The organism is Paucihalobacter ruber (genome assembly GCF_006494535.1).
In the GTDB taxonomy this organism is placed as follows: Bacteria; Bacteroidota; Bacteroidia; order Flavobacteriales; family Flavobacteriaceae; genus Paucihalobacter; species Paucihalobacter ruber.
Genome location: NZ_VHIQ01000003.1, coordinates 1 through 57,671 on the forward strand (window position 1 = coordinate 1; position 57,671 = coordinate 57,671).

The following is a 57,671-nucleotide window of genomic DNA, read 5'->3' on the forward strand; positions in this document are numbered from 1 at the left end:
CACCGCTGCTGCAGATGTGGTAACAACTACTTCAGCTGACGGCACTGGAAACTGTACTGTCGCCGTAGCCATAACAAACGCCTCTTTTGGTGATAACTGTACCGGAAGTTCTATTGCATGGACTATGTCCGGTGCCGTTACTGACAGTGGTTCCGGTCAGGTTGGTACTTATACCTTCCCGATTGGTACAACTACCATCACTTATACCGTTACCGACGGTGCTAATTTAACAGCTACCGATTCGATGACCGTAACGGTAACTGATAACGAAAATCCAACAGTCACCGCTGCTGCAGATGTGGTAACAACTACCTCAGCTGACGGCACTGGAAACTGTACTGTCGCTGTAGCCATAACAAATGCTACTTTTGGTGATAACTGTACAGGAAGTTCTATTGCATGGACTATGTCCGGTGCCGTTACTGACAGTGGTTCCGGTCAGGTTGGTACTTATACCTTCCCGATTGGTACAACTACCATCACTTATACCGTTACCGACGGTGCTAATTTAACAGCTACCGATTCGATGACCGTAACGGTAACTGACAATGAAAATCCAACAGTCACCGCTGCTGCAGATGTGGTAACAACTACTTCAGCTGACGGCACTGGAAACTGTACTGTCGCCGTAGCCATCACAAATGCTACTTTTGGTGATAACTGTACAGGAAGTTCTATTGCATGGACCATGTCCGGTGCTGTTACAGACAGTGGTTCCGGTCAGGTTGGTACTTATACCTTCCCGATTGGTACAACTACCATCACTTATACTGTTACCGATGCTGCTAATTTAACGGCTACCGATTCTATGACCGTTACGGTAACTGACAATGAAAATCCAACTTTCGTTCTGCCATTACCCCAAGCCAATATCACAGTAGAATGTGATGCAATACCGGCCCCTGTAACGCTTACTGCCTCTGATAACTGTGGTACTGCTATAGTTTCTTTTAATGAAACAAGAACTAATGGTGCCAGCCCTTTTGAGTACACACTAACAAGAACCTGGACAGCCACAGACACAAGTGGCAATACCAGAACTCAAATACAAAACATAAGCGTTAGAGACACCACTCCACCGGTTACCCCAACCTTAACTGATATTGTAGAAGATTGTTCATTAATTGTTACACCTCCCACCACTACCGATAGTTGCGAAGGTATTATTACAGGTACTACGAGCTCTGATTTAACATTAGATAGTCCCGGAATCTATGAAATATTCTGGATTTTCACAGATAGCGCCGGCAACTCAACCGCACCTGTACGTCAGCTAATTACTATTATTGACGAAGCACCGGTCCCACCAACTTCAATCGCGCTTTTAACACTTGATGGCTGCCAAATAAGTGGCTATGACGATTTAACTATTCCAACCGCCTTCGATTTTTGCGATAACGTATGGATTCCAGGTACTTTAGAAGATGATTTTGAGTTTCCATTTATCTTTACCGGCACCCAGACTATTATTTGGGAATTTACCGACAGCAATGGTAATACATCTTTTCAATCACAGGAAATCATATTAAATCCACTTCCGGTTGATGGTGGTGCCTTGACCGCTACCTATGATGGCAACGTCTTTAATAGTCAAGTCGATATTGGTGCATGTAATTTAGAAGTTGTGGTTGCCATGAGTTTAACAAATCAATCAGGAACCATTGCAAGGTGGGAACGATTTGCGGTTAACGAAAATGTTTGGGTGGAAATTCCCGGAACAGCAGGTCTAACATCCTACACAGCAACCTTTGCTCCGGGTGCTTTGGTGTCTACCTACTATAGAGCTATTGTTCAAAATGGCTCTTGTGCCACATCTTCAAGCCAGATTTTTGTTAGAGCCTTGCCATCAGGTGAGCCGCCAACAGTAGAACTTTTAGATGAAGATAATTTATACTGTCTCGGAGAAGAGGTAAGAATTTTAGCAACCAGTCAGATAGTCACCATAGACGAAAATACAACCATTGCTTATGAAAATGGTGATTTTAATGTAGGTCAGCTCAACACCAACGATCCAAGATCATGGCTTGTTGACGGGAAGGTAGGTGGTTGGACAGCCGGAGGTAGTTCCAAAAAACCTAAAAATTGGTCAGGTACAACAAATAACAATCAAGAAAATGGCAACATTATTTATCGTGGTGATGGTAAATTTGGTATTGCTTATGGCAATTATAATGACAAAGATTACAAAGGCCCGGATCCAACCACGTTAGAGAGCCCAATAACCGATCTATCAAACGCTGTAACAGCCTCGGTAGATTTTGATCAGGCCTATAATTTAGCTGTTGGAGACTTGGCTATAATTGAGATATCTTTTGACGGTGGTGCAACGTATGAGACTTTATACATATTGCATCAGCCTGGACAACCTGCCATTAACTGGTGGGAAGATGGTGATCCCGACGATTATTTAAATTCTACACCAACTTTCTATAATTTTACAGAAGACAATACATCAATTTCACTACAATCATATCTTGATGACGATTCCTTAGATTTAACTCAAGTTAGAATTAGATGGACCTTTTCAGGTACTACGGACAATAGTGCCTGGGCATTGGATAACATGACTGTAAATTCCACTATTTTCCAAGAAACCGAAATAGAGTTGACTGATGGCATTGGTGATCCAATAGAAGATCCTATTTATGCAGGAGAAACTAACCAGGCATTTACCATAACCCCTACAACACCTGGAATTCATGAATATGGTGTAACCACTTTAATTAATGGTTGCAGAACTTATGACGGAGAAGGAACTAATTTGGTAACGGTAAGAATTTCTTATTCAAACGCCGGTGAAAATATTGAACTCATAGGAGGTGATTGCGGTCAAAACGTGGTGCAACTTAATGCCTATGACAATAGATTAACTGCAACCCAAAATGCCTTAAAAGGATCTTATACACTACCTGTTGATTGCATTGACTGCGACAATCCCGGTACAATACCACCGGGCGACATTGCAGGTGAATGGACATGGGAATTTGTGAGTGGTAATACATGTGGTGATGGTGCATTTTCAGATCCTAACGATCCAAATGCACAATTTACAGCAGAGGAAGGAACATACACCCTAACGTGGACCGTTGATGGCTGCAGCGATTCAATAGAAGTTGTTATTGAAAATTGTAATCAGGTAGATTTTGATGGTGCTGATGATTATGTAGAATTTGGAACTAATGACTATCAGTTAAATAATAATTTTAGTGTTGAGACCTGGGTTAAATTAGAATCTTTAGCCGGATCACAAACCGTACTATCAAAAAGAGACGGTAACGCACCAAATAATGGTATAGGTTACGATTTAACAGTCGAAAATTCGGGTGAAGTTGTTTTTAAATACAGAAATGCTTCCGCTAATGGGAGAATTTCTTCATTACCATATAAAATTGACAACAACAGATGGTACCATTTAGGAATCACCTACAATAATTCAAATAATCAGTATGTGCTCTATGTAGACGGTGTGCTTATCAATTCTGCCGGTGGAACTGCACCCGGAAATAATAACAATAGAGCTCTTTTAGGTGCTATGGATAATTCCAGCACTCATACAGAATCCGAAAATCACTTTAATGGGTGGATTGACGAGGTTAGAATTTGGAATACCACCCTTACTACAGAGCAATTACGCCTGATGATGAACCAACAAATTACAGAAAGCCCAACAACACCAGGTAATGTGCAGGGTGCTACTGTGCCTTTAGATATTCCTAATTTATCGTGGAACAATTTGATTGGTTATTACAAAATGGACGTAGCTAATGTTAGTTGTGGTTACTTAAATTCTACTTTAGGCAACAATATAAGAGGTAAATTAAAAAATATTACAAGTCAGCTCGTAAGAAGTGCACCGATACCTTATACCTCAGGAAGTGACGGTGTTTGGACTAATGTTAATACCTGGTCGAATCCTATTTATTGGGATATACCTAACGGCAATGGCATTAATGGTGCAGCAATAGACTGGAATATTGTTAGAACGGCTCATAACATCAGTTCCGGGGATAAAGACATCACTGTTTTAGGTTTATTGGTAGACAATAATGAACTAAGCATACAAAATTCAACAGCACCCTTTGACGAAACCAATAATGGCCAAATGCTTTGGGTAACGCATTACTTAAAATTAGATGGTAAAATAGATTTAGTTGGCGAATCGCAATTAATTCAAAAACGCTATACACCTACACAATTCCACGAAAGTATTTTTGATGACAACAGTATCGGTATTTTAGAACGCGATCAACAAGGAACCACCAATCCTTTTAATTATAATTATTGGGGTTCGCCGGTTCAAACAGGATTAAACAGCTTTAGTATTGGTGGTGTGTTAAGAGATGGTACAACAACTGTTGATGAGCCTATAAACAGATTAATAAACTGGGTAAATAGCAACACTGCTGCAGGTGGTGATCCTACACAAGTAAGTACCAGATGGCTTTACGCCTATTTTGATGCGGTTGGAAACACCTACTCTGAATGGGATCGATTAAATCTGGGATCTGAGCTTAGTATTGGTTTAGGTTTTACCATGAAAGGAAGTGGTAATGGCTATGATGTAGCCACTTTTGATGGGACAGCAGTACAGAACTATGTATTTATTGGCAAACCTAACAATGGCAGAATAACCAATAATTTAGGAGCATCAGTTGGTGGTGTACCTAACCAAATCCTTTTAGGAAATCCTTACCCGTCAGCCATAGATGCAGATGAATTTATAAGAGATAACGAAGGTGTTCTGGCAGACGGAGCCCTATTATTTTGGGAACATTTCGCAGGGAACAGCACGCATATCCTAAGAGATTATCAGGGAGGTTATGCAGTGTATAATCTCTCAGGTGGATTAGAGTCCACTAGACCACCAATAACCTCAGACGGTGTTGAAATCATAGGCGGTAACGGGACAACAAAGCCTGAAAGATATGTGCCTGTCGGACAAGGATTTTTTGTTAATAGCTCTTCAACTGGTGGACTTGTTACCTTTAAAAACAGCCAAAGAATAGGTAAAAGAGAAGGATCTGTAGCAGGTGGAAATGGTTCTATCTTCTTCAGACCGGCTGGAAATGTAGAGAACAATGCAGAAGATGCTGTTAAAAGAGTTCGACTTCGATTCAAATCTCCTGAAGGTGCTATAAAGCCACTTTTACTAGGATTTGTTCCAAATAATCTTGCAAACGACGATGTAAATTATGGTTATGATGCCAAAAACCGCGATAATTATCCTAGTGATATATCTTGGCTGATTAATGATGAAAAATATGCGATTCAAGGTGTCGGCGACTTTAATGAAGCTAGTATGTATCCGGTGGGTATTGATTTGGCCATTAGCGGTAAAATTGAAATAAACTTGAATGAATTAGAGAATTTTGATAACGAAATTTCTGTATATGTTTTTGATGCGTTGCTCGATACTTATACGCTTATCAATGAGGCAAATTTTACGACATACCTGGAAGCCGGTGATTATTTTGACAGATTCTTTATCACATTTACCTCAGAGAGAACTTTAACCAATGAGGAAGTCAATAGTACGCAAAACTTGTTGTATTATCTGTTCGATTCTAAACAAATTTACATCAACTGGTCTAACAGTTATAATGTAAATAAGGTAGAATTAATCAATACCTTAGGGCAAACGGTTAGAACCTGGACACAGTTTGAAGTGCTGAACAACAGAGAAATTCTAATTCCGGTAGATGATCTATCTGAGGGCGTTTATGTTGTGAAAGCTCAGGATAGAGACGGCGAAATAATGAGTAAAAAAGTCATTATTAAACAATAAAATAATTATACAGAACTAAGAAGGCTTTTAAAAACCCACGAAAGATTCGTGGGTTTTTATTTTATGGCTACGTCCTGCTAATTTTTCAAACCCACGGTTTAAACCGTGGGTTATATATACTTAAAAACATTCTTTGTCATTTTGACAGAGCGAGGAACGAGCGAATAGAAATCTTATAAAAATATAATTCGGTTTCATTCCTAGTTCGCCTGGTTGTCTGCTTGAATAGTCAACCTAATTGATATTTTCATTCCAAACCTTCCAAGTACTTAAACCGAGGGTTATAGGCAGAAGCGTAAACTTCTTCATGATTTATGCATTCCATCGTTTTCAAGTGCTTTTTGAAATGACCAAATTTTTAAAATACGTTTCCAAAATTACACTTTATCGATTTTATTTGCATTTCATGGATATTTATATTAAGTTTGTGTCATTAATTAGTCCCAAGCTATTAATTAACCTAACTATGATATTTGCTATCTTTAATGCTATTAAAGCGTTTTGCTTTTTATCGCTGTTACTACTAATAAGTATCCCTGATTATGCCCTGCTTGTAAGTAATAATATTGACAGCGCTCAAAATTTAATAAGCAAAACTCCTTCAGAATATCCACTCATAAATAAGGTTTATAATAAACGTATAACAGAAGTTCTAATAACAAATCGCACTAATCTTATCACAGCAAATACCACCTACGAAAGAACTTCGGCAGTTGTTAATTCAGGGGCTGTTAATTTTAATGGTGTTTCTGATTTGATTGATATGGGAAATCAATTTAATCTTGACATCTCGGAATTTACCATTTCTCTATGGATAAAAAGAGGATCAAATTCAGAAAACACATCAATTCTATCGAAAAGAGATATGGCCTTTACCGAAGGTTATGATCTAAAAATCAATCATAACGGGCAATTGGAGATGACATGGAAAAATGAAGCAACCCAATCGATCACCTCAAATACTGTTATTCCTGTAAACCAATGGCATCAGGTGTCAGTTGTTTATAAAGACGAAACTCTTAGTTTATATATAGATGGAGTTCTTGATAAAACATCTCGCTTAAGTCTGCCCCTTGCCACCGAAAGTAATTTTATGGTAGGCGCTGCAGGTGCTACTCCACCTACAAATTTTTTTAAAGGCGATATAGATGAAATAAGAATTTGGAGTGCTGCACTAAGCGAACGGCAGCTTAGATTTATAATGAATCAGGAAATCCTTGAAAAGGATGGTTTTGTTAATGGCGCATATTTTGAAAGTCTAAATTATTCGTTATCCAAAAACGACCTACAAAGTATTCCTTGGCAAAAACTTGAAGGTTACTATCCAATGTCAACTTTCATTCACACCACTCTAAAAGATGAATCTGGCTATGGAAGAGATGGCATCCTTGCAAATCTATCATCAATCGTTGAGCAAACCGCTCCTTTGCCTTACCAATCCTCCAATAATGGTCACTGGAACGATAACAACTCATGGTACAATGGAAATGTTCAATACATACCGGGTTCTGCCTCTATTGTGGATCCACAAATAACCATCGACTGGAATATCGTAACCATCAATCACCATATCTCAATGGATAACTCGTTCTTACCATCCGGAAAAAAGAACAACTTATGTTTATTAAGTCTGGAGGTTGGGACTAATACCTTAACCATTGAAGGCGAAAATCATACTCAAACGGGTAACGCCCTTACCATTACACACTATTTAAAATTAGATGGGGTGCTAGATCTTGAAGGTGAATCGCAATTAATACAAACACTTGGCAGCGATTTCGATGTGAAGAGTTCTGGCAGACTAGAGCGCGAACAACAAGGCACTGCCGATATGTTTACCTATAATTATTGGTCATCACCCGTAGGAACAAGAAACACCACCACTAACAACAACAGCTACAGACTTCCGAATGTCATACAAAATGTCAATTTTATTTCAAACAGCTTTAACGGAACTGCTTCTCCTGTTGGGATAGCCGATTTCTGGATTTGGAAATATGCAAGTTTATCTTCCGGGCAGTATGCTGCATGGTCTCATGTAAGAAGTACCGGTTCAATTTTAGCAGGCGAAGGCTTTACAATGAAAGGTCCAGGGACGGGAACTTTCAATGAGAGTCAAAACTATGTGTTTAGCGGTAAACCTAACAATGGAAATATTGCGCTTATCATGGCGCCGGAAAGTGACTATTTGGTGGGTAATCCATATCCGTCGGCCATAGATGCAGATGTGTTTATACTTGAAAATACACCAACACTGGGAGGTACCGGTGCGATCAATGGTACGCTCTTTTTTTGGGAACATTGGGGAGGTGGTTCGCATAATTCTCAAGAATTCCGAGGCGGTTACGCAACTTATAATTTATCCGGTGGCACACCCAGTGCCAGTCATGGTGCCTATCATCCTGACTTTGGCATGGGTGGTGTTCCAAGAAAAACACCCAGAAAACATATCCCTGTAGGCCAAGGATTCTTTGTGAAGGCAGCAAATTCAGGTGGTACTATTAACTTTAATAATGGTCAGCGAATTTTTGAAAAAGACGATGGTAGTCTATCAGGAAACTCAGTCTTTTGGGAATCTTTTATCGAGAATTATTACAGAATTGGTCAAAACGAAACCGACCCTAGAATGAAATTCAGATTCGGTTTAAAATCGGTTAACGACATTCAACGTCAACTTTTATTAACTATTGATGAAAAAGCTACAGCTGCTGCAGATTGGGGATACGATGCAGTTCTGAATGAAACACAAATAGACGACATGTATTGGCTAATTGAAGACGAGAACTACGTAATTCAAGGAAGTGATGTGTTGGATGAATTTGTAAGATATCCTGTTGGCATCAAATTGGCCAATGCAGGCATGAACGTAATCAGCATTAATGTACTTGAAAACGTCCCGGCAGATATTACGGTTTATATACATGATAAAGACTTGGATTATTATCATAATTTAAACGAAAACCCATACGAGTTTCATTCTATGGCAGGTGAGCACCTTAACAGATTTGAAATTTTATTCAATCAGGAATATGCAGCACTGTCGGTTGGTGATGATGAATTTAAATCATTAAACGCTGTCTATGCTAATGCTAACGAAAGTATTATTTTAATCAATCTCACCTTGATTGAGATAAAATCAATGATATTATTAAACTTAATCGGGCAAACAGTTACAACTATTAACAATATTTCAGTTAGTCCTTATTCTGAATATGAAGTTAAGAATTTAAGTAGTGGCACCTACATTATCAAAATTAATACCGCAAGCGGTTTGGTATCAAAAAAGGTATTGATAGATTAATCTGTTTTTTCTTAACCTAAAAAAATCTTGCCAAATGGTGGGATTTTTTTATTTTAACAGCTCGATGATTTCTAATCGGCTTAACTGTTGTTGTTCTCCTGAAGCCATATTTTTTAGAGTGTAGATTCGAGATTGTATTTCGGCTTCACCAACCATAACAACATAGGGTATGTTGCGTTTATTGGCAAAGGTCATTTGCTTTTTCATTTTCCCAGCATCAGGATATAATTCGGTTTTGATATTTTCGGCTCTCAATGCCTGAATCAATTCTAAACAATGCATGGCTTCGGTTTCACCAAAGTTTATAAACAGCACTTTTGTTGCGCCTGTAACGGTTTCAGGAAATAAGTTTAAGGTTTCCAAAACCAAATAAATACGGTCTAAACCAAAGCTAATACCAACACCACTTACGTTATTTAACCCAAAGATTCCTGTTAGATCATCGTATCTGCCACCACCGCCAATTGAACCCATATCAACACCTTCTGGCGCGGCTACTTCAAAAATAGCACCTGTGTAATAATTAAGTCCGCGTGCCAGCGTCACATCAAGCTTCAATGTTGCCGTCTGCAAACCCAGTTTAGAAATAGCATTATTGATGAAGTCCAGTTCTTCAATTCCCTTAAGACCTTCGGAAGACTTACCTAGAATTTCTTTTAACTTGCGAATTTGACTACCAAAATCACCCGATAAATTAAAGAGTGGTTCAAGCATTTGAATACCTAACGCAGAAATTCCTTTGGAAAGCATTTCTTCTTTAACCTTCTCCTCTCCTATTTTGTCTAATTTATCAAGAGCAACGGTAAAATCGATTAATTTATCTTTGGCACCAATCACTTCGGCTATACCCGAAAGTATCTTTCTATTATTAACTTTTAAAGTAACGCCTTTAAGTTTTAGTTGGGTAAATACAGCATCGTAAAGCTGAATAAACTCAACCTCCTGCCACAAACTATCAGAACCAACCACATCGGCATCGCATTGATAAAACTCTCTAAATCTGCCTTTCTGTGGCCTGTCGGCTCTCCAAACCGGCTGAATTTGATAGCGCTTAAACGGAAAGTCAATTTCATTTTGGTGTTGCACCACATAACGCGCAAAAGGAACCGTAAGATCGTAGCGCAGGGCTTTTTCGGAAATTAAGGGAGTAAGTTTAACTTCGTCTTTTTTCTGATAAATACCGTTATCGACCTTAGACAAATATTCTCCAGAATTCAAAATTTTAAAAATCAATCTGTCGCCTTCATCACCATATTTCCCCATTAAGGTTTCTGAATTTTCAAAACTTGGTGTTTCAATAGGTTGAAATCCAAATAATTCGAATTGTCCTTTAATAGTATTGATAATATATTGTCTCTTACTAACTTCTTGAGGAGTAAAATCTCTTGTGCCTTTTGGTATACTTGGTTTTTGTGCCATGTTTACTTCCCGCGAAAGCGGGAATCTCAGTTTTAAAGTTGGTATTCCTCCTTAGAAAGAAAGAATCCATCTATGGTTATTCAATCAATTCACCACAAAAATATTACAATTTTAAGAGTCCCTGCGAAGTTATTTTACTTTTATAGTAACTTTATGGTTATTTAATAGTCTTACTGTAAAACAACTTCTATACTCGAAAATTTATGTTTGCCTTATTTAGAGAAAATGTCAAAATTGCTTCAGGCTCTATTAAAAGTCAAAAATTAAGAACTGCGCTTACTGTATTTATCATCGCCATTGGTATCACAGCACTTGTTGGCATTTTGGGTTTGGTATCTGCCTTAGAAAATACCATAAGTAGCGATTTTAGTTCTATGGGTGCCAACACCTTTAATATTCAACGTTATGAATTTACGGCACAGCGCTCCGGAAGAGGGCAAGACAAGGTAAATCCGATAATAAGTTATACCAATGTAAAAGATTTTGAGGAGCAGTTTAGTTATCCCGGGTCAAAAACATCGGTATCTTTTTTTGGAACCAATAGTGCCGAAGTTAAATTTGAAAATAAAAAAACAGATCCGGAAGTGTCTGTTTTGGGAATTAACGAGCATTTTATCAACAATTCAGGATTAGAAATTGAAGATGGCCGGCAGTTAAACTTCTTTGATATCGATAACAATAATAATGTTTGTGTTATTGGTAGCGACTTAAAAAAGGCCATTTTGGATGATGTCAATCCCGTTGGTAAAGTCATTAGTGTGCGCGGCAACAAGTTTACAGTTGTTGGTGTTTTAAAATCAAAAGGCGCCACTTTTGGCAATAATCAGGATTTTCGGGTTTTAATTCCGCTTCAAAAAGCGCGTTCCATTTTTACCAGTCCTAATATCAATTACGCCATTAATGTAAAAGTGGAGAAAAAGGAAATGCTGGAAGGCGCACAAGACGAAGCCATTGCTGTCTTTAGAAATATTAGAGGCCTAACACCATTAGACGATAACAACTTTGGATTAGAACGCAGTGATGACTTAATCAATCGTGTTGGCAGTATCACAGATTATTTGTATGTGGCTTCAGTTATAATCAGTGCTATTACAATTTTTGGTTCTACTATTGCACTTATGAATATTATGTTGGTGTCTGTTACTGAAAGAACCCGAGAAATTGGCGTACGAAAAGCCTTAGGTGCCAAACGTAAAACCATTGCACAACAATTTTTAATGGAAACTTTAATGATTAGTCAGATAGGCGGATTAACAGGGATTATCTTAGGTACACTCATGGCAATGGGAATAGCACTGGGATTTGACCTTCAGTTTGGATTGCCATGGACAGCCATTATTTGGGCGGTGTCGGTGACTTTTATTGTGGCTATTATTTCGGGGTTGTTTCCGGCGATTAAAGCATCAAAATTAGATCCTATTGAGTCTTTGCGTTATGAGTAGGACAGTTGACACTAATTTGCTTCGCTTGTGCTACGAATTAACACGAATTAAATTTATAGCATACGTGCACGCCTGTTCGCAACAAGCGAGTAATTTCAATAATTATGTTAAATCAAACTCCGTACTCTCAACTTCAAACTCATCACTAATTCTTATATCGTATATCTAATATCGAATTGAACTTCCCTGAATAGAGTTGACCGTTTTTAATATTAATTTTTCAAATTTTTGTTAAGTAGGTTTTACACCCCTAAAGTCCCCTCAAGGGGACAATTAGTTCTATGTATTGACCATAATTTTCAACCTATATCAGGGACGTACAAATATCTAATATCGTATATCTAATATCGTATATCTAATATCGTATATCTAATATCGTATATCTAATATCGTATATCTAATATCGTAAATTTAAAAATCAATAATTCTTCGTGTTCGCTAGAAATTTTTCGGCAATTAACTACAATATTGTTACTTCAATAATTTTTCGAAATACTGAAATAATTCGCCTTTGGTTATAACAGCGCCTTGTTGAATAAGTTGAAATTTATCCTGCAACGGATCGGTTGTGTAAGGTTTGGTGCCATTCAAAAACTTAACGCTATCTTGCATTAAATTGCTTTGAAGCCACTGATAGCCTACTTTGGTTGTAATGTCAACCAATTCATTTTCAATTTGAATCACAATCACCCGCATTAATTTCTCTTCGCACTTAAACAAAAACATTTGTTGTTTTGAGATGTTTTCCAAATAAATTACTTTTTGTAGCACACCTTGCCAGATAAGATCGCTAAATACATCCAGTTCCTGTTCGGCTACTTGGGACTGTTCTTTTTTGATTTGCTCCCATTCTGAAGAAGTGATAGACTGAGCGGCCAGAAAATTGATGAATTCCTGGTGCATTTCTTCAAACTGTTCTTTTGTAAGTCGGGCGTATTTCAATGTCAAAAAAATTTGTTCAAATATTATAGAAATAAAAAAACCGCTTAGTATGACTAAACGGTTTTTATATTTAGAATTTTAATTAAGCTTCTGCTACAACCTCAAAAGGTAAATCAATAGTTACATCACGGTGTAATCTAATTACGGCGTTGTATTTGCCTAAGCGTTTAACACTTCCGCCTACAACATTGATGTATTTTTTATCGATGGTTTGTCCTTCTTTTTGTAAAACATCAGCCAAATCAATATTGCTTACAGAACCGAATAATTTATCTCCGGCACCGGCTTTGGCAGGGATTTTAATTTCTAAAGCTTGTAAAGCTGTAGCCACAGTTTTGGCCTCTTCAACAATTTTAGCTTCTTTATAGGCTCTTTGCTTTAGGTTTTCTGCTAAGACTTTCTTGGCAGAAGCTGTTGCAAGAACAGCATAACCCTGAGGTATTAAATAGTTTCTACCATAACCGTTCTTAACTGTTACAATATCGTCTTTAAATCCTAAATTTTCAACGTCTTGTTTTAATATAAGTTCCATTTGTTATGATATTTTATTTTAATAAATCTGCTACATAAGGCATTAAAGCCAGGTGACGTGCTCTTTTTACAGCTACCGATACTTTTCTTTGATATTTAAGCGACGTACCTGTTAAACGACGAGGTAAAAGTTTTCCTTGCTCATTTACAAAGCTTAATAAAAAATCGGCATCTTTATAGTCGATGTATTTAATACCCGATCTTTTAAAACGACAGTACTTTTTAGTTTTTGAAGTATCAATATTTAAAGGCGTAAGATATCTAATTTCTCCGTCCTTTTTTGCTTTTGCTTGTTGTTCTATAGATGACATAATTACGCTTTTTGATTTAGTTTAGCTCTTCTTTTCTCTGCCCATGCAATGGCGTGTTTATCTAATTTAACCGTTAAATAACGCATAATACGCTCGTCACGTCTAAATTCCAACTCAAAAGTTGTAATAACTTCACCGGGAGCGGTGAATTCGAATAAGTGATAAAAACCACTTTTTTTGTGTTGAATTGGGTAAGCTAATTTTTTTAAGCCCCAATCCTCTTTGGATATCATCTTAGCACCGCGAGAAACAAGAAAATCTTCAAATTTCTTAACTGTTTCCTTTACCTGATCTTCAGATAAAACGGGATTTAAGATGAAAACAGTTTCATAATGATTCATATAAAATTATTTTATTTGTTAAAAATGGGTGCAAAAATAACGATTAAATTGTTTGTGTACAAGAAATTAATACTTAATTTCGTTAAACTTTCTTTTACATAGTTTTTTGTTAAATTTTACATTTAATCGATGTTTTTTGGTTTTTATCCGAATTTTTCGTAACATTGTCGATATCTTAACCTAAAATTTAAAAATGTTATGACTTTAAACTGTGTAGTAGTTGATGATTCTGCAATTCAACGCTTATCCATAGTTAAGTTGATTGAAGGTCATCCTTCTCTTAATTTGATTGCAGAATACAGCAGTGCCCTTGAAACCAAAAATGGTCTCAATACCCATAAAGTAGATTTAATCTTCTTGGATATTGAAATGCCTGTTTTAAACGGTTTTGAGCTGCTGGATGTCCTTAACAACAAGCCCCAAATCATTTTTGTTACAGGAAAAACAGAGTATGCCTTTAAAGCGTTTAACTACGACGCTACCGATTATTTGCAAAAGCCAATCACCAAAGAACGTTTTAACCAAGCTGTTGAAAAAGCCCTAGAACAACACAAGTTAAAAATGGACTTTAACGAGGCAGACGGCGAGCATATCTTTGTAAAAAGTAACCTGAAAAAGCGTAAGGTTTACGTTAAGGATATTAAATGGATTGAAGCGCTTGGTGATTATGTGAAAGTAGTTACAGAAGAGAATAGCCTGGTAGTACTATCTACCATGAAAAGTTTTGAAAAAGAATTACCCGAAGGGAAGTTTTTGCGCATTCACAAATCTTATATTGTAAATCTGGATAAAATAGACAGATTTAACAGTAAAAATGTGGAAGTTGGAGCTTACGAAATTCCGCTAAGCCGAAATAAAAAGACGCAGTTAGTTGATGCATTAAACAATATGGATTAATAATTATCGACATTTAAAACTACTCTTACAGCCTTAAAATCTTTTACACTTTCGAAGCTGTTGTTTATTTTAACAACGGCTTCTTTTGTTTTTTTTACCGACTGACCTGCCGCAATTTTAATCAGTATATTTTTATGGTACTGATTCCTAATTCTGGAAACCGGCGGAAACTCAGGACCCAAAACGTATGCTCCAAAAAACTGCCTTAGCGATTTGGCGTACCACTCTGCAGCCAGGTTGACCTTGTTAAAATCTTTGTGTTTTAAAGTAATTTTTATCAATCTGTAAATTGGCGGATACTTAAAATTATGACGCTCGTTCATTTGCTCAGCATACATATCGTAGTATTTATGCTGTGATACCTGCTGCAAAATATTGTGATGCGGATTAAAAGTTTGCACCAGTACTTTACCCCTTTCGTCTGTTCGACCTGCACGTCCTGCTACCTGAGTAATTAATTGAAAACTGCGTTCATGTGCCCTGAAATCCGGGAAGTTAAGGCTGTTATCAGCATTCATAATACCAACAACTTTTACGTTTCTAAAATCTAGTCCTTTGGTAACCATTTGTGTACCTACTAAAATATCAACTTCGTGTTGCTCAAAAGCTGCAATTACTTTTTGGTAACCGTATTTTCCGCGCGTGGTATCCAAATCCATTCTCGTTACTTTGGCATCCGGAAATAATTCTTTGGCTTCGGCTTCAATTTGCTCGGTTCCAAAACCTTTGGTGTCTAAGTGCGAAGAGCCACAAGCATCGCACTGCTGCGGTACCGCCCTGTTATAACCACAATAATGGCAACGCAACTGATTGCGATACCTGTGAAAGGTTAAACTTACATCGCAATGTGGACATTGAGGTGCGTGACCACATGTTAAACACTCTACAATGGGTGCGAAACCACGACGATTTTGAAACAAAATCACCTGTAAGCCGTTTGATAGAGCCTCTTGAATTTCTTCAATCAACCGATCGCTAAAGTGCCCTTTCATACGCTTTCGCTTGTATTTATCTTTTAAATCTACCAATTCAATTTCGGGCATTAACACATTGTTATAGCGCTGGTTAATTTCAACTAATCCGTATTTATTTTGTTTGGCATTAAAATAACTTTCTAAACTTGGAGTAGCCGAACCCAGCAAGGTTTTCACCTTAAAGATGGCTGCTAAAACGATAGCCGAATCTCGGGCGTGATATCTCGGTGCAGGATCAAATTGTTTGTAAGATTGCTCGTGTTCTTCGTCAACAATCACCAGTCCTAAGTTCTTAAATGGCAATAATACAGACGACCTTGCACCTATAATTACCTGTGCTTTTGAACTGTGCTCTAAAACGTGGTTCCAAACTTCCATGCGCTCAAAATTGGAATATTTTGAGTGGAACACTGCCACCTGTTCTCCAAAATGAGCTTGCAAACGCTCGACCAGTTGTGTGGTTAACGCAATTTCAGGAACCAGATATAACACTTGTTGATTCTGCTGAAGAATTTGATTGATAAATTGAATATAAATTTCGGTCTTCCCCGAAGCGGTGACGCCATGCAACAAACAAACATCGTGTTGTTTGAAGTTTTCATTAATCTCATTTAATGCGATTTGCTGGAAATCCTGAAGCTTTAAGCCGGTTTCATTAACTTCGCCTTCAAATTGAACTCTGTCTGTTTTTTTATCGAATTCAACTAATATTCCTTTATCAATTAAGGATTTAATAACACTGTCTGAGGCTTCAACAGCCGACTTTAAATCTGAAGTCTTTAAGGCGCCCTTTTCTTTTGCCTGCATACTGAAAAAAGTAAGCAACACTTCACGTTGCTTAGGTGCCTTGCTCAACTGTTCTAAAATTAATTGTAGCTTTTTTTCACTTTTATACTGATCGTTTAACTTAATGAACTTAACCAATTTTGGTTTATAGGTTTCGAACAATTCTTCCTGAACTGTAATTAATCCTTTTTCAATTAAGCTGTTCACCACAGGCAACACACGTTGCTTTTCAAGTATGTTGATAACGTCGTTAATTGATAACGACGATTGGTGTTGTAAGGCTTCAATAATTAAAAATTCGTCGTCGTTAAGACCGGTGTCGTCTTTGACTTCTAAATTAGCCGACTTGATAACTGTTTCGCTTTCAATTAAAAACCCACTTGGTAAGGCTGCCCTTACCACTTCACCCAAACTGCACAAATAATAATTGCCAATCCACTCAAAAAGTTCCAATTGCTTTTGAGTTAATACAGGTTTTTCATCTAGAATCTGATAAATAGGCTTAGCCTCATAAACCAAGGGTGCATTGTTATGGGTGTGATGCACAATGGCGGTAAAAATTTTTCGCTTTCCAAAAGGAACAGCCACTCGCATTCCGGGTTTTAGAAATTGCACTTCAGCCTCTGTTATGACATAAGTATATAGCTTGGGTATTGGAATAGGCAATATTACATCAACAAAATGAAGCATCACGAATTGATTTTCCTTAGTCTATTTAAAGACGCGTTCAACTCATAGCCCAACAATAAAATATTAGAATTCAACCATAAATAGAAGAGTAAAATCAACAATGCCCCAATAGAACCATACAATTCGTTATACTTTGAAAAGTTATCGATGTACACCCCAAAAAGAAATGAGGTGACCATTATTAATAAGGTAGTTAATAATGCACCAACCGAAAAGAACTTGTTGTCACGACCTTCGTGCGTACCAAAATAATAAAGGGTTGCAGTTCCAATATAAGTCATTACAATAAAAAACAAATACTTGCCAAACTGGATCCATCTAAGTGCATTAGCTGTTTCAGAAAGGGCTTCACCGGTTAAACTATTGTAAATGGGTTGCATAATATAAATTTGAAAATACCCGAAAACAGCTACCGTTAAAATTACCAATAAAGCCAAAATTAATGCCACTCCAAGTGCGTAGAGATACTGATTAAGTATAGACCTTGAAGTCTGTTTGTGATAAGAACTTTCAAAACCTGCAAAAACCGCATTAACACCATTTGCCATTAAAATAATGGACAATATAAAAACGGTAGACAACAAACTCCCACTGCTCTCTTTGCTGATATTTTCAAAAATATTTTGAGAGAAAAAATCGAAGGTTTGCGGCGGTAAAATAGAATCCAAAAATGCTAGAAATTCTTCCTGAAAATCCGCAATGGGGATGATGGGAATTAATACAATTACAAAAAGCAAAAATGGAAAAATGGCTGTAAAAAAATTGAACGCAATAGCACTGGCTCTGGTGGTTAGCGCACCTTCTGCAATGCCTATAACATAAAGTTCGATTAAATCATAAATTGACAGTCCTTCAAAACCCGGCAACTTTAACCCTTTTAAAAAACGAACCACATTTTTTACTATCGGAATTTTTTCCAGTTTATCTTCTATAGGTTTAGTCATGGATTACAAATCAAAATTTAATCTACGGCTTTCAAACTTAAATCCATATTGTAAACCGAATGTGTTAAGGCACCGGACGAAATATAATCCACACCACATTCTGCATAGGCTCTTATGGTGTTCTCGTTAATACCGCCCGACGATTCGGTTTGGCATTTATGACCAATCATCTCAACAGCTTTTTTAGTGTCTTCGTAATTGAAATTGTCTAATAAAATTCGGTGAATGCCGTCATTTTTTAAAATCTCGGCCACCTCATCCAAATTGCGAGCTTCAACAATGATTTTTAAATTTTTTCGTCGTTCTTTTAAATATTGCTTAGTTTTTTCGATGGCTTTGGTAATACCACCGGCAAAATCGATATGATTGTCTTTCAACATAATCATATCATACAATCCATAACGGTGATTTTCGCCACCACCAATTCTTACAGCCCATTTTTCAATGGTTCTAATGCCCGGTGTGGTTTTTCTGGTATCTAAAATTTTGGTATTAGTGCCGTCCAGCATATCTACATATTGTTTAGTTTTGGTAGCTATGGCACTCATGCGCTGCATGGCATTAAGCACCAACCTTTCGGCTTGTAAAATAGATCGCGACGGACCTTCAACATAAAATACAATATCACCGTATTTAACAGGCGCGCCGTCTTCAATTAAAGTTGTAACAGTAAAATTAGCGTCCACATAACGAAACACTTTTTTTGCAAATTCAACTCCGGCAATAATACCTTCATCTTTTACCAACAACTTAGCCTTGCCTATAGCATCGGAAGGAATACAAGCCAACGAACTGTGATCGCCATCTCCAACGTCCTCGCGTATGGCATTAACTATAATTAAATGTAACTCATTGTTGAATTCTGCTTCAGAAATCATATCAACTAAATTTTATGTAAAAGTAACAAATTCAAAATTCACAGACTGCTAACCGGCAGGTAATTTACTAATTACAAATTCCAATAAAATTGTAATTTTGCCTAATGACTATTAAACTGATATGCATAGGTAAAACCGACAATAAAGCATTGGAACTTCTGATGACTGATTACATCAAACGACTCTCTTTTTACACCCGTTTTGAGTTGGAAGTAATTCCTGATTTAAAAAAAGCCAAAAACCTAAGTGAGACCGAACAAAAGCAAAAAGAAGGAGAGCTAATTTTAAGCAAAATATCAACATCTGATGTATTGATTTTACTTGATGAAAACGGTCAACAATACAGCTCAGAACATTTTGCCGATTACCTTCAAAAACATATGAATTCGGGAATTAAAAACTTGGTATTTGTAATCGGCGGTCCGTATGGCTTCTCAGAAATGGTGTATCAAAAATGCTCCGGAAAGGTCTCGCTGTCTAAAATGACCTTTTCCCACCAAATGATTCGTTTGTTTTTTATTGAGCAATTGTACCGCGCTCATACCATTTTAAAAAACGAACCTTACCACCACAGATAAACCGTGGTAGTAAGGTTGCGTATTTAAGCGTCTAACTTAAATTAATGTGTTTTAAAGGTTTCTTTGCGTTTTTTTAGTTGTTTTTCTAAATCACTAATGGTTTCTTTAACGGCTAATTCGTAGTTGCGTTCATTAGAAGTCGCGAAAATACGGGGTCCCGGAAGACTTAATTCCATACTGCAAATCTTTCCGTTTACATTGTCTTTTACATCTTCTTTAATGGCAACATCCGCACTTATCAACCACTCGTATTTTTTAGTTAATTTTTGTAGACGTTTTTCAATAAAAGCATCTAAACTTTCACTGCGGTCTAATTGAACATATTGAATGATTACTGTCATGTATCTTAATTTTTCTTGATTTACTCAAATATAATCAATAAAAAACAAAGGCTATATGACTAACATCATTTGCGGTATTTTTTAAATGGGTAAAAAGGAAATAATAGCCACTTGTAAAATAAAAAACACAACTACTGGTAGTACCAGATACCCCATAACATCACGTGCTTGCAGGTTTATACCGGCACCCATAATTGGCAAAACCAGTAATAAATAAAAAGGCTGAATCATGTTGCTTAAACTTTCGCCGTAGGCAACAGACATAGATGCTTTGGCTACCATAGCATCTATTTCGGATTGAGACAAGCCAGTACCAATTTCTTTGACCGCTTCGATAATACTCGGACCAATAACAGCAAATTCGCCGCCTGCTGAAGGAATGGCAAAGTTTACAAATCCGCCGGTTACATATGCAAAAAACGGATAGGTATCCATAGTAGCAACTGAAGCTAAAACCTTCGCCGTAGCTTCACCCAATCCTGTGTATAACATAATGCCCATAATGCCAGCGTAAAAGGGATATTGAAATAAAATTCCTGAGACGTTACTACTGGCGTGTTTCATCGAAATAACGTACCGCATAGGCGTTTGATGAAAGGCCATTCCCAACATTAAAAAAATGAAAATCATGATATTGAAATTCAAATCTAATCCTCTCGTGCTAAAATGATATCCAATATAAATGAGACCCATCAAAACTACCACCCACTGAATGATACGACTATTGTTAAGTTTGTCTGATATCGCTTTAAAGGGTAGTTTTAAAGCTTCGGCCTCGGTTTTTATTGAATTGTTTTGTTGATTATTAACTGACTTCAGTTCTAAAGTTGACTTTTTAGGTTTTAGTAATAACATTAATAGCGGTGCGCCAATTACCATGAGTGCCATCATAGCCAGATTCATCACTGATCCCAATGTATAAGTAGTTGGAATTAAATTTTCAAGAATACCTTTGGAAATCAAATAATTATTTTCTGTATTTAATAACAAGGGAATAGAACTCGACAAACCCAAAACCCAACTATTCATTGAAAAATATACACAGGCTACCAAATACGGATAGTGAATTCCATTAACCCGAAGCGCCAAAGCCCGAGCTAAAAAACAGGTAATAACTATCCAACCAAAACTTATCATTGACAATAACATACCTGTCATTACTACAAAAAAGTAAACTTGCGCCGGTGTTTTAATATACCTTGCCAGATAATCCACACCCTTGCCAATAATTGGTGATAAGGCAATACTGTAGCCGGTAATAATGATTAAAACTATTTGCATACCAAACTCCAGCAAATCAAAAAAACCGCCATACCAGGCTTTAATAATATCTATGGGTTGACTGTCCATAAAAAAATAGGCCCCTAAAACAGTTACCAGTGTAAGCAACAAGGCAAATACAAAGGCATCGGGCATAAACTTGATGAATAGTTTGGTAAACTGATCTCCTATTTTTGAAATCATATAACAGTAATTTTAATGATTGCTTATTGGCTTATTAAAAAAGAAAACTTAGTACTATAAAGTTAATATTAGTTATTTTTAAGTCCGATTTTTGATAACATTTTTATGATACAAATAGTTTTCGCTTCCAACAATTTAAACAAACTGAAGGAAGTTCAATCAATGCTTCCAACGAATATACATATTTTGAGTTTAAATGACATTGGTTGTAATGAAGACATCCCTGAAACCCAGCCTAGCATTAAAGGCAACGCCATTCAAAAAGCACAATACATAGAAGACCATTACGGCTACGATTGTTTTGCTGACGATACAGGCTTAGAGGTTGAAGCGCTTAACAATGAACCAGGCGTTTACTCGGCCAGATACGCCGGAGAACAACGCAATAATGAAGATAATATAAATTTACTTCTTAAAAATTTAGAAAATCAAAGCAACAGACAAGCCCAGTTTAAAACGGTTATTGCCTTACACTATAACAACCAGGTACATACCTTCACAGGAATTTGCAAAGGCAACATCACTTTAGAAAAACAAGGTCATAAAGGCTTTGGATACGACCCGATTTTTAAACCGTTAGAATCAAACCAAACCTTTGCCGAAATGTCTCTTCAAGAAAAAAATCGCATTGGCCACAGGGGAAATGCTATTAGGCAATTGGTTGATTTTTTTAATAAGTTAGATGTTTAGTCTAGTTCTTATCTCATAAAAAGCGGTTATATAAACACACGGTTTCAACCGTGGGTTCCAAAAATAATTTCACTTCAGCTTATAATATTTTAATAAACAACGTTTTAACATTACTACACTCAAAATAGGAAATCTCAATTATTATCGTACCTTTGCCGCTTAAAATTCCTCAGGGTGAGGATGTGTTACAAGAAGTTGAGGTTTAAGTATGTCGATTTGCTTCTAAGTGGCACAAAACGTTAGACAATCGAATACTTATTACTTTAGAATGAACACATTCCACGAATTAGGTCTTAACCAAGACCTTTTAAATGCCATTACCGATTTAGGATTTAACACGCCTAGCGAAGTTCAAATCAAAACCATTCCTGTTTTACTCGAGCAAGATACCGACTTAGTAGCCTTGGCCCAGACAGGTACAGGTAAAACCGCAGCTTTCGGTTTCCCGATGTTGCAAAAAATAAACATCAACAGTCGTAGCACCCAAGGTTTGATTTTATCGCCAACGCGAGAACTTTGCATGCAAATTACCAACGAACTTAAGCTTTACGGTAAATATTGCAATGGTTTAAATGTAGTAGCTATCTATGGTGGCGCCAGTATTACAGACCAAGCACGCGATGTAAAACGCGGTGCACAAATCATTGTAGCAACACCCGGCCGTATGAAAGATATGATTAACCGAAACCTGGTTGACATTTCCCAAATAGAATATGCCGTTTTAGACGAGGCCGACGAAATGCTAAATATGGGCTTCTACGAAGACATTACCGATATTTTATCGCACACACCTAAAGAAAAAAATACCTGGTTGTTTTCGGCTACCATGCCACAAGAAGTGTCTACCATCGCTAAAAAATTTATGAAACAGCCCGTTGAAGTTACTGTTGGCGCAAAAAACGTTGGTAGCGAGCAAGTATCTCACGAATACTATATGGTTGGTGGTCGTGACCGTTATGCCGGATTAAAAAGATTGGCCGATGCCAATCCTGATATTTTTTCGGTGGTATTTTGCCGAACTAAAAGCGACACCCAAAGAGTGGCAGAAAAATTGATTGAAGACGGTTACAATGCCGGTGCTTTACATGGCGATTTAAGTCAGAATCAGCGCGACATGGTCATGAAAGCCTTTAGAGCAAAACAAATACAAATGCTGGTAGCTACCGATGTAGCTGCACGCGGGATTGACGTTGAAGATATTACACACGTTATTAATTACCAGCTTCCCGACGAAATTGAAACCTATACGCACCGTTCTGGAAGAACCGGTCGTGCCGGAAAAACCGGTATTTCTATGGTCATCATTACCAAAAGCGAAATACGTAAAATCAAGGCTATTGAGCGCATCATTAAAAAACAATTCGTTCACAAACAAATACCTAACGGATTAGATATTTGCCAAGTTCAATTAATGTCTTTGGCGCATAAAATTCACAATACCGAAATTAACCACGCTATAGACGACCACATTGAGGAAATCAACACCTTGTTTGCAGATACTAGCAAAGACGAACTTATTAAAAAATTCTTCTCGGTGGAGTTTACCCGTTTCTATAACTATTACAGAAACTCTAAAGACCTTAATGCCGCTGATAGCGGAAAGCACAGTGATAGCGGTGATTATACACCATCAGAAAATGCCGTTAGATATTTTATTAATGTAGGTAGGAAAGACGGTTACGACTGGATGAGCTTGAAAGATTTCTTAAAAGCTGTCCTGGATTTGGGCCGAGATGATGTGTTTAAAGTTGAAGTGAAAGAAACCTTTTCGTTTTTTAGCACTGATGCCGAGCACATGCCGAAAGTGGTTGAATTCTTCACAGATTTTAAACACAACGGCCGTTATGTAAATGTTGAAATTTCAACAGATAAAGGCAGAAAAGAAAAAAGTCGCGGTAGTAAATTTTCTGGAAAGCGAAGAAGTAGCGATTTTGAAAGTCAGCCATCAGGTAATTTTAAACGCAGCGGTGGCGATAAAGGCAAAAAAACCAAATCGTTTGGCAAGTTTGACGGTGCTGTTTCCAGACCCAGAAAATCAAGACGTAAGTAGCAGAGTATTGTTAATTTAAAGTCAAATGATAAGGCTAAGCATAAGGATTTACTTATTATTCTTAACTTTGTCTTATAATGATGTGGTGTAAGTTAGTCTCAAATTGAATTCCGCTTTAATTTTTTTTGGTTCACTTTTTGCTCATCAAGTTGATAAAACTAATACATGAGGATTGTTTTAACCGCTTTACTGGTATTTTTTACGCTGCATTTTGGCTTTGGTCAGGAACCTGAAAAAATTCACGGTACCATTGTTAATGGTTCAAACGACCAACCACTTGAAAATGTAAACATTGTTAACTTAAATCAGGTGATTGGTACCTCAACCGACGAGAAAGGCTATTTTGAAATTAAAGCCGAAGTGAACGATACCTTACATCTCTCCTATCTCGGTTTTAAATCGATTAGAATTCGTGTTACCAACGACTGGTTTAAATACGGCTCTACCACCATTAAAATGACGGAGCTGGCTTTGGCACTTGAAGAAGTTGTGGTATTTCAAAATAAACTTACCGGATTTTTAGAAGTCGATATCAAACAAATTCCGTTGAGATCTAATAACCGATTTAGCGTTTCGGGCCTACCTAATCAAGGATATGAAGCCGGTTCGCGTGGCAGTGGCGTTAACAAGGTGTTGAGTTCTATACTCAATCCCGCCGATTTACTTTACAATATGTTTGGCAGTAAACCCAAAGAAATGGCCAAACTCAGGAAAATGAAGGAAGACGACCAGATTAGAAACGTCCTGGCAAGCAGATTCGACCGGGAAATGCTCATGGCACTGCTCAACGTTGATAAGTTTGATTTAGATGAAATGGTAAGCCAATGCAACTATTCTAAAGATTTTATCATGACTGCCAACGATTTACAAATATTAGACGCCATTAGCGAATGTTACGAAGAATATAAGGTACTGAGCCGAAACAAAAAAGGCAAGTCTAACTAACCTTGTCGTCGTAGTATCTGGCTACAATCTTGTCGAAATCTTTCACGGTTTTTTTAATCCATTTTAAGTATTGTTCGTTTATTTCATCTTTAGAAAATTGCCAGTTTAGATCACTGTTTCTCAACCTTGAAGTAACGTCTTGTAAAATAATGGCGGCTGATACTGATATATTTAAACTTTCGGTAAAACCAATCATTGGAATCTTTAAAAAACAGTCAGCTTGTTGCAAAACAGTTTCACTCAAGCCTTCAGTTTCCCTTCCGAAGAAAAAACACGACTTTTTGGTGACATCAAAATCACTTAATAAAACATCGTTGTTATGCGGCGTCGTGGCAACAATCTGGTATTGTTGTTTTCTTAATTCTTTGATACAATCTTCAACTTTATGATACCTGTGCACATCAACCCATTTTTGTGCGCCCATGGCAATTTCTCTGTCTATTCGTTTAAGATTGCGTTCTTCAATAACATGTAAATCTTGCACCCCAAACACATCGCAACTGCGCATTACAGCGCTTGTATTATGAAGTTGGTAAACATCTTCAACCGCAACACAAAAATGTCTGGTTCGTTGAGATAATATGGCTTCTATCCTATTTTGCCGTTCCGGCGTTATAAAGGTTTTGAGATATTCTAAAAGTTTTAAATCGGTCATGTTTTCAAAGATAAATCAATTCTGTATTTTTAACCAATGAAGCAGTCGCTCAAACTAAATTAATTTAAAATGAAACATCTGGTAGTTTTAACCGGGGCCGGAATGAGTGCCGAAAGCGGTATCAAAACCTTTAGAGATGCCGATGGCTTATGGGAAGGCCACGATGTTATGGAAGTGGCTTCGCCTCAAGGTTTTGCTAATAATCCAAAACTTGTTTTAGACTTTTACAACCAAAGACGAAAGCAATTGTTTGAAGTCATACCTAATTATGCACACAAAGCGCTGGCCGAACTAGAACAACACTACAAGGTAAGTATTATCACACAAAATGTAGACGATTTACACGAACGCGCCGGCAGCAGCAAGATTATTCATCTTCACGGCGAATTACTAAAAGCCAGAAGTATATTCGATACTGATATCATTTATGATTGTAACGACGATATAAAATTAGGCGATTTGTGCCCTAGAGGTTATCAGCTAAGACCACACATTGTATGGTTTGGTGAAGAAGTTCCAATGATTGAAACCGCTATGGAAATTTGCGCAACGGCCCATATACTGCTAATCATAGGCACCTCAATGCAAGTGTATCCGGCAGCCGGATTATTGCATTATGCGCCGCCAGATATACCTGTTTATTTTATTGACCCCAAACCTGCGATTACACCCAAAAAACACTTAACAGTTGTTTCTAAAACCGCTACAGAAGGCATCAAAGATTTATTGAAAATTCTAACTTAACTTTTAGACTTAACCAACCCGAATAAGCTATTTTTACAGAAAAATACAGGCAACTTGAAATACTTTTTTTGCTTAACAGTCTTTATTTTATTAAAGGTCAATGTCTTTAGTCAAACCCAAAAAGACACCACCCAGCTATCTGAAATTACCTTAGTTAAAGAAGCCGGTACCAAATACCAAAATACAGCCATTTCTGTATCTCAGTTATCAGCTGCAGATTTACAAAAAAACGATGGAGTCATCATTACGTCGGCGTTGAACAGTATTCCCGGTGTTTACATGCAGCAAGGCAATCTTAACACCAATCGCATTACCATTAGAGGTATTGGAGCCAGATCTCAATTCAGCACCAACCGAATCACCACTTATTTTGAAGATATTCCGCTAACCAATGCCGAAGGCGAATCGGTAATTGAAGATATAGACGTTGAAAATTTAGGCGGAATTGAAGTTTTAAAAGGTCCAAACAATTCCATTTACGGATCAGGATTAGGTGGAGTAATCCTACTAAAATCCAAACCCATTATAAATAATTTTGTTCAAAACATAACCCAAGTTGGCAGTTTTGGTCTATGGCGACAAAATATTTCGGTTGGTGTACAAAACGAAAATAATTATCTTCTGACCAACTACAATCATCTGCAAAGCGATGGTTTTAGAGACAATAGTCGCTATAACCGGGACGCCTTTAACTTAAGCGGAAGCTTGGCTTTAAATGAAAAAAGTAAGTTGAGTTTTATTTCGGTTTTTACCAGACTAAAAGCCTTTATTCCGAGTTCTCTCAACGAAACCGATTTTGAAAACAATCCGCAAACAGCTCCTGCCAACTGGGCGCAATCGGAAGGTTTTGAGTCATACAAGAGGCTGGTTTTGGGAATTAATTACAAACTAAACATCAATGCACGTTTAAACTGGTCTACCAGCATTTTTGGTAATTATAAAGATGCTTTCGAGCCGAGACCTTTCGATATTTTAGATGAAGTCAATGGCGCCTTAGGTTTGCGCTCACTATTAAATTACAATACCAAATTGTTTAATGCCGACACACAATTAACAGTTGGCACCGAACTCATGACTGAAGATTATACATTTTCCTTATTCCGAAATTTATACCAACAACAACCCGGTGTGGGCAGTGTTAAGGGCGACCAATTTGCGAAAACCAATCAGAATAGAAATTACATCAGAGCTTTTATCAGTCAATCTACCAACATAAACAATACCTGGTTTTTTGAAGCCGGATTGTCGTTGAACAGTACAACTTATACTCAAAAAGACGAGTTTAATTCAGATACATCTTCTGAAAGAGAATCTTACAGCTTTGAAACCGTATTGTCACCAAGATTGGGTATTTCTTACAAAGCCAACCCAAATACCAATATTTTTGGCTCGGTGAGTCGTGGATTTTCAGTGCCGTCGGTAGCGGAAACTTTAACACCTGAGGGCAGCATCAATACCGAACTTAAACCTGAACGAGGTTGGAATTATGAAGTTGGTGTAAAATCAACCTTACTTAAAAACAAACTCTACACAGAGTTAACATTATACAGCCTTCAAGTTAATAATTTATTAGTAGCCAGACGTATTGCCGAAGATCAATTTGTAGGTATCAACGCCGGTGAAAGCAGCCACAAAGGTGCTGAATTAAGTTTGAGATATAACGAAACCCTTTTTAATAATATTGAAGTAAGCCCTTATTTTACCGGAAGTTTAAATCACTACCGATTCAAAGATTTTGTTGATGGTGATGAGGACTTCTCAGGTAATAAGCTAACAGGTGCGCCAAATGTGCAATGGCAAACAGGCTTAGATATCAATACCGATTTCGGATTGTCAATTTTTGCTTCGTTATTGCACGTTGGTGCTATACCTTTAAACGACGGCAATACTTTGTTTAGCGATGCCTATAGTGTTACCAATTTAAAAGCGATGTACCAATTTCCGTTATTTAAATCTATTATTGCAAATATTTCAGCAGGGGTAAATAATTTATTCGATTTAAATTATGCAGCGAGTATTTTACCTAACGCTGTAGGTTTTGGTAATTCGGCACCACGTTACTTTTATCCTGGTGCGCCGGTTAATTACTTTGGGAATATCAATTTAAGATACCAGTTTTAATATCTTTTATTGTAAATCAATAGCTTTAAGATTCTCTAACCTGTTTCTCACCAAGAAATCGTCAATGGTTTCGAAATGTTCAATAACGCGCTGGTCTTTAAATTCAAATACCTTTTTAGCCAAACCTTGTAGAAAATCGCGGTCGTGCGAGACTAAAATCAAGGTACCGTCAAAATCCATGAGTGCTTCTTTAAGAACATCTTTTGACTTTAAATCCAAATGATTTGTTGGTTCATCTAGTATAAGCAGGTTAACCGGTTCTAACAACAATTTCACCATGGCTAGTCGGGTTTTTTCACCACCCGAAAGTACACTTACTTTTTTGTCGATATCATCGCCTTTAAACATAAATCTACCCAAAATGTTCTTGATTTGGGTTCTGATATCTCCTTGCGCAACCTCATCCACGGTTTGAAAAATAGTTAATCCTTCATCTAATAATGACGCTTGATTCTGAGCAAAATAACCTACTTTTACATTATGCCCCAACTGGCACTGACCTTCAACTTCAATTTCGCCCATGATGGCTTTTATCATAGTCGATTTACCTTCGCCGTTGCGGCCTACAAACGCTACTTTTTCACCTCTGGAAATAGACATGTTGGCGTTTTTAAACACCACCTTCCCTCCATAGGATTTAGACAAATCTTTAACAGTAACGGGATAATCACCTGAACGCTGCGCCGGTGGGAAACGCAATTTCAAAGCAGAAGTATCAATTTCGTCAACCTCTATAATTTCCAGCTTTTCAAGCATACGCTCGCGAGAATTTACCTGATTTGTTTTAGAATAGGTACCTTTAAATCGTTCAATAAACGCCTGCGTTTCGGCAATAAATTTTTGTTGTTCTTGATAGGCTTTTATTTGATGGGCACGACGCTCTTCGCGCAATTGCAAATAATGACTGTAATTGGCTTTATAATCGTAAATTCTGCCCATAGTTACTTCTATAGTTCGGTTGGTAATGTTATCGATAAAAGCGCGATCATGCGAAATAACCATTACAGCCTTAGCCTTATTAACTAAGAAATCTTCTAGCCAGATCACCGATTCAATATCAATATGGTTGGTAGGCTCATCTAATAAAATTAAATCCGGTTTTTGAAGCAGAATTTTAGCCAATTCTATACGCATGCGATAACCACCACTAAATTCGCTTGTTTTTCGGGCAAAATCTTCGCGTTTAAAACCCAAACCTCTTAAGGCTTTTTCAACCTCAGCGTCGTAATTAACATCTTCTAGAGCGTAAAACTTTTCACCCAAATCAGACACTCGTTGAATTAAATTCATATAATCATCAGACTCGTAATCGGTTCGGGTTTCGAGTTGTTGGTTGAGATTATCCATTTCAGCCCTCATTTCAAACACATGTTGAAAGGCCTTAGAAGCTTCTTCAAAAACGGTGTTATGATCCTCGGTTAATAAATGCTGTGGTAAATAAGCAATAACGGCGTCTTTTGGAAAGCGAACACTGCCTCGGGACGGTCTTTGTTCTCCTGCTATAATCTTCATCATGGTAGATTTACCGGCGCCATTTTTGCCCATTAAGGCAATTTTATCGTTTTCGTTGATGGTAAAAGACACACCACTAAATAAGGTGCTTCCACTAAATTCAACAGCTAAATTATCGACTGAAATCATTCTTAAATTTTAAAGGCTGCAAAGCTATTAAAAAGAATAACAATTTAAGATGATTAATTGGGATTTTGAATTTGCTTGGCTTCAATCCATTTGCTCATATACTTCGTGCTTTGAATGGTGTGATGCTGCAATAATTGACCAATAAAATTTTCTTGACGATGACGGGCCAGATTGTTAGATAGATTTTCGATAGTATTGATCAACGCCTTCTCAAATTTTTCTTTTTGAAAACGTTCATTGATCACTTTAAACCCGTTATTGCTATAAAATTGCCATTCAGATGGGTCTTTGTAAAGTAATACAGCTTGTTTGGCATAATCTTTTGGGTTGTCTAAAACGCAATCATCTGTTTCCATAAGGTTAAAAATACCTTCGGCAGCAACTGTGGTCATGATGCAAGGGGTACCGTTTGTCATAGCATCTATCACCTTCCCTTTTAATCCGGCACCAAAGCGCAAAGGTGCTAAACAAATTCTGCTGTTTTGCATTACTGTGTTGACATCTGCTACATGACCTTTTACCAGAAAACCTTCCTTTTCATTGTTAAGTTGCAGCACCTTTTCAGTTGGGTAAGCACCATAAATATGCAATTCTGCTTCAGGAAGTTTAGCTTTAATTAAGGGCCAAATGGTTTGCTTTAAATACAGAACGGCATCTAAGTTGGGCTCATGACGAAAATTTCCGATAGTCACAAAATTAGAACGTTCCTCAAATTTTGGCAATGCCTCTATTTGGGCTGATGTAATCGGGTTTAAAAGAAAAGGTAAATAGACGAGCAAATTGGGATTAATTTCGAACTCGCCACGCAAAAAACACATTTCTTCTTCAGAAATTATCAAGCTCAAGTCAGATCGATAAATAGATGCTATTTCGCGTTTGGTAAAATCGTTGTAGAGAAAACTATCATCGAAGGGTATTCCTTGTTTTAATGCAATTTGTCTGCCTTTTCTTAAAAAGTGTAAATCTTCGGTATCTAAAATTTTGATGGCATTTGGACAGTTTTCGGTAACACGCCAGCCAAATTGTTCTTCGGTCATAAAACGGTCGAAAATGACGATTTGAGGATTCAATTCAGAAATGAAATCGTCAAAACCAGAATGATTTAATTGTATACTTGCCGTTTGAACACCGATGGCTTCTAAAGCAAATGACTGATTAGTTTTAGAACTGGCAGAAACAAAAGTAATTTGGTAACCAGAATTCTTAAACATATCAATTAGCTGCAGCATTCTGCTACCGGCCGCAGTACTGTTAGGTTCTGGCCAAACAAAACCGATAATCAAAAGTTTTGGTTGTTTCAAAAATTATTTATTGAGGCTCAGGAGTTAAGGTGTATTTAAATCGTACCAGTTGCGCCCAGTATACCATTTCTTGTATTTGGTCATGGGTTAAATCGGCTTCGTGATGTGTCCATGTGTATGAAGGTAACGGCATTTTCTTTTCTTTAACCTCTTCAATCAACTCCTCCATTTTATGGTCCTTTTTCTTATCGCTGTAATCTGCCCATTTTGAAACGTTAAAATGAGATTTTCCTTCTACAACATGACTATTAATCCAATAGTTAACCGGAGTAATACTGTTATACCAAGGATATCTGGTGTGATCTGAATGGCAATCAAAACAATTGTTTAATAAAATATCTTTGACCTCATCGGGTGGATTGGTATCGACTAAAAAGTGATCTACAGAAACTATGTCGCCATCATTTTTATCAGGCGAAAAGAACTGCGCCACGATAATTATTACCAATAAAAAAAACATTACTTTTTTAAGCATACGAAAGGATTTTATTAGATTGATTAAAAGTAAAAAAAAACTAAGATGATTTTTACAATTCCATTACTGTTTTTAAAACTTCCGGCGAAACATTGAGTAACTTACTCCTTACAAGCCTGGAAGTAAGTGTTCTCCAATTATTGTTAGTTTCAAAAATAGATTTCAAAATGGGTAATGCCTTATCTATATCGTTGTTATTAAGTAAGTTGACGGCATACCAATACTGCATTTCAAGATTTTCGGGGAACATTTGTTGGGCGTTTAAATACATGTCCTCAGCGGTTTTAGAGTCGCCATTTTCCATGGCTACATCACCCTTATTCATAAAATCGTAAGCTTTATGCACCTTCACCAATCTTTCAAGTTCTTCAATAGGGTTATCACTGTCTTCTACCCTCAATTCCATTTTGGTATCTTGCCAACTATTTCCGGTAGCTTTGGCATTAACAATTAAAATAGCAGCGCTTTGTTTACCCCTAATATCGCCTTGTTCACGCTCAGCTGCCTTTAATGCCGCCATTAATCTATCTTCTAAATTACCGGAATAATTTTCAAACGCCCTTGCCATAGCATCAACTACAGTATTTTTAAGCATCATATTGGCCTGAACTGAATAATTTTTACCACGCTTATGGCCTGCCTCCTCAATGCATAATTTTCCGGTATGTGTAGCGGTCAATCCTTCTTTATTGAGCATGGCCACCTGCCTGTAGGCCTGGCCTTCGTCGTTTGCCAACAATACTTCTAAAGCCTGCTGCGGTTTTAATCCCTGTTTCATAAGCGCTAAGCCTTTTGGTCCGTAAGCAGGGTTCACTAAAGATTGTGTAGCAACAACTCCAACTTCGGCTTCACCATAAATTACCAAACTGCCAACACTAAACCAATGGCTCTGCACTGCTACCCCCATTTCTCCGGTAGTTTCGTCTAAGGCTACTATACTATAGGTATGTGTAAACGGCTCAGATTTTTTATAAACCTGAGATTGAGCCAAAAAACTTATAAAAAAGATAGAAAGTAAAATTGATTTCATAAAATGAAAATTCGTTAGTGAAATATGATAATTATATGCAACTAAGTTAAACCTTTTTATGTTTAATTTTCTATGCTTAATGGTTATCTTTGTGACTTATTTTAAAAATCACCGTATGACATCGCTCTACGCCATTTCACCCATTGATGGTAGATATCACGATAAAGTAAAAGACTTAGGACATTACTTTTCTGAGGCTGCGCTTATTAAATATCGTGTACAAGTTGAAATTGAATATTTTATTGCATTGTGCGAAGTACCGCTGCCGCAGTTGACAACCATAACACCTGATTTGTTTGAAAGTCTTCGAAATATTTATTCAAATTTTTCTGAAGCAGATGCGCTTCAAATAAAAGACATTGAAAAAACCACCAATCACGATGTGAAAGCGGTTGAATATTTCATTAAGGAGCAATTTGACCAACTTAGATTAAGCGATTATAAGGAGTTTATACACTTTGGACTTACCTCTCAAGATATCAACAATACGGCCATTCCGTTAAGTATTAAAGACTCATTAAATGAAGTTTACTTACCGGAATTACAACAACTCATCAGCACACTCAAAAATCTTTCAAATCAATGGTCTGATATACCAATGCTTGCCCGTACACACGGCCAGCCGGCATCACCAACCCGTTTAGGAAAAGAAATTGAAGTTTTTGTTACCAGGTTAGAAGCGCAATTAGAATCACTACTTCAGGTTCCGCATGCAGCTAAATTTGGTGGTGCCACCGGAAATTTAAACGCACATCATGTGGCTTATCCATCAACCGATTGGAAAGCCTTCGGTAAGCATTTTGTTGAAAAGGTTTTAGGTTTACATCACTCCTTTCCTACCACACAAATCGAACATTATGACCATATGGCTGCAATGTTTGATGCGCTCAAAAGAATAAACACCATTGTAATTGATTTAAATCGTGATTTGTGGACCTACATTTCAATGGATTATTTCAAGCAACAAATTAAAGCCGGTGAAGTTGGTAGCTCTGCCATGCCTCACAAGGTAAATCCTATAGATTTTGAAAACAGTGAAGGGAATTTAGGTTACGCCAATGCTATTTTTGAACATTTATCGGCCAAACTACCCATTAGCAGATTGCAACGAGACCTAACTGATAGCACGGTTTTAAGAAATGTTGGTGTACCATTTGCACACACCATTGTTGGATTTAAATCTACCCTAAAAGGATTGGGTAAACTCTTACTCAATGAGGAAAAAATAAACGCCGACTTAGAACAAAATTGGGCCGTGGTGGCTGAGGCCATTCAAACAATATTAAGACGTGAAGGATACCCGAATCCTTATGAAGCATTAAAAGGACTTACTAGAACCAACACTAAAATAACACAAACATCAATTTCAGAATTTATTGATACCTTAGAGGTGTCTGAAGCCATAAAAATAGAGTTGAAACAAATAACCCCTAGAAATTATACCGGTATTTAACGATGTGGAAATTTATAAAAAATAACCTGTCTTTGGTGTTCTCCAGCTGTATTGGGTTGTTATTTGTAATCGCAGGAATATTTGATATTCTAGACCTTATGATTGTGAAACTTATTTTAATTTCATCAATCATTATCTTGTTTGTTCATGTTATGAACACTTTAAGTAATAGTATTCAAAAATAAAAGCGCCGCTACACTAAACAAAGTGCGCGGCGATTCTAGATTTATTTTCTATTCTTAATTAAAAAAATTAATCAGGTCTTTAAAAGCATCTTCCTCCATATTGGATTTAGACATGATTTGACTTAGGTTCATCATTTTATCGGCACTCATATTTTTACCCAGAACTCGCACTACCGCAAAGCCCTTATCGTCTGCATGACCAAACATTACAAATTCTTTGACAGCGTTGTCTTCTCCAAGATATTTTATTACAAACTTTCCGTCTTCAATATTGCCGCCACGCAATAATTCTTCGTACTGCTCTGCATCTAATATGGCCTTGACCTTATTGAGTTCTGCATTAAACAAATCCATATTTTGTTCATCAATGCGGTAAGCAAGCATATTGAGTCTGTCAATAGATTTATACGCTTCTTGCTCATCGGGGTTTAAAGCCGATTCATCAATATTAAGTATACTCTTAGGCACGTCCATACTTAAAAAACCCGGTTGTTCCTGATGGTCTACAAAATAGGCTTGCAAACTCGTGCCATCACCGCAAGATGTCATTAAAGACAGTAACAGAACAAATGGAATGATATTTCTTACTAAAGCTACCATACAATTTACTCTGAAGATTTTTTAACCTTTTTAAGCTGATCGCCACCCGGAACGTTCATACCATTGGTAATCTCACCAATTTTTCTAAGGTCAATATCACCGGTTAGACTTAATAAAACAGTTTCTACCTCTAACTTTTTACCGTTAATATTGACATCTGAATTTTTGGTAAGCTCATTTAAACCGGTCATAAACATCAATAATTCTTTAACATGGTTTTCGTCTTTACCTTCTTTTACATAAAATTTGATATTTTGCTCGCCATCTTTAATTCTCATCAATTCTTGTAAACTTGATGTTTTGAGATAGCCGTCAACGGTTGCCAGCATATCGGCAGATACTTTTGCATCGCCTGTGGTAAAGACGCGCATACCTGTGATTTTTTTAACCATGTCTAAATATTCTTGTGCTTCTGCATCATCAAGATTAACGCCCATTGAGGCAATCATGCTAAACATTTTTTGATTGACCACCACTGAGGTTACGCCTTTTACATCTTCGTATTTATCGAAAACACTCTGAGCAGTGACCAACACTGGCATCAGGATTAAGGCTAAAATAAAACTTACTTTTTTCATTGCTTTAAATTTAATTTGTTGTTTTAAAAATTTTGTTTTTTGTGTTTGAGAACTCTTCAATCAAACCAATTTTGCTAACACCTTCGGTATAAGATTCGCTCATGGTGTTAAGCACAGCTAATTGTTGGGTTCCTTTATTTAACTGTGTAGACACTAATTGCAGTGCTTCAACAGTTTTGTAATACAACTCTTGTTCTTCGGGCGAAAGCTGACTTAATTCTGTTTTCGGCGCTTCTGGTTGAGAGATGTAAATTCCAAACATAAGCACTGCAACGGCTGCGACAGAAATCCACCTGTAAACATTGTTTTTCTTAGGTTTTAATGGAACGTCTTTATTGTATTGCTCTGTTTTGGCTTGTTCAAAATATCCAAACATCAATCTATACGATTCTAAATGTTCGGGTACCCGGTTATTTAAAAAGTATTGCCGTAATTGTTGCTCTTCGGCAAGTGACGTTTCACCTAAATCGTACTTTTCAAGTAGTTGTTCTATATTATTTAACACCATAATTATGTGTTTTAGTTAATTGTTCTCTTATTGTTTTTCTGGCTCTCGATAAAGCTACTCTTATGGCCGTTGGATTCATTTCCATGATTTCGGCTATTTCATCAAACTCATAAGCCTCGATATCTCGCAATTGTAAAATCATTTTTTGTTGTTCGGGCAATTGCTCTAACATTTTTCCTACCCAGCTTAAACTATCAGATAATTCAACCTGTTTTTGTAAAGACACGCTGTGGTCTTGGTAATTGCTGTGAACAATCTTTAAATTTTGTGCTTGTTTCGACTTTAATCTGTCCAAGCAAAAATTCTTTGTCATGGTCATCGCAAAAGCTTCTACATTGTTATAAGAACTTATTTTAGACTGGTTACTCCACAACTTCATTAAAATTTCCTGCGTGGCATCTTCAGCCTCTTCGTTTGATACCAACAGTCTTCTGGCCAACCTAAATACCTTATCCTTAAAAGGCATTACAAGTGATGTGAACTCTGTTGATGTCATTAGTTGGTTGCTTTTATTAACTTTGGTTCTTGCCCTTACGACGAGGCAACTATTATTTTGTTACATTTTGTTTTAAAATTACAATATTGTAAGTAATTTTAGAGTTTGTACTACTAAGGTTTTAGGAATTATTGAATAGAAAAATATATGAACTACATCACCCGCTTTTTTTTGGTTATAACTGTTTTAGTAACCTTTAATAGCTGTTTTGAAGACAGTGACGACAATTTAATTGCTGCCAGCGAAATCAATGATTTTGTTTGGAAAGGCATGAATTTAGTGTATTTATACAAAAGTGAAATTCCCGATTTGGCCAACGACAGATTTAGCTCGCTCGAAGAATATACCAACTACTTAAACAGTTTTTCTACACCCGAAAGTTTGTTTGAAAGTTTAATTTTTGACAGGCAAAATGTAGATAAATTTAGTGTAATTATTCCTAATTATGTAGAATTTCTACAACAGCAACAAGGCATTTCTTTAAACAATGGTGCCGATTTTCTCTTTTATCTCGAACCCGGAAGCCAAACCAATGTTTTTGGTGTGGTTAGATTGGTTTTTGACGGGAGTCCGGCAGATCAGGCCGGATTGCAACGTGGTCAGGTTTTTAATGCCGTAGATGGCATTGGCTTAACAGTTGACAACCTTAATAATTTGCTTAATCAAAACAGTTACACACTTAATTTAGCCGATTACAATGATAACGGCACTCCGGAAGTTGCAGACGACACTATTGAAAGCAACTCACAAAGTGTTTCATTAACCAAAATCAACTTCACGAGAAACCCAGTGGTAACAACAGAGGTCATTAACCTAAACGGCACCAACGTTGGTTACTTACACTATACCGGTTTTAACAATAATTTTGAAACGCAGCTCAATCAGGCGTTTGCCACTTTTGCCGGTGCTAATGTTCAGCATCTGGTAGTTGATTTAAGATACAATCCCGGTGGTGTTATCAATACAGCCGCAAGATTGGGTAGTATGATAACAGGGCAATTTAACGGACAAGTATTCTCCAAATTATTTTATAACGAAGATTTGCAATCTAACAATACCGATTTCAACTTTACCAATACCATTAGTGGTGGTGCAACTATTAACAGCCTTAATCTTAGTAAGGTTTATGTAATCACCAGCAGTCGATCTGCTTCGGCGAGCGAATTGCTTATTAACAGTTTAAGACCGTACATTGAAGTGGTTCAGGTAGGTGATGTCACCTCTGGAAAAACCCAGGCTTCCATTACCATATTCGATTCTCCCGATTTATCAATCGACGACGTCAATCCGAGCCATACCTATGCCATGCAACCATTGGTGGCCATTTCGGTTAATAAAGACGAGGTTGAAGTGCCTCCAACCGGAATTGTTCCTGATATTTCAATAAGAGAAGTGCCAAATAACTTGGGAGTTTTAGGAGATGTCAACGAACCGCTGTTAGCTGCAGTATTATCTAATATTGAAGGTTTGGGCAGAAGTTTCCCACTGTTTTTCGAGACACTCAAACCTGTTAACTATAAGACAGAGGATTCAAAATTTAATGATAAATTGCTAATTAATCAGGAAGATTTTAGTCTTAAGCTACAGAAGTAACATCGCTATGCTCTGAATTATCAGTTTTATAAACACTGCAGTATTTCTTGCAGGCACTGTACATATTATTTAACGAAGAAATAGTTTGTTTGGTAACGTTGGTGATGGTTGATACCGTAATAGTCTGCTTTTTTGATTGCTTTAAATGATTGTATATAAAGTGAATATTCTCGTTATAAACATTGTGATTTTCGACATAAAAATTAATGCTTAAATCTTCGTGCATGGCGAGATTCATTAGCTGATCGTATTGATTAAAACGTTTATTGATAGTATCCTTTAAATTTTCTAAAACATCAATCGGCAAAGACTCTGAACTGTCCTGTATGTTCTTTATGTTATGTTGTATATCCTTGACATCTTTAGATGCATACACCAATGACCGCATGATAGCCATGTTATCTTCCAGTAGTTTTACTTCATCATCATCTAGCGGTTGTTTCATTAAATTGGAATAAAAAACGGTCATCTCGTCTTCAATTAATTTAATATGATCATATTTATCATTGGGGTTTTTGGCAACCTTAAAAATACGCATCCACTTGTTGAGTTTTGAAATGTTTTCCAATTTCACTTCGTAAACATTTATAATAAAATCTTTGGTAAGATCATACAGGTGAGTCAATTCATTTTGAATGGCTTTAATAGCCACATCCGGCACGTTGGTTGGAACATTTTTAATATAAATGGTGGCACCAACTGGTTCAGAAACCTTAAATCTGTTTTTAAGAAATCTCTGAAACAAACCTAAAAACGGGAAAAATAAAATTATTCCGAAAAAATTTAAAAAGGTGTTTAAAATAACCAGTTCCATTAAAACATCAGTCACATGAAACACATTGAGCAGTACATCTATGGCTTGTCTTAAAAAAGCAAAGGCAATTAAGCCCGCAACTACATTAAACACCACATTGGCAAATGCTAAACGCTTTTTATCGGCAGTGCCGCCTATGGCTCCCAAAACTAAGGTTGAAGTAGTGCCTATATTCGCTCCAATGATTAAGGCAACCGATTGATATATATCGATTAAATCAGAGTTTAGAGCACTTAAAATAATCACAATCATCGCTGAACTCGACTGAATTAAAGCCGTAACAATCAAGCCAACCAGCAAAAATGCCCATAGACCATATTGCGAAAAAATATTCATATCAATTCCACCCGAAACGGCCTCCATGGCTTCTTTCATATAGTCTAAACCCAGAAAAAGCAGGCCAAATCCAATTAAAAATAAACCCAGGTTTTTAATAACGGGTCTTCCTTTCAAGAATAAATAAGACAAAATACCTAATGCTAAAAATGGAAATGAGAAATCGGCTACATTCATTTTAAATCCGAGTGTTGCCACAATCCAGGCCGTAAAAGTAGTGCCCAAATTAGCGCCTAAAATAACGCCAAGTGCGTTTTTTAAATTAATCATTCCGGCACCAAGAAATGCCAGAATGAGTAAATTCACCATCGAACTACTTTGCAAGATACCGGTTACAAAGGTTCCGGTTAAAATACCTTTCCAACTGCGGTTGGTGAATTTTTTAAGCAGATTTTTAAACGATTTTCCGGCAAGACCTTTAATACCATCTTCCAGGTGATGCATCCCAAAAAGAAAAATGCCCAACCCGGCAAGAAACAACCAAAAATCGAAATCAAGGTCTTGCATATCTTTGTAATTGAATTAAGCTGGTAACCCAAAGATATCGATTTTAACGTGCGAAAACAATGATTTGAATTAGTTTGATAGGAGCAAAAATAAAAAGTCTGAAGTTTTTAGGCTTCAGACTTTAAACAGTACTAAAATTTTAATTAAAAACTCAATTGCAAGCCAACCAAAGCGTTTCTACCTCTGGTTGAAAACCGAAATATTTCCTGATAGTCTTGATCAAATATATTGGTGAGATTAAACATAAATTTTACATGGTTGTTTAATTGATGACTCACATAAAAATCGGTGATGCCAAAGCTGCTTAAAGTTACGCGCTCTGAAGCAAAGGTGCTAGGATTAAAAAACTGATCCTCTCGACTATCGTTAAACTGATAGGCCAAACTCAAGGTTGTTTTTTGGCTTGGCATATACAGAAGGCTGGCGTTTACTTTGTGTTTCGGGATTCTCAATGCAAATCTGGTGTCGGCATCAGTAAACGTATAATTGGCGTTTAGCTGAATCTTATTTCCAAAGCGGTTAGAAAACTCTACTTCTACACCGCTACTGGTAAAAAGGTCGGCAATATTTTGATATTGAGAAATAAACAAATCCGGATTAAGAGTTACAAAATCAACAAAATTCTTTTCCTCTCTGTTAAAATATACCACACTTACCCGCAACGATTTGCTGTTGGTAAATTCTAATCCCGCTTCTATGGTTCTATTTTCTTCGGGTAACAAATCTTCATTTCCGAATGAGGGATCGAAAATTTGAAATAACGACGGCGTAATGTATGCCGTACTATAACTCGATAATAATTTTAGGTTGTTTTCTTTCAGTTTAAAATTATACGAAGGATTAATATTGTAAACCACCTTATTTTCATAAACCGAATGAGTGTTGAGTCTGGCGCCGGCATTAACATTTAAACCAAAATCTGAAATGTACAATACATTTAAATAAGGGTCAACAATGGTGAAATTGGCGTCGTCTTCTTGAATAGATGGTTCAAAATCTGTTCCGCCAAAGGGAATACTAAAACTGTTCATTTTAGAATTGGTTAAATTGAGTCCCAAAGTAGCCGAAATTGATGTGTTGAATTGATGCTGAAAATAAGTATCAAAAGCAAAAAACTCTGAATCGAATTTTGACGGAAATGCCGAAGTTATGCCGCGCTCTACCCGAGTATAACTATCGTTAAAAACAAACTTCGAATTTTTGAATTGCCATTGCAAGTTACCACCTATGCGCCGTTGTTTACTTTCACTTAAGTTATCGGCGTCGGTAAAATCGAAGTTATCAAAACCACTTTTGAACTGGTCTAACGCAAAAAATCTGCTGATTTTCAAATTTTCAGAAAATCGGTAACCCAACTTTGCGTTAACGTTAAAAGCATTAAACACATCACTTTCAAACTGAGCTTCCCCATCGGGAGCGGCTACTGCCGATAGACCATCGGTAAATCTGTTTTGAAAACTTACCTCGTAAAACCATTTACCAAGACTACCGCCAACCTGGGCATTATTCACAAACTGTTCAGCATTGAAATTGCCAACATCTTGAGGCTTATTCGACCCAATCATAGTACTAAAATTGCCCGAAATAGGTTTTTCAGAAGATTTTTTACTTGTAATACTAATCACCGCTGTACTGGCACCACTGCCATATAAAACGCTGGAAGCGCCTTTTACAATCTCAATTTGTTCTATATTTTGAACTGAGAGTAAGCGCAAATCAAAATCGTTGGCAATCTGCGATGGATCGTTAACTTGAACACCATCAATAACAATCACAACCTGACGGTTTCGGCCTCCGCGTGCAAAGTAGCCCAGATTTTGACCGTCATTGCTACGACTGCCGTTAATTTCCATTCCTGAAAATTCGTTGATAACTTGCGCCAATGTTTTACCTGTACTGCGCTCCAACACTTCCGAAGTAATTTTGGTTACCACCTTACCACTATTTTTTCTGGGTAATAAAGTTTTAGAATCAATAAAAACTGAATCTAAGGACTGCTGTTGGTTCAAATCCTGCGCATAAGCAGAAATTCCGGCGCACAACCACGCCGCGATTAACATACGTTTCATTTTGGTTAAAATTTAACCGAGAAAAAAGAATGAAGTTTCCCTCACCCAAACTTTTATCCCGAAAGTTTGACTTATTTATTTGAATTTGGCAGGTCTCCTGGCTCGCGTCTTGTTATTGGTCTTCCCAACCGCTAAAGGCGGTCAGTGACATTGAAGTTAACAACAAGCTTATTAGCTTACAGTTGCGGGAACAGCTTCGGTTTTGCACCGAATTCCCTTTTAATCGTACTTTTTTTTGTAAAATAGCACGAACCTAAATTCGATGCGAAAATAGCAGTTTAATTGAACTAAGATATAAAGATGATTACTTTTTTTTGTTGAGTTTGTAAACCAAATAAATAAAACCAACTAAAAAATGGGCAATGATAATTCCTGCCACAATATATAATGTTAAATTTGAACCGTCTCGCATCGCTAAGAAATTTATCAAAACTAATATGTTTTTAAGAGCTTATCAGTCACTTATGTTACATAAAAAAACCACCGTATTGGTGCTATTTTTCGTCACAATTGTTTCATGTAAAAATGAAAAGGCTAGTGCCGCATTAGAGCCTGAAACTTTTTCAAATAAGATTGAAGTGAACTACGCCGAAGGTTTTTCAATAACTGATTATGGCAGCTATAAGGTTATTGAGGTGAAAAATCCATGGCCCGAATCTGAGCAAGTTTTTAAATATGCCTTGGTGAAAGACAAGTATGATTTTTCTTCGGAAGAAACCTTCGATGCGGTGATAGAAGTACCGGTTAACAATTTGATTGTGACATCTACCACACACATTCCTTCTTTAGAGATGCTGAATGAAGTGGACAAACTGATTGGTTTTCCTAATTTGGATTATATTTCTTCAAAACCTACCCGAGAACGAATTAAGAACGGGCAAATTACCGAAATTGGCAACAACGAATCCATCAACACCGAGACTGTTATCAACCTACAACCCGATGTTTTGATTGGGTTTGCCGTTAATGGAAGCAATAAAAGTTTTACTACCCTTGAACGCGCCGGTATTAAGGTAGTCTACAATGGCGACTGGACCGAAACTTCACCCCTTGGAAAAGCCGAGTGGATTAAATTTTTTGGTGTTTTCTTCGATAAGCTAGATGACGCTGATAAAATATTTAAAAATATAGAAAACAATTATTTAAAAATTAAATCTTTAGCATCAACATCAAAGAACCAACCAAAGATTTTAAGTGGTGCCATGTGGAAAGATACCTGGTATTTACCTCAAGGTAATAGTTGGGCAGCCACCTTTATTAAAGATGCCAATGCTAATTATTTTTGGAAAGATTCCGAAGGAACAGGAAGCCTTGCGCTAAATGTAGAATCGGTTATTGAAAAAGCTCAAAATGCCGATTTTTGGATTGGTCCGGGACAATTTTCGAGCTATCAACAAATGATGGATGCTAGTAAATCATACACCCAATTTAGTGCATTTAAAAACAAACAAGTGTACAGTTTTTCGAGTTTAAAGGGCGAAACAGGTGGCGTTATTTATTACGAACTTGCCCCAAATAGACCTGATTTGGTTTTAAAAGATTTAGTGAAGATATTGCATCCGGATTTGTTGCCAGATCATGAATTGTATTTTTTTAGGGCTCTGGAACAATAATTATATTAATGATTATTGTTGTACCGCAAAGTTATGCAGAGGTGCCACAAAGAACCATAGAGATAACTTCAAAAAAAAACACAAATTCTTTGTGTAACTTTGCGCTGCTTTGTGCCTTTTGGGCTACAACCAAAACTTTTTTTTCATTATAAATTATTACTCTGGGAAAAATAACAACATACAACAAACACTTCATAACACTAAGTTTAGCACTTATTATAGTGTTTTTCGCCAACATTAGTTTGGGTTCAGTTGCTATTCCGATAACGGAAGTATTTAAGAGTTTATTCCATCTTAGCGTAGAAAATACCGCCTGGAATTTCATTATTCAAGATTACCGCTTACCAAAGGCCTTAACGGCAGTTATGGTTGGCTCCGGACTTTCAGTTTGTGGCTTGTTAATGCAAACATTGTTTAGAAATCCGCTTGCCGGACCATTTGTTTTAGGCGTTAGTAGCGGCGCCAGCTTAGGTGTAGCCTTACTCATTATGGGCGCCGCAGGTTTTGGCGGAATTTTAGGAACCGCTTTACTTGGAACTTGGAGTTTGGTAATTGCCGCCGGACTAGGCAGTTTTTTGGTAATGTTGGCGGTATTGGCGGTAACGGTTAGGGTAAAGGACACCATGGCCATACTCATCATTGGATTGATGTTTGGTAGTGTTACCGCTGCCATTGTTGGCGTGCTTGCCTATTTTAGTCCTGCCGAACAATTGCAACAATACATTTTTTGGTCATTTGGCAGTTTGGGTAACAATTCGTGGGAAGGCATGTTGGTACTGTTTATTTGTTTTATTGCAGGTTTAAGTATGTCTATCTTCACTATAAAACCCTTAAACGCGTTGCTTTTAGGAGAAAACTACGCTAAAAGTCAAGGTTTAAACATTGCCAAAAGCCGATTAATCATTTTAATTGCTACTTGTATTCTAGCCGGTGCTGTTACAGCATTTGCAGGTCCAATTGCCTTTATTGGTTTAGCTGTTCCACATATTACCAGGCAAATTTTTACAACTGCCAGTCATCATATTTTAATTCCGGCCGTAACTTTAAGTGGTGCCATTATCATGCTTATTTGCGATAGTATTGCACAAATACCTTTTACTGATTACACATTACCCATTAATGCCATTACATCATTGGTTGGTGCGCCGGTAGTAATTTGGTTGTTGGTAAGGAAACGGAAGCTGCTCTTTTAAGACGACGCCAATTACCAAAATTGAGTTTAAAAGTAGCTTAATACATATAAAAGATTCTTTGCGTAACTTTGTGAGAGCTTTGTGTAATTCTGTGGCACCAACAAGAAAATGAATGCCAATCGATTTATAGCTCAGAGAAATACATCTTTACTTAACCATTTGAAATGCCAAATCAACAAGATATCACTCTTCAAACCAAAAACCTTTCTATCGGGTATTTCCATAAAAACGGAAATCATATAGTGGCCAAAAACATCAATTTTTTCTCAAATAAAAGTGAACTTATTGGTTTAGTAGGCAGTAATGGCATTGGAAAGTCTACTTTATTACGCACCTTGTGCAAAGTTCAAAATGCCTTGTCAGGTGAAATTTTTATCAATAACCAAAATTTAAAAAGCTACACCTACGAAACCTTAGCCGAAACCTTAAGCGTGGTTTTAACCGAAACGCCTGCTTCAAAAAATATGACGGTTGCAGAACTCGTAGCACTTGGGCGTCAGCCTTACACCAATTGGTTAGGCACCATAACTGAAAATGATAAAACTCACATTACGCAAGCACTTGAAGCCACCGAAATGATGTCGTTTAAAGACCGGAAATGCTACGAATTGAGTGACGGACAATTGCAACGTGCCTTAATTGCCAGAGCATTGGCTCAAGATACACCCATTATTATTTTAGATGAGCCCACGACCCATTTAGACTTGTACCATCGCGCTTCCATTTTGAAACTTTTGAAAAACTTAACCAAAACAACAGGAAAAACTATTTTGTTTTCTACCCACGAAATTGATTTGGCCATTCAATTATGCGATAAAATGTTGGTGATGACGCCCGAAGAATGCTATTTTGGCGATCCATGCCAATTGATTGAAGCCGGACATTTCTCAAAATTATTCCCAAAAAATTTAATTGACTTTGATGTTGAGGTCGGACGATTTAAAATCATAAATTAAATATCTTTACAAAAAACAGTTCATGGAAACTACTACACTTATTGTACTCATTTTTGTATTCCTGTTAATTGGAAGCGTTATTGGCTACTTCATAAGCAACCTCAAGCAAAAAGCGGCCGTTTCATCTTTGGAAGAGCGATTGCGATCTTTCACAGAAAATGAAATAAAGCTATTTCAAAATATTCAAGATTTGGAACAAGAACGAGAATCCATAAGAGCCGAAAAAGACCAACTTTCTATAGAACTAACCCGTAGAAATGCCGACTTTGAAAACCTCAAACTACGCAGTGACGAGCAAAAAGCCGAGGTTGAAAAACTTCAGGAACGCTTTCAAAAAGAATTTGAAAATCTTGCCAATAAAATATTAGATGAAAAGTCGAATAAATTCACCAATCAAAACAAAGAAAACCTCGATGCTATTTTAAAGCCACTTCAAGAAAAAATTAAAAGTTTTGAAGAAAAGGTTGAAAATACGCAAAAAGAAAGCGTGGGTATGCATGCCTCATTAAAAGAACAATTACTTAATTTGAAAGAACTTAACCAACAAATGACTGCGGAAGCTACCAACCTTACCCGAGCCTTAAAAGGCGACAGTAAGATGCAAGGTAATTGGGGCGAATTGGTTTTAGAGCGCGTGTTGGAAAAATCCGGTTTGGAAAAAGACCGTGAGTATTTTGTTCAGCAAAGCTTTCAACGTGAAGATGGTACACGTGTCATGCCTGATGTGGTGTTGCATCTACCCGATTCTAAAAAAATGATTATCGATGCCAAGGTTTCGCTGGTTGATTACGAACGATTTGTAAACGCTACAGAAGAAGAACGTCCAATTTACTTAAAAGCACATGTTAATTCTATAAGAAAGCACATAGAGCAATTGTCTGCTAAAAACTATCAGGATTTATACGATATTGAGTCGCCCGATTTTGTGTTGATGTTTATTCCTGTTGAGCCCGCTTTTGCAGTGGCCATTAATGATGACAATTCCTTATACAATAAAGCTTTCGAAAAGAATATTGTTATTGTTACGCCTTCTACTCTATTAGCCACGCTACGCACAGTAGACTCGATGTGGAGCAATGAGAAACAGCAGCAAAACGCATTAGAGATTGCTACCCAAGCAGGCCGACTGTATGACAGTTTTGTAAATTTAACAGACGACTTATTAAAAGTTGGAAATCAAATAAATACGGTGCAAAACTCCTATGGCACTGCGATGAAAAAACTAACCGGTAAAGGAAACCTTATTTCACGTGTAGAAAACCTTAAAAAACTTGGTGCAAAAGCGGGAAAAAGTATTGATGACAAATTGTTAAAGCGAGCCGATCAAGATCAGGATTAATCTATTTCAATTATTCCTTCTTGAAGTCATAATTTAAATTATTCCACATATAAGGCATATATTAGTTTATTCCATAAAAAAGGCATATATTTGAAGTCTATTTAAAATAGGATGATAGGAATAATCACAGGAGATATTATAAAATCTAGAGCAATAGACAACCAGGATACATGGTTAAGTCCATTAAAAAGCGCATTGAATAAGGTGGCGTTAAGTCCTAAATTATTTGAAATTTATCGAGGTGATAGTTTTCAATTAGAACTTCATGACTATTCTAAAAGTTTTGAAACAGCGGTTTATTTAAAATCTTGCGTGAAATCTATAAAAGGCCTGGACGTAAGACTTTCTATAGGTATTGGTGGTAAAAGTTATGACGGAAATACGGTAAGCGAATCTAGTGGCGAAGCGTTTATTTATTCAGGAACTACCTTTGATTCATTAAAAAAAGACAAACAAAATTTAAAAATTAAAACTGCTAATCAACAACTTGACAAAGAATTAAACTTGTATTTTAAACTGGCCTTAATTGCTATGGATAACTGGACCACAAATTCGGCCGAAATTGTAAAATTAACCTTGGAACATCCTAATAAAATACAAGAAGAACTGGCAAAACTTATAGGCATTAGCCAGGATGCCGTGAGCAAACGTCAAAAAAGAGCGTATCTTGACGAAATTTTAGAACTCAACAAACTCTTTCAACAAAAAATAAAAACGCTGTTATGATGGTACTTATAAAATTACTGATGGCACATTTGATTGGCGATTTTTTTCTTCAGCCAAAATCCTGGGTTGAAGAAAAAGAGGCACGTAAATTAAAATCTACCAAGTTATACATTCATACAGCAGTTCATATTGCTTTGATGTTTCTACTGCTTTTTGACCTGTCGTATTGGCGATTAATTTTAATTATTGGTGTTTTACATTTTATAATAGATGCTTTCAAGCTTACACTTCAGAAAAAGAAGACCAAGAGATTTTACTTTTTTGCCGATCAAATTCTACACTTGCTAACCATTTTTGGTACTTACTCTTTGCTTTACCCAGACAATATCAACTTAAATTTTGAAGTGAATGCATTCCATTTAATGTTTTTGTTAGCAGTATTATTTTTGAGTTATCCAACCTCAATAATTATGAAGGTTATTTTCTCAAAATGGAACCTGTCAAAAATTGTTTCAGAAAAAGAATCCTTAGAAGATGCCGGAACTTATATTGGGATATTAGAGCGATTACTGGTGTTTATCTTCGTTGTTTTAGACCAGTGGGAAGCAGTAGGATTTTTGATTACGGCAAAATCGGTTTTCAGATTTGGCGATTTATCGGCAGCCAAAGAGCGAAAACTCACCGAATACGTATTAATTGGCACCTTAATTAGCTTCGGAATTGCAATTATTATTGGACTTATATTTAAACTGATGTTGAACTATGTATAAAAGTGTAGAGGAATCTAAAATTCAAATATCAGAATTAATGTTACCGTCAAACACCAATTTTGGCGGTAAAATTCACGGTGGTTATATTTTAAAACTCATGGATCAGATTGCCTTTGCTTGTGCAGCAAAACATTCGGGTAGTTATTGCGTTACGGCATCAGTTGATAAGGTTAACTTTTTAAATCCCATCGAAGTTGGTGAATTAGTTACCATGAAAGCGTCTGTAAATTATGTCGGTACTTCGTCGATGGTAATCGGCATAAGAGTAGAATCTGAAAATATAAAAACAGGCTCGAAAAAACATTGTAATTCCTCCTATTTTACAATGGTAGCGGTAGATGATAATGGAAAAACCATAAAGGTTCCGGGATTAAAAATCACCACCAAAACCGATGCAAAACGATTTATTAAAGCTATTAAAAGACGTGAAAGTGAAGATGAAAGGAATTTAGATTTAAACAAAATCTATAAAGACATTGATACGCATTTAAACACCTTGAACGCTTATAGAGTTCAAGTTCAAATCAAATAAAAAGCCACCTCAATAAGGGTAGCTTTTTGCTTATATTAATACGTTTTTATTGTTTTATAAAACGCTTGGTTTTAGTTAGGTTGTCTGTGCTTACTTTAACTAAATACACACCGCTATTCCAATTTGATATATCAATTGATCCGTTAAAATTTGAGATTTCACCACTGTAAACCAATTTTCCCAGCACATTGAAAACAGACACCTTTGCGCTTGGCATATCTGACGGCAATGCGATATTTAATTTATTTTTTGCAGGATTTGGAGAAATAGTAAAGTCTTTGTCTTGGTAATTATTCTCAAAACCCAAAAATATATTTGTTTTAAAACTGGAAGTTAAAGTTGGATAAACCCAATTGTAGGCTTGACTTTTTATGGTCAAACTTAAAAAAACAAACGGCAGAACAATTTTAAATAATTTTTTTATCAAAACAATAATTTTTAATCAATAATGTTTCGTTTTGTACTATTAATGTCTATTTATCACGAACCGAGCCAATCTACAACATTTTTTAAATGTTTTTTTAGCCTGATTAAAAATAACAATTTATATCGAATCTTTTCATATGTAAATTATTTGCTCAAATACATCTTGCGTCTGGAGTACAAATTGTAAAACTCGTCGTCTTTTAAGCTATCAATAAACAATATGCTTTCACCGGTACTTTTCATCTCCGGTCCTAATTTTTTATTCACATTAGGGAATTTATTGAACGAGAAAACAGGTTGTTTAATAGCATAACCTTTTAGTTGAGGATTGAATTTAAAATCGCTTAATTTATTATGCCCTAACATTACTTTTGTAGCGAAATTAATATACGGCTCACCATAGGCTTTTGCTATAAACGGAACCGTTCTAGAAGCTCTTGGATTGGCCTCTATGATATAAACAATGTCATCTTTAATTGCGAATTGAATATTAATTAACCCAACCGTATTTAGTGCAAGTGCAATTTTTTTGGTATGATCTTTTATTTGCTGCATCACAAATTCGCCAATATTAAAGGGTGGCAATGTGGCGTTACTATCGCCCGAGTGGATACCACACGGCTCAATATGCTCCATAATTCCAATAATGTAAACCTCTTCTCCATCGCAAATGGCATCGGCTTCGGCTTCAATAGCACCGTCAAGATAATTATCTAACAGCAATTTATTATTCGGAATTTTTCTTAATAAATCTACCACATGTGCCTCCAATTCGGCTTTATTAATTACAATCTTCATGCCTTGACCACCTAATACATATGAAGGTCTTACCAAAATTGGAAAATCAAGTTTGTCGGCCACTGCTAGTGCTTCTTCGGCAGTTTCGGCTACGTCAAACTCAGGGTATGGAATGTTATTCTCTTTTAATAATGTTGAAAAACTACCACGATCTTCAGCCAGATCAAGCGATTTAAAAGTGGTACCAATGATCTTGATTCCGTAGCGGTCTAATTTTTCGGCCAGCTTTAAAGCAGTTTGACCACCTAACTGAACAATAACACCCTCAGGTTTTTCATGCTGAATGATATCGTAAATATGTTCCCAGAATACCGGTTCAAAATACAGTTTATCTGCGATGTCGAAATCGGTAGACACTGTTTCAGGGTTGCAATTGATCATGATGGTTTCGTAACCACATTCTGAGGCTGCCAATACACCGTGAACACAACAGTAATCAAACTCAATACCTTGTCCGATTCTATTCGGTCCGGAACCTAAAACCACAATCTTTTTTCGGTCGGTGACCACACTTTCGTTAGCAACATAAGTTTCTCCTGTTTTTGAAGTGATATCGCTTTCAAAGGTTGAATAATAGTAAGGCGTTTGTGCTTGAAATTCGGCAGCACAGGTATCTACTAATTTATAAACTCTATTAATATTAAATTCTTGTCGTTTTTTGTAAACCTGACTTTCCAAACACTTCAACATGTGGGCAATTTGGCGATCGCCATAGCCTTTTTGCTTGGCTTCTAACATTAAGCCGCGTTCTATCGTGTTAATATTATATTTTGAAATTTCCTTTTCTAAATGATACAGCTCTTCGTATTGTTTTAAGAACCACATATCAATTTTTGTTATTTCGTGAATACGTGATAATGGAATGCCCATCTGAATGGCATCGTAAATAACAAACACCCGGTCCCAACTGGCAAAGGTTAATTTTTCAATAATTTGATCGTAGTTGGTATATCCTTTTCCATCTGCTCCCAGTCCGTTACGCTTAATTTCAAGAGATTGAGTGGCTTTATGAAGCGCTTCCTGAAACGATCGGCCAATAGCCATCACCTCACCTACGGCTTTCATTTGCAAGCCTAAAGTTCTGTCGGCACCTTCAAATTTATCAAAATTCCAACGTGGAATTTTCACAACAACGTAATCTAAGGTTGGCTCGAATAAAGCTGAAGTTGATTTGGTAATTTGATTGTTTAATTCATTTAAGTGATAACCAATTGCCAGCTTAGCGGCAATTTTAGCAATGGGGTAACCGGTAGCTTTACTGGCGAGTGCCGAAGATCTTGAAACTCTCGGGTTAATTTCTATAGCAATGATATCTTCGTTTTCATCAGGACTTACAGCAAATTGCACATTGCAACCTCCCGCAAAATCACCGATACTGCGCATCATATGAATAGCCATATCGCGCATGCGTTGTTGTGTTTTATCAGAAAGTGTCATGGCCGGTGCAATGGTGATAGAATCGCCGGTATGAATACCCATAGGATCCATATTTTCTATGGTACAGATAATAACTACATTGTCATTTTTATCCCTAAGTAATTCTAACTCATATTCTTTCCAACCAATTAAAGCCTTGTCAATCATTACCTCATGAATGGGTGACACTTCTAAACCTCGGGTTAACAGTTCATCAAAATCTTCTTCTTTATAAACTATCGAGGCTCCTGCACCGCCTAAGGTAAACGACGCTCGAATCACTAATGGAAAGCCAAATTCCTGAGCAATTTCTTTTCCTTTTAAATAAGAAGTTGCAGTAGCTTGGGGCGCCATTGGAATACCAATTCTTTCCATTAAATCTCTAAACTTCTCACGATCTTCTGTAATATTAATAGCATTGATATCTACACCTATAATGTTGACGTTAAAATCTTGCCAGATACCCTTTTCGTCTGCTTCAATACAAAGGTTGAGTGCTGTTTGTCCTCCCATTGTTGGAAGTACAGCATCTATTTGTGGATGTTCCTTTAATATTTTAATGATAGATTTGGTGGTAAGCGGTAACAAATAAACATGATCGGCCATACTCGGGTCGGTCATGATTGTTGCCGGATTAGAGTTGATTAATACAGTTTCAATTCCGTCTTCTCTTAAAGACCTTAAAGCCTGAGAACCTGAGTAATCAAACTCGCATGCTTGACCAATGATAATTGGTCCGGAACCTATAATAAGAACAGATTTAATTTGGTTGTTTTTTGGCATTTTTACTTTTTCTTTGGAGTTTCAAAATTAGTTATCAAATAGGTATAAAAAAAGGCGTTACACCTAAGTAACACCTTTAAATATTAACAATTGTTAATCATTATTTCTTATGTCTTGGATCTGACGACACAGTTAATCTTTTTCTGCCTTTCGCACGTCTACGCGCCAACACTTTTCTGCCATTAGCAGAAGCCATTCTTTCTCTAAAACCGTGCTTATTTCTTCTTTTTCTTTTAGACGGTTGATACGTTCTTTTACTCATCGCCGTAAATCTTTATTATCTTGATTAATGTATAATTGACCTTTTAATGGGCTTGGCCAAACTGGGCGCAAATATACAAAGACTTTTTACTTTGACAAACCTTAAATTAAAAATATTTTGTTTTGTTTTTATTACCTTCGTACTTTAAAAAATCACACAACTTATGTTCAATAAAAATATAAAATTAATCATAGCAATTGCTCTTATTGCCTACGGAATATTCTTAATTACAGATAGATATGTAGGTAATGGCATTATGTTAATTCTGTTATCAACCATATTTATATTCCTTTACTTTAAAAATGAACTTATCTTATTGGCTTTTTTAAAACTTCGCAAGCAAGATTTTGTAGGAGCTAAAAAGTGGTTGGACAAAATAAAAAACCCTAAATCGGCACTGGTTAAAAAACAACAAGGTTATTTTTACTACCTGCATGGTTTGATGGAATCTCAAAACAATATCAACCAAGCCGAAAAGTTCTTCAAACAAGCTGTAAGTTTGGGTTTGAGCATGGATCACGATATGGCCATGGCTAAACTTAACTTAGCTGGTATTGCTTTTAGTAAACGCAGACCTCAGGAAGCTAAAATATTGATGGCCGAGGCACAAAAACTAGACAAAAGAGGACTTCTGGCTGATCAGGTAAAAATGATGAAAGAGCAAATGAAAAAAGCCTCTATGCCACAACAGCACTTTGGAAATCGTAATATGAGACGCCGTTAAGTTAAGAACTAAGGCGCTGTATAAATGCCTTCTGCAGGAATATCTATAACGTATTTTTTTCTGCTAGAATTATTTAAATGAGGTTCTCTCAACCAGGGATTGTGTAATTTTAATATTTTATAGTTAATATTGAAATTCTTGGCGAAGGCGGCAAAATCGGTTACAGCAGTGTCTATCTCTATCTTTCGGGTTGGTATGTGCTGATACAAATCTTCCGGCTTAAAATTGAAACCGTAAGTGGTGGGATTATTTATGATTTCCTTTAAAGCAATAATTCTAAAAATGTATCTACCGGTTTCTTCTCCCAGCAACAAGTCGTAATAATTGTCTGCTTTCTGAATATTTAGTTGTTTACTTATACCACCATTACCGGCGTTATAAGCAGCAGCAGCCAAAGTCCAAGATCCCAATTTGTTTTTGGATTGCTTAAGATACTTGCAAGCTACATGTGTTGACTTTTCCAAGTGATAGCGTTCATCTACATTTTGATTGATTTCCAAACCAAATTCTTTTCCCGTAGCCGGCATAATTTGCCAGAAACCTCTAGCTCCCGCAGGAGAAACAGCATTGGTTAAACCACTTTCTATAACTGCTAAGTATTTAAAATCATCGGGGATACCGTGTTCTTTTAAGATGGGTTCAATAATTGGAAAATATTTCTCGGCTCTTTTAAACATTAATAGAGCATTAGATTGCCAATAGGTATTTACCAATAACTCTCTATCCATACGCTCATAAATATCCGGATTGTGTAATGGGATAGGCTCACCGGCAAAATTCAAATCATTGGGCACTTGTATAGCATAAACATTGTATTTGTTAACCGGATCATTTTCAAGAGTTAAAGTCAAATCATTTTCAGGGATGCTCTGAGCTGCAATTATAATTAAACTAATTAAGCAAACTGCACCGAATGCGGCAAGTATGTGTTTTAGGGTGTTCATCTATCAATGGATTTTGTTAGCTAAAGGTATAAAATTCTAGTTTATTAATCTGTTAATTAAGAATTAGTTTTGGTAGATTTTCATTAAACCATTTGTATTTGTTAATTATCATCACATGCGTACCACCTTTAATTACAATGCAATTACCACCACATGAATCTGGAAAAACAGCATCTTTATTGCCGTGAATATAAATGGCGTTGGGGTTGGGCTCTGACTGCTCCCAGCACACCATTTCTTTTATCGCCCAATCTAGGTAACGCTTGTCATCGACTGAAAGGTACTTCTTGTACAATTCAATACGCCTTTTAATAGTTTCACCCAAAACAAACTTTGATAACAAATTAATGCTTCCTACCAATTGGGTCGGCAATATTTTATATGCTTTGGTAACCTTTAATAACTGTAAATGTTTTGGTAATTCGTGTTTAGATTTAATGCTTGAAACAACAATTAACTTTTTTACGTCAATACATTTAACCATTTCTTGTACCAGTACACCTCCAAAAGAAACGCCTAAAAGTACCACATTTGGCTGGTCTATCTTTTCGCACATGCGTTTGGCATAATGGGCTAAGGTTTCATCTTTTTCAGGGATAAACCATTCCAGCCAATGAATTTTAAACTGTTGCTCCGGAAGTTTAATGTTTTCAAAAATTGAAGGGTTAGCTGCCATTCCGGGCATTAAATAAATATTAACCACTTCTTGTTTCATTGAAGTTTAAAATAATTTGTAACTTTGCATATCCTTACTGCAAAAGTAAAGTATTCTAAGTTTTCCGACTGCTACTAAATAAATTATTATGATAGATTCTGCACAACTCATTGACAATGATTTTTTGCGTCAATTTGAATTAAGGATTGATGATGAACTGGCTAAAATTGAATATTCACTTCAAGACCGAAAGATTTTTTTAACTAAAATTGAAATTCCCAATTCTGTAGAAGACGAAAGTTTTGAAGAAGAATTTCTAATCATGGTTTTTGACAACATTAAAGAAAGAAACATTAGCGTAGTACCAACAAGTCCGCAAATAGCCAAATTTGTAAGACGTCATCGTCAGTATAAACGCATGCTACCTGTTGGTATTAGAATATAACGTAACATTAATTGTATAGGCAACCTGAATTGAAAGATTCAGGTTTTTTTATTCAGCTAAAGAAGCAACAAAGTCAAATCGTACCAAACCATCATCATCTATTTCGGTAAGTTTAATTTTGTGCAAGGTGTTTACCAGTTTTGGATTCCATGGTGCTTTAACTTTTACGTAATTTTCTGTAAAACCGTGTACGTAACCCATTTTATTTTCACCTTCAAACAAAACAGTTCTTGTGGAACCTAACTGACCTTCATAAAAAGAGCGCCGCTTTTTTACCGATAAACCTCTCAACATTTTACTGCGTTTGGCTCTTACATTTTTTGGCACCACGTCGGGCATTTCTGCAGCGAGTGTGTTATCTCTTTCCGAATAGGTAAAAACATGTAAATACGAAATGTCTAATTCATTTAAAAAATGATAGGTCTCTAAAAATAAATCGTCTGTTTCACCCGGAAATCCAACAATAACATCTACACCAATACAAGCGTGAGGCATTACTTTTTTTATGGCTGCAACGCGTTCTTGATACAACTCTCGCATGTAACGACGACGCATCAATTTTAATAATTGGTTACTGCCACTTTGTAACGGAATATGAAAATGAGGTACAAAAGTTCTACTTTGCGCCACAAAATTAATAGTTTCGTTTTTCAGTAAGTTAGGCTCGATAGAAGATATTCTAAGTCGCTCGATACCTTCAACCTCATCTAAGGCCATTACCAAATCTAAAAAGGTGTGCTCGTGCTTTTTGTTTCCAAATTCGCCCTTTCCGTAGTCGCCTATATTAACACCTGTTAAAACAATTTCTTTTATGTTTTGTTCTGAAATTTCTTTGGCATTTTTTAATACATTCTGCAGAGTGTCGCTTCTTGAAATACCACGAGCCAGCGGAATGGTGCAATAAGTACATTTATAATCGCAGCCATCCTGAACCTTTAAAAAGGCACGGGTTCTATCACCAATAGAATAGCTGCCAACGTAGACATCTGCTTCGTCAATTTCGCAAGAATGTATTTGAGCCTCGCCTTTAACTCTGTTAGGATGATCCAATAATTCGTTAACGTAGGCTGTAATATTAAACTTTTCGGTAGCACCTAACACTAAATCAACGCCATTAACATCGGCCAATTCTTCCGGTTTTAATTGAGCATAGCAGCCAACTGCCGCTACAAATGCATCGGGATTTACTTTTTGTGCTTGCTTGACAATGGTCTTAAAACGTTTGTCGGCATTATCGGTTACAGAGCAGGTATTAATCACATAAACATCGGCCTTTTCTTCAAAATCAACCGACTTAAAACCATCGTTTTTAAAACTTCTGGCAATGGTTGACGTTTCTGAAAAATTCAGTTTACATCCTAAGGTATAAAAGGCTACTTTTTTACTCATTAATCTTTATCTTTACCAACGGTGAGCGCACCTAACATACCGTTCGCACACCTATCGTAAAAATTGAACGGCAAAATTACAACATATTAATTAGATGATAAAACCGAGAATAAAAGTTACAAAAGGTTCTTCTTTTGTGTGTTGTCTTGCACTTGTTTTATCAAGCCTATTTTCCTGCTCTAACATTAAAAATGAAGACGGTTCTCTGCATGTTTTTCGATATAACGAACATAAAAATATTGGTTCGTTAGATCCTGCTTTTGCAAAAGACAATGCCGATATTTGGGCTGTTAACCAGCTTTTTAACGGCCTGGTTGAAATGGACGAACAGCTCAATATTAAACC

Annotated in this window: 49 protein-coding genes and 1 riboswitch (1 of these 50 running past the window's edge); of the genes, 22 read left to right on the forward strand and 27 right to left on the reverse strand. The window is 36.6% G+C overall.

Annotated elements, in window-relative coordinates; translation table 11 throughout:
• The coding region (locus FJ651_RS06200; protein WP_140989612.1) for a LamG-like jellyroll fold domain-containing protein at positions 1–5,785 on the forward strand (5,785 nt) is incomplete at its 5' end.
• 466 nt (positions 5,786–6,251) lie between these two features.
• The gene (locus FJ651_RS06205; protein WP_216746093.1) at positions 6,252–9,086 is read left to right on the forward strand and encodes a LamG-like jellyroll fold domain-containing protein; all 2,835 of its coding nucleotides are present in this window, start codon (positions 6,252–6,254) and stop codon (positions 9,084–9,086) included.
• Between the two features lie 48 nt (positions 9,087–9,134).
• Here FJ651_RS06205 and hisS read toward each other — a convergent pair whose 3' ends face one another.
• Positions 9,135–10,505, reverse strand: a complete 1,371-nt coding sequence (hisS, locus tag FJ651_RS06210) for a histidine--tRNA ligase (protein WP_140989614.1) — start codon at positions 10,503–10,505, stop codon at positions 9,135–9,137.
• Positions 10,506–10,708: 203 nt separating this feature from the next.
• On the opposite strand from hisS, the gene FJ651_RS06215 reads away from it, so the two are divergent.
• A complete protein-coding gene (locus FJ651_RS06215; protein WP_140989615.1) occupies positions 10,709–11,947 on the forward strand; it encodes an ABC transporter permease in 1,239 nt (412 codons plus the stop codon).
• Positions 11,948–12,418: 471 nt separating this feature from the next.
• Here FJ651_RS06215 and FJ651_RS06220 read toward each other — a convergent pair whose 3' ends face one another.
• The 4 genes from FJ651_RS06220 to rpsF form a co-directional block, all read right to left on the reverse strand.
• Entirely contained in the window at positions 12,419–12,889 is a 471-nt protein-coding gene (locus FJ651_RS06220) for a DUF6495 family protein (RefSeq protein ID WP_140989616.1), read from the reverse strand.
• An 82-nt stretch (positions 12,890–12,971) separates the two neighbouring features.
• Positions 12,972–13,421, reverse strand: a complete 450-nt coding sequence (rplI, locus tag FJ651_RS06225; RefSeq protein WP_140989617.1) for a 50S ribosomal protein L9 — start codon at positions 13,419–13,421, stop codon at positions 12,972–12,974.
• Positions 13,422–13,434: 13 nt separating this feature from the next.
• Positions 13,435–13,731 carry a 30S ribosomal protein S18 gene (gene rpsR, locus FJ651_RS06230; protein WP_140989618.1) on the reverse strand — a complete coding sequence of 99 codons (297 nt, stop codon included), beginning with the start codon at positions 13,729–13,731 and terminating at the stop codon, positions 13,435–13,437.
• A gap of 2 nt (positions 13,732–13,733) precedes the next feature.
• On the reverse strand, positions 13,734–14,072 hold the full coding sequence (gene rpsF, locus FJ651_RS06235) for a 30S ribosomal protein S6 (RefSeq protein WP_140989619.1): 339 nt from the start codon (positions 14,070–14,072) through the stop codon (positions 13,734–13,736).
• A 198-nt stretch (positions 14,073–14,270) separates the two neighbouring features.
• Here rpsF and FJ651_RS06240 point away from each other — a divergent pair, with 198 nt between their 5' ends.
• Positions 14,271–14,969, forward strand: coding sequence for a LytR/AlgR family response regulator transcription factor (locus FJ651_RS06240; RefSeq protein WP_140989620.1), 699 nt, complete (start codon positions 14,271–14,273; stop codon positions 14,967–14,969).
• On the opposite strand, the gene priA is transcribed toward FJ651_RS06240, so the two are convergent.
• Genes priA through nadC form a run of 3 tightly spaced genes read right to left on the reverse strand, consistent with a single transcriptional unit; the run spans position 14,966 to position 19,241 of the window.
• The gene (gene priA / locus FJ651_RS06245; protein WP_140989621.1) at positions 14,966–17,419 is read right to left on the reverse strand and encodes a replication restart helicase PriA; all 2,454 of its coding nucleotides are present in this window, start codon (positions 17,417–17,419) and stop codon (positions 14,966–14,968) included. The two genes, FJ651_RS06240 and priA, sit on opposite strands and share 4 nt — an antisense overlap.
• The gene (locus tag FJ651_RS06250; RefSeq protein WP_140989622.1) at positions 17,419–18,363 is read right to left on the reverse strand and encodes a YihY/virulence factor BrkB family protein; all 945 of its coding nucleotides are present in this window, start codon (positions 18,361–18,363) and stop codon (positions 17,419–17,421) included. Before FJ651_RS06250 ends, priA begins: the two co-directional genes overlap by 1 nt.
• 17 nt (positions 18,364–18,380) lie before the next feature.
• The gene (gene nadC / locus FJ651_RS06255) at positions 18,381–19,241 is read right to left on the reverse strand and encodes a carboxylating nicotinate-nucleotide diphosphorylase (protein ID WP_140989623.1); all 861 of its coding nucleotides are present in this window, start codon (positions 19,239–19,241) and stop codon (positions 18,381–18,383) included.
• Positions 19,242–19,345: 104 nt separating this feature from the next.
• Between nadC and rlmH the strand changes: the two genes are divergently transcribed.
• Positions 19,346–19,819 (forward strand): 23S rRNA (pseudouridine(1915)-N(3))-methyltransferase RlmH, encoded by a 474-nt coding sequence (gene rlmH / locus FJ651_RS06260; protein ID WP_140989624.1) that lies wholly within the window; start codon positions 19,346–19,348, stop codon positions 19,817–19,819.
• Between the two features lie 41 nt (positions 19,820–19,860).
• Here the strand turns inward: rlmH and FJ651_RS06265 are convergent, their stop codons facing one another.
• Positions 19,861–20,160: an HPF/RaiA family ribosome-associated protein gene (locus FJ651_RS06265; RefSeq protein ID WP_140989625.1), complete on the reverse strand. Its 300-nt coding sequence runs from the start codon at positions 20,158–20,160 to the stop codon at positions 19,861–19,863.
• 81 nt (positions 20,161–20,241) lie between these two features.
• Positions 20,242–21,624 (reverse strand): TIGR00366 family protein, encoded by a 1,383-nt coding sequence (locus tag FJ651_RS06270; RefSeq protein ID WP_140989626.1) that lies wholly within the window; start codon positions 21,622–21,624, stop codon positions 20,242–20,244.
• Positions 21,625–21,732: 108 nt separating this feature from the next.
• Here FJ651_RS06270 and FJ651_RS06275 point away from each other — a divergent pair, with 108 nt between their 5' ends.
• From FJ651_RS06275 to FJ651_RS06285, 3 genes are all read left to right on the forward strand, one after another.
• Entirely contained in the window at positions 21,733–22,314 is a 582-nt protein-coding gene (locus tag FJ651_RS06275) for a non-canonical purine NTP diphosphatase (protein ID WP_140990130.1), read from the forward strand.
• 268 nt (positions 22,315–22,582) lie between these two features.
• The gene (locus FJ651_RS06280) at positions 22,583–24,364 is read left to right on the forward strand and encodes a DEAD/DEAH box helicase (RefSeq protein WP_140989627.1); all 1,782 of its coding nucleotides are present in this window, start codon (positions 22,583–22,585) and stop codon (positions 24,362–24,364) included.
• 165 nt (positions 24,365–24,529) lie between these two features.
• Positions 24,530–25,309, forward strand: a complete 780-nt coding sequence (locus FJ651_RS06285) for a carboxypeptidase-like regulatory domain-containing protein (RefSeq protein ID WP_140989628.1) — start codon at positions 24,530–24,532, stop codon at positions 25,307–25,309.
• Here FJ651_RS06285 and FJ651_RS06290 read toward each other — a convergent pair.
• The gene (locus FJ651_RS06290) at positions 25,302–25,964 is read right to left on the reverse strand and encodes a TrmH family RNA methyltransferase (protein ID WP_140989629.1); all 663 of its coding nucleotides are present in this window, start codon (positions 25,962–25,964) and stop codon (positions 25,302–25,304) included. The two genes, FJ651_RS06285 and FJ651_RS06290, sit on opposite strands and share 8 nt — an antisense overlap.
• A 69-nt stretch (positions 25,965–26,033) precedes the next feature.
• Here FJ651_RS06290 and FJ651_RS06295 point away from each other — a divergent pair, with 69 nt between their 5' ends.
• Positions 26,034–26,708, forward strand: a complete 675-nt coding sequence (locus FJ651_RS06295; protein WP_140989630.1) for an SIR2 family NAD-dependent protein deacylase — start codon at positions 26,034–26,036, stop codon at positions 26,706–26,708.
• Between the two features lie 54 nt (positions 26,709–26,762).
• Positions 26,763–28,829, forward strand: a complete 2,067-nt coding sequence (locus tag FJ651_RS06300) for a TonB-dependent receptor family protein (RefSeq protein WP_140989631.1) — start codon at positions 26,763–26,765, stop codon at positions 28,827–28,829.
• Between the two features lie 6 nt (positions 28,830–28,835).
• On the opposite strand, the gene FJ651_RS06305 is transcribed toward FJ651_RS06300, so the two are convergent.
• From FJ651_RS06305 to FJ651_RS06320, 4 genes are read right to left on the reverse strand one after another with little or no spacing between them, the layout of a single operon-like run.
• Positions 28,836–30,470 (reverse strand): ABC-F family ATP-binding cassette domain-containing protein, encoded by a 1,635-nt coding sequence (locus FJ651_RS06305; RefSeq protein WP_140989632.1) that lies wholly within the window; start codon positions 30,468–30,470, stop codon positions 28,836–28,838.
• Positions 30,471–30,523: 53 nt separating this feature from the next.
• Complete coding sequence (locus FJ651_RS06310) at positions 30,524–31,771, reverse strand: glycosyltransferase (RefSeq protein WP_246085326.1); 1,248 nt, start codon at positions 31,769–31,771, stop codon at positions 30,524–30,526.
• A 7-nt stretch (positions 31,772–31,778) separates the two neighbouring features.
• A complete protein-coding gene (locus FJ651_RS06315) occupies positions 31,779–32,246 on the reverse strand; it encodes a heme-binding domain-containing protein (protein WP_140989633.1) in 468 nt (155 codons plus the stop codon).
• Between the two features lie 52 nt (positions 32,247–32,298).
• Positions 32,299–33,276: a DUF1028 domain-containing protein gene (locus FJ651_RS06320; protein WP_140989634.1), complete on the reverse strand. Its 978-nt coding sequence runs from the start codon at positions 33,274–33,276 to the stop codon at positions 32,299–32,301.
• Positions 33,277–33,391: 115 nt separating this feature from the next.
• Here FJ651_RS06320 and purB point away from each other — a divergent pair, with 115 nt between their 5' ends.
• Positions 33,392–34,729: an adenylosuccinate lyase gene (gene purB, locus FJ651_RS06325; RefSeq protein WP_140989635.1), complete on the forward strand. Its 1,338-nt coding sequence runs from the start codon at positions 33,392–33,394 to the stop codon at positions 34,727–34,729.
• A 239-nt stretch (positions 34,730–34,968) separates the two neighbouring features.
• Here the strand turns inward: purB and FJ651_RS06330 are convergent, their stop codons facing one another.
• From FJ651_RS06330 to FJ651_RS06345, 4 genes are read right to left on the reverse strand one after another with little or no spacing between them, the layout of a single operon-like run.
• Complete coding sequence (locus tag FJ651_RS06330; RefSeq protein WP_140989636.1) at positions 34,969–35,514, reverse strand: DUF4252 domain-containing protein; 546 nt, start codon at positions 35,512–35,514, stop codon at positions 34,969–34,971.
• A 5-nt stretch (positions 35,515–35,519) separates the two neighbouring features.
• Positions 35,520–36,092, reverse strand: coding sequence for a DUF4252 domain-containing protein (locus FJ651_RS06335; protein WP_140989637.1), 573 nt, complete (start codon positions 36,090–36,092; stop codon positions 35,520–35,522).
• Between the two features lie 10 nt (positions 36,093–36,102).
• Positions 36,103–36,600 (reverse strand): hypothetical protein, encoded by a 498-nt coding sequence (locus FJ651_RS06340; protein ID WP_216746094.1) that lies wholly within the window; start codon positions 36,598–36,600, stop codon positions 36,103–36,105.
• A complete protein-coding gene (locus FJ651_RS06345; protein ID WP_140989638.1) occupies positions 36,587–37,096 on the reverse strand; it encodes an RNA polymerase sigma factor in 510 nt (169 codons plus the stop codon). Before FJ651_RS06345 ends, FJ651_RS06340 begins: the two co-directional genes overlap by 14 nt.
• Positions 37,097–37,243: 147 nt before the next feature.
• Here FJ651_RS06345 and FJ651_RS06350 point away from each other — a divergent pair, with 147 nt between their 5' ends.
• On the forward strand, positions 37,244–38,689 hold the full coding sequence (locus FJ651_RS06350; protein ID WP_140989639.1) for a S41 family peptidase: 1,446 nt from the start codon (positions 37,244–37,246) through the stop codon (positions 38,687–38,689).
• On the opposite strand, the gene FJ651_RS06355 is transcribed toward FJ651_RS06350, so the two are convergent.
• Entirely contained in the window at positions 38,673–40,346 is a 1,674-nt protein-coding gene (locus tag FJ651_RS06355; protein WP_140989640.1) for a Na/Pi cotransporter family protein, read from the reverse strand. The genes FJ651_RS06350 and FJ651_RS06355 overlap by 17 nt on opposite strands.
• Positions 40,347–40,489: 143 nt before the next feature.
• Positions 40,490–42,415, reverse strand: a complete 1,926-nt coding sequence (locus FJ651_RS06360; protein ID WP_140989641.1) for a TonB-dependent receptor plug domain-containing protein — start codon at positions 42,413–42,415, stop codon at positions 40,490–40,492.
• Positions 42,416–42,485: 70 nt separating this feature from the next.
• A riboswitch (cobalamin riboswitch) is annotated at positions 42,486–42,687 on the reverse strand.
• A gap of 192 nt (positions 42,688–42,879) precedes the next feature.
• On the opposite strand from FJ651_RS06360, the gene FJ651_RS06365 reads away from it, so the two are divergent.
• From FJ651_RS06365 to FJ651_RS06395, 7 genes are all read left to right on the forward strand, one after another.
• On the forward strand, positions 42,880–44,028 hold the full coding sequence (locus FJ651_RS06365) for an ABC transporter substrate-binding protein (protein ID WP_140989642.1): 1,149 nt from the start codon (positions 42,880–42,882) through the stop codon (positions 44,026–44,028).
• A 161-nt stretch (positions 44,029–44,189) separates the two neighbouring features.
• The gene (locus FJ651_RS06370; protein ID WP_394348088.1) at positions 44,190–45,221 is read left to right on the forward strand and encodes a FecCD family ABC transporter permease; all 1,032 of its coding nucleotides are present in this window, start codon (positions 44,190–44,192) and stop codon (positions 45,219–45,221) included.
• A 164-nt stretch (positions 45,222–45,385) separates the two neighbouring features.
• Positions 45,386–46,177, forward strand: a complete 792-nt coding sequence (locus tag FJ651_RS06375) for an ABC transporter ATP-binding protein (protein WP_140989644.1) — start codon at positions 45,386–45,388, stop codon at positions 46,175–46,177.
• Between the two features lie 22 nt (positions 46,178–46,199).
• Positions 46,200–47,516 (forward strand): DNA recombination protein RmuC, encoded by a 1,317-nt coding sequence (gene rmuC / locus FJ651_RS06380; RefSeq protein WP_140989645.1) that lies wholly within the window; start codon positions 46,200–46,202, stop codon positions 47,514–47,516.
• Positions 47,517–47,627: 111 nt separating this feature from the next.
• Positions 47,628–48,242, forward strand: a complete 615-nt coding sequence (locus FJ651_RS06385) for a SatD family protein (protein WP_140989646.1) — start codon at positions 47,628–47,630, stop codon at positions 48,240–48,242.
• Entirely contained in the window at positions 48,239–48,952 is a 714-nt protein-coding gene (locus FJ651_RS06390; protein WP_140989647.1) for a DUF3307 domain-containing protein, read from the forward strand. The genes FJ651_RS06385 and FJ651_RS06390 overlap by 4 nt, the downstream gene beginning before the upstream one ends.
• The gene (locus FJ651_RS06395; protein ID WP_140989648.1) at positions 48,945–49,484 is read left to right on the forward strand and encodes an acyl-CoA thioesterase; all 540 of its coding nucleotides are present in this window, start codon (positions 48,945–48,947) and stop codon (positions 49,482–49,484) included. The genes FJ651_RS06390 and FJ651_RS06395 overlap by 8 nt, the downstream gene beginning before the upstream one ends.
• Before the next feature lie 46 nt (positions 49,485–49,530).
• Here the strand turns inward: FJ651_RS06395 and FJ651_RS06400 are convergent, their stop codons facing one another.
• The 3 genes from FJ651_RS06400 to rpmH all read right to left on the reverse strand — a co-directional run bounded on the left by FJ651_RS06400 (position 49,531) and on the right by rpmH (position 53,169).
• Positions 49,531–49,911 (reverse strand): T9SS type A sorting domain-containing protein, encoded by a 381-nt coding sequence (locus tag FJ651_RS06400; RefSeq protein ID WP_216746095.1) that lies wholly within the window; start codon positions 49,909–49,911, stop codon positions 49,531–49,533.
• Positions 49,912–50,054: 143 nt separating this feature from the next.
• Positions 50,055–52,907, reverse strand: a complete 2,853-nt coding sequence (gene carB, locus FJ651_RS06405) for a carbamoyl-phosphate synthase large subunit (RefSeq protein WP_140989650.1) — start codon at positions 52,905–52,907, stop codon at positions 50,055–50,057.
• Positions 52,908–53,007: 100 nt separating this feature from the next.
• The gene (gene rpmH / locus FJ651_RS06410; protein ID WP_140989651.1) at positions 53,008–53,169 is read right to left on the reverse strand and encodes a 50S ribosomal protein L34; all 162 of its coding nucleotides are present in this window, start codon (positions 53,167–53,169) and stop codon (positions 53,008–53,010) included.
• Between the two features lie 163 nt (positions 53,170–53,332).
• Here rpmH and FJ651_RS06415 point away from each other — a divergent pair, with 163 nt between their 5' ends.
• A complete protein-coding gene (locus tag FJ651_RS06415) occupies positions 53,333–53,893 on the forward strand; it encodes a tetratricopeptide repeat protein (protein ID WP_140989652.1) in 561 nt (186 codons plus the stop codon).
• An 8-nt stretch (positions 53,894–53,901) separates the two neighbouring features.
• Here the strand turns inward: FJ651_RS06415 and FJ651_RS06420 are convergent, their stop codons facing one another.
• Together FJ651_RS06420 and FJ651_RS06425 are read right to left on the reverse strand one after the other, a co-directional pair.
• Positions 53,902–54,837, reverse strand: coding sequence for a lytic transglycosylase domain-containing protein (locus FJ651_RS06420; RefSeq protein WP_140989653.1), 936 nt, complete (start codon positions 54,835–54,837; stop codon positions 53,902–53,904).
• A gap of 52 nt (positions 54,838–54,889) precedes the next feature.
• On the reverse strand, positions 54,890–55,552 hold the full coding sequence (locus tag FJ651_RS06425; RefSeq protein WP_140989654.1) for an alpha/beta hydrolase family protein: 663 nt from the start codon (positions 55,550–55,552) through the stop codon (positions 54,890–54,892).
• 88 nt (positions 55,553–55,640) lie between these two features.
• Here FJ651_RS06425 and FJ651_RS06430 point away from each other — a divergent pair, with 88 nt between their 5' ends.
• Positions 55,641–55,937 carry a GNAT family N-acetyltransferase gene (locus FJ651_RS06430; RefSeq protein WP_216746096.1) on the forward strand — a complete coding sequence of 99 codons (297 nt, stop codon included), beginning with the start codon at positions 55,641–55,643 and terminating at the stop codon, positions 55,935–55,937.
• A 48-nt stretch (positions 55,938–55,985) separates the two neighbouring features.
• Here FJ651_RS06430 and mtaB read toward each other — a convergent pair whose 3' ends face one another.
• The gene (mtaB, locus tag FJ651_RS06435) at positions 55,986–57,326 is read right to left on the reverse strand and encodes a tRNA (N(6)-L-threonylcarbamoyladenosine(37)-C(2))-methylthiotransferase MtaB (RefSeq protein ID WP_140989655.1); all 1,341 of its coding nucleotides are present in this window, start codon (positions 57,324–57,326) and stop codon (positions 55,986–55,988) included.
• Between the two features lie 94 nt (positions 57,327–57,420).
• Between mtaB and FJ651_RS06440 the strand changes: the two genes are divergently transcribed.
• A protein-coding gene (locus FJ651_RS06440) for an ABC transporter substrate-binding protein (RefSeq protein ID WP_140989656.1) crosses the window boundary here: on the forward strand, positions 57,421–57,671 show its 5' end (the start). It continues 1,381 nt past the right edge of the window; only the first 251 of its 1,632 coding nucleotides appear in the window; the start codon lies at positions 57,421–57,423; the stop codon falls past the right edge of the window.

Coding starts and splice junctions, on each gene's coding strand:
- nadC (WP_140989623.1), bottom strand. CDS start 19,241: ATGATTTCTGAAGCAGAATTCAACAATGAGTTACATTTAATTATAGTT.
- FJ651_RS06335 (WP_140989637.1), bottom strand. CDS start 36,092: ATGAAAAAAGTAAGTTTTATTTTAGCCTTAATCCTGATGCCAGTGTTG.
- rpsR (WP_140989618.1), bottom strand. CDS start 13,731: ATGTCATCTATAGAACAACAAGCAAAAGCAAAAAAGGACGGAGAAATT.
- FJ651_RS06330 (WP_140989636.1), bottom strand. CDS start 35,514: ATGGTAGCTTTAGTAAGAAATATCATTCCATTTGTTCTGTTACTGTCT.
- FJ651_RS06340 (WP_216746094.1), bottom strand. CDS start 36,600: ATGGTGTTAAATAATATAGAACAACTACTTGAAAAGTACGATTTAGGT.
- FJ651_RS06375 (WP_140989644.1), top strand. CDS start 45,386: ATGCCAAATCAACAAGATATCACTCTTCAAACCAAAAACCTTTCTATC.
- FJ651_RS06305 (WP_140989632.1), bottom strand. CDS start 30,470: ATGATTTCAGTCGATAATTTAGCTGTTGAATTTAGTGGAAGCACCTTA.
- carB (WP_140989650.1), bottom strand. CDS start 52,907: ATGCCAAAAAACAACCAAATTAAATCTGTTCTTATTATAGGTTCCGGA.
- FJ651_RS06385 (WP_140989646.1), top strand. CDS start 47,628: ATGATAGGAATAATCACAGGAGATATTATAAAATCTAGAGCAATAGAC.
- FJ651_RS06355 (WP_140989640.1), bottom strand. CDS start 40,346: ATGCAAGACCTTGATTTCGATTTTTGGTTGTTTCTTGCCGGGTTGGGC.
- FJ651_RS06425 (WP_140989654.1), bottom strand. CDS start 55,552: ATGAAACAAGAAGTGGTTAATATTTATTTAATGCCCGGAATGGCAGCT.
- FJ651_RS06395 (WP_140989648.1), top strand. CDS start 48,945: ATGTATAAAAGTGTAGAGGAATCTAAAATTCAAATATCAGAATTAATG.
- FJ651_RS06345 (WP_140989638.1), bottom strand. CDS start 37,096: ATGACATCAACAGAGTTCACATCACTTGTAATGCCTTTTAAGGATAAG.
- rpmH (WP_140989651.1), bottom strand. CDS start 53,169: ATGAGTAAAAGAACGTATCAACCGTCTAAAAGAAAAAGAAGAAATAAG.
- FJ651_RS06290 (WP_140989629.1), bottom strand. CDS start 25,964: ATGACCGATTTAAAACTTTTAGAATATCTCAAAACCTTTATAACGCCG.
- FJ651_RS06360 (WP_140989641.1), bottom strand. CDS start 42,415: ATGAAACGTATGTTAATCGCGGCGTGGTTGTGCGCCGGAATTTCTGCT.
- purB (WP_140989635.1), top strand. CDS start 33,392: ATGACATCGCTCTACGCCATTTCACCCATTGATGGTAGATATCACGAT.
- FJ651_RS06430 (WP_216746096.1), top strand. CDS start 55,641: ATGATAGATTCTGCACAACTCATTGACAATGATTTTTTGCGTCAATTT.
- priA (WP_140989621.1), bottom strand. CDS start 17,419: ATGCTTCATTTTGTTGATGTAATATTGCCTATTCCAATACCCAAGCTA.
- FJ651_RS06350 (WP_140989639.1), top strand. CDS start 37,244: ATGAACTACATCACCCGCTTTTTTTTGGTTATAACTGTTTTAGTAACC.
- FJ651_RS06415 (WP_140989652.1), top strand. CDS start 53,333: ATGTTCAATAAAAATATAAAATTAATCATAGCAATTGCTCTTATTGCC.
- FJ651_RS06320 (WP_140989634.1), bottom strand. CDS start 33,276: ATGAAATCAATTTTACTTTCTATCTTTTTTATAAGTTTTTTGGCTCAA.
- FJ651_RS06265 (WP_140989625.1), bottom strand. CDS start 20,160: ATGACAGTAATCATTCAATATGTTCAATTAGACCGCAGTGAAAGTTTA.
- FJ651_RS06205 (WP_216746093.1), top strand. CDS start 6,252: ATGATATTTGCTATCTTTAATGCTATTAAAGCGTTTTGCTTTTTATCG.
- FJ651_RS06420 (WP_140989653.1), bottom strand. CDS start 54,837: ATGAACACCCTAAAACACATACTTGCCGCATTCGGTGCAGTTTGCTTA.
- FJ651_RS06270 (WP_140989626.1), bottom strand. CDS start 21,624: ATGATTTCAAAAATAGGAGATCAGTTTACCAAACTATTCATCAAGTTT.
- FJ651_RS06280 (WP_140989627.1), top strand. CDS start 22,583: ATGAACACATTCCACGAATTAGGTCTTAACCAAGACCTTTTAAATGCC.
- rlmH (WP_140989624.1), top strand. CDS start 19,346: ATGACTATTAAACTGATATGCATAGGTAAAACCGACAATAAAGCATTG.
- FJ651_RS06390 (WP_140989647.1), top strand. CDS start 48,239: ATGATGGTACTTATAAAATTACTGATGGCACATTTGATTGGCGATTTT.
- FJ651_RS06285 (WP_140989628.1), top strand. CDS start 24,530: ATGAGGATTGTTTTAACCGCTTTACTGGTATTTTTTACGCTGCATTTT.
- FJ651_RS06215 (WP_140989615.1), top strand. CDS start 10,709: ATGTTTGCCTTATTTAGAGAAAATGTCAAAATTGCTTCAGGCTCTATT.
- mtaB (WP_140989655.1), bottom strand. CDS start 57,326: ATGAGTAAAAAAGTAGCCTTTTATACCTTAGGATGTAAACTGAATTTT.
- rmuC (WP_140989645.1), top strand. CDS start 46,200: ATGGAAACTACTACACTTATTGTACTCATTTTTGTATTCCTGTTAATT.
- rpsF (WP_140989619.1), bottom strand. CDS start 14,072: ATGAATCATTATGAAACTGTTTTCATCTTAAATCCCGTTTTATCTGAA.
- hisS (WP_140989614.1), bottom strand. CDS start 10,505: ATGGCACAAAAACCAAGTATACCAAAAGGCACAAGAGATTTTACTCCT.
- FJ651_RS06295 (WP_140989630.1), top strand. CDS start 26,034: ATGAAACATCTGGTAGTTTTAACCGGGGCCGGAATGAGTGCCGAAAGC.
- FJ651_RS06250 (WP_140989622.1), bottom strand. CDS start 18,363: ATGACTAAACCTATAGAAGATAAACTGGAAAAAATTCCGATAGTAAAA.
- FJ651_RS06315 (WP_140989633.1), bottom strand. CDS start 32,246: ATGCTTAAAAAAGTAATGTTTTTTTTATTGGTAATAATTATCGTGGCG.
- rplI (WP_140989617.1), bottom strand. CDS start 13,421: ATGGAACTTATATTAAAACAAGACGTTGAAAATTTAGGATTTAAAGAC.
- FJ651_RS06365 (WP_140989642.1), top strand. CDS start 42,880: ATGTTACATAAAAAAACCACCGTATTGGTGCTATTTTTCGTCACAATT.
- FJ651_RS06240 (WP_140989620.1), top strand. CDS start 14,271: ATGACTTTAAACTGTGTAGTAGTTGATGATTCTGCAATTCAACGCTTA.